The 47564-nt window shown below is 64.8% G+C and carries 37 protein-coding genes (1 of these 37 running past the window's edge); 27 read left to right on the top strand and 10 right to left on the bottom strand.

Annotated features, from left to right (window positions below; translation table 11 throughout):
- The 5 genes from ACOJB8_RS26615 to hutG form a co-directional block, all read left to right on the top strand.
- On the top strand, nucleotides 1-125 hold a 125-nt coding region (locus tag ACOJB8_RS26615), incomplete at its 5' end, for a hypothetical protein (RefSeq protein ID WP_343676248.1).
- Nucleotides 122-811: a HutD/Ves family protein gene (locus tag ACOJB8_RS26610; RefSeq protein WP_342946304.1), complete on the top strand. Its 690-nt coding sequence runs from the start codon at nucleotides 122-124 to the stop codon at nucleotides 809-811. The genes ACOJB8_RS26615 and ACOJB8_RS26610, both read left to right, overlap by 4 nt.
- On the top strand, nucleotides 811-2043 hold the full coding sequence (gene hutI, locus ACOJB8_RS26605) for an imidazolonepropionase (protein WP_475015138.1): 1233 nt from the start codon (nucleotides 811-813) through the stop codon (nucleotides 2041-2043). Before ACOJB8_RS26610 ends, hutI begins: the two co-directional genes overlap by 1 nt.
- A 14-nt stretch (nucleotides 2044-2057) precedes the next feature.
- Nucleotides 2058-3476 (top strand): formimidoylglutamate deiminase, encoded by a 1419-nt coding sequence (locus ACOJB8_RS26600; protein ID WP_475015135.1) that lies wholly within the window; start codon nucleotides 2058-2060, stop codon nucleotides 3474-3476.
- 31 nt (nucleotides 3477-3507) lie between these two features.
- Nucleotides 3508-4317: an N-formylglutamate deformylase gene (hutG, locus tag ACOJB8_RS26595; protein ID WP_475015133.1), complete on the top strand. Its 810-nt coding sequence runs from the start codon at nucleotides 3508-3510 to the stop codon at nucleotides 4315-4317.
- A gap of 74 nt (nucleotides 4318-4391) precedes the next feature.
- Here the strand turns inward: hutG and ACOJB8_RS26590 are convergent, their stop codons facing one another.
- The 5 genes from ACOJB8_RS26590 to ACOJB8_RS26570 form a co-directional block, all read right to left on the bottom strand.
- Entirely contained in the window at nucleotides 4392-5450 is a 1059-nt protein-coding gene (locus ACOJB8_RS26590) for a porin (protein WP_475015130.1), read from the bottom strand.
- Nucleotides 5451-5557: 107 nt separating this feature from the next.
- Nucleotides 5558-6985: a purine-cytosine permease family protein gene (locus tag ACOJB8_RS26585; RefSeq protein WP_475015128.1), complete on the bottom strand. Its 1428-nt coding sequence runs from the start codon at nucleotides 6983-6985 to the stop codon at nucleotides 5558-5560.
- A gap of 127 nt (nucleotides 6986-7112) precedes the next feature.
- Entirely contained in the window at nucleotides 7113-8729 is a 1617-nt protein-coding gene (locus tag ACOJB8_RS26580; RefSeq protein ID WP_475015125.1) for a phospholipase D family protein, read from the bottom strand.
- A 151-nt stretch (nucleotides 8730-8880) separates the two neighbouring features.
- Nucleotides 8881-9186, bottom strand: a complete 306-nt coding sequence (locus tag ACOJB8_RS26575) for a hypothetical protein (protein ID WP_069267167.1) — start codon at nucleotides 9184-9186, stop codon at nucleotides 8881-8883.
- Between the two features lie 253 nt (nucleotides 9187-9439).
- On the bottom strand, nucleotides 9440-10303 hold the full coding sequence (locus tag ACOJB8_RS26570; protein WP_069267166.1) for a LysR family transcriptional regulator: 864 nt from the start codon (nucleotides 10301-10303) through the stop codon (nucleotides 9440-9442).
- A 154-nt stretch (nucleotides 10304-10457) separates the two neighbouring features.
- Between ACOJB8_RS26570 and ACOJB8_RS26565 the strand changes: the two genes are divergently transcribed.
- The 3 genes from ACOJB8_RS26565 to ACOJB8_RS26555 all read left to right on the top strand — a co-directional run bounded on the left by ACOJB8_RS26565 (nucleotide 10458) and on the right by ACOJB8_RS26555 (nucleotide 13980).
- On the top strand, nucleotides 10458-12095 hold the full coding sequence (locus tag ACOJB8_RS26565; RefSeq protein WP_368685645.1) for a gamma-glutamyltransferase family protein: 1638 nt from the start codon (nucleotides 10458-10460) through the stop codon (nucleotides 12093-12095).
- A 98-nt stretch (nucleotides 12096-12193) separates the two neighbouring features.
- Entirely contained in the window at nucleotides 12194-13522 is a 1329-nt protein-coding gene (locus ACOJB8_RS26560) for an MFS transporter (protein WP_368603593.1), read from the top strand.
- 209 nt (nucleotides 13523-13731) lie between these two features.
- Nucleotides 13732-13980 carry a hypothetical protein gene (locus ACOJB8_RS26555; RefSeq protein WP_069267164.1) on the top strand — a complete coding sequence of 83 codons (249 nt, stop codon included), beginning with the start codon at nucleotides 13732-13734 and terminating at the stop codon, nucleotides 13978-13980.
- A 47-nt stretch (nucleotides 13981-14027) separates the two neighbouring features.
- Here ACOJB8_RS26555 and ACOJB8_RS26550 read toward each other — a convergent pair whose 3' ends face one another.
- A complete protein-coding gene (locus ACOJB8_RS26550; protein WP_475015117.1) occupies nucleotides 14028-14987 on the bottom strand; it encodes a D-2-hydroxyacid dehydrogenase in 960 nt (319 codons plus the stop codon).
- A 347-nt stretch (nucleotides 14988-15334) separates the two neighbouring features.
- On the opposite strand from ACOJB8_RS26550, the gene ACOJB8_RS26545 reads away from it, so the two are divergent.
- From ACOJB8_RS26545 to ACOJB8_RS26530, 4 genes are all read left to right on the top strand, one after another.
- Nucleotides 15335-16525, top strand: coding sequence for a CaiB/BaiF CoA transferase family protein (locus ACOJB8_RS26545; RefSeq protein WP_475015115.1), 1191 nt, complete (start codon nucleotides 15335-15337; stop codon nucleotides 16523-16525).
- Between the two features lie 15 nt (nucleotides 16526-16540).
- Nucleotides 16541-17518 (top strand): hydroxymethylglutaryl-CoA lyase, encoded by a 978-nt coding sequence (locus ACOJB8_RS26540; RefSeq protein WP_475015113.1) that lies wholly within the window; start codon nucleotides 16541-16543, stop codon nucleotides 17516-17518.
- A 13-nt stretch (nucleotides 17519-17531) separates the two neighbouring features.
- A complete protein-coding gene (locus tag ACOJB8_RS26535; protein WP_069267160.1) occupies nucleotides 17532-17924 on the top strand; it encodes a VOC family protein in 393 nt (130 codons plus the stop codon).
- Nucleotides 17925-18109: 185 nt separating this feature from the next.
- Nucleotides 18110-19015 carry a LysR family transcriptional regulator gene (locus tag ACOJB8_RS26530; protein ID WP_069267159.1) on the top strand — a complete coding sequence of 302 codons (906 nt, stop codon included), beginning with the start codon at nucleotides 18110-18112 and terminating at the stop codon, nucleotides 19013-19015.
- 69 nt (nucleotides 19016-19084) lie between these two features.
- Here ACOJB8_RS26530 and ACOJB8_RS26525 read toward each other — a convergent pair whose 3' ends face one another.
- Entirely contained in the window at nucleotides 19085-20530 is a 1446-nt protein-coding gene (locus tag ACOJB8_RS26525) for an MFS transporter (protein ID WP_475015110.1), read from the bottom strand.
- Nucleotides 20531-20773: 243 nt separating this feature from the next.
- Nucleotides 20774-21625 carry a hypothetical protein gene (locus ACOJB8_RS26520; protein WP_475015105.1) on the bottom strand — a complete coding sequence of 284 codons (852 nt, stop codon included), beginning with the start codon at nucleotides 21623-21625 and terminating at the stop codon, nucleotides 20774-20776.
- Between the two features lie 512 nt (nucleotides 21626-22137).
- Here ACOJB8_RS26520 and ACOJB8_RS26515 point away from each other — a divergent pair.
- From ACOJB8_RS26515 to ACOJB8_RS26480, 8 genes are all read left to right on the top strand, one after another.
- The gene (locus ACOJB8_RS26515; RefSeq protein ID WP_475015101.1) at nucleotides 22138-23706 is read left to right on the top strand and encodes a multicopper oxidase domain-containing protein; all 1569 of its coding nucleotides are present in this window, start codon (nucleotides 22138-22140) and stop codon (nucleotides 23704-23706) included.
- An 84-nt stretch (nucleotides 23707-23790) separates the two neighbouring features.
- Nucleotides 23791-25407, top strand: a complete 1617-nt coding sequence (locus ACOJB8_RS26510; protein ID WP_475015099.1) for a multicopper oxidase domain-containing protein — start codon at nucleotides 23791-23793, stop codon at nucleotides 25405-25407.
- 17 nt (nucleotides 25408-25424) lie between these two features.
- The gene (locus ACOJB8_RS26505; protein WP_475015097.1) at nucleotides 25425-33692 is read left to right on the top strand and encodes a cadherin-like domain-containing protein; all 8268 of its coding nucleotides are present in this window, start codon (nucleotides 25425-25427) and stop codon (nucleotides 33690-33692) included.
- Entirely contained in the window at nucleotides 33689-34183 is a 495-nt protein-coding gene (locus ACOJB8_RS26500) for a hypothetical protein (RefSeq protein WP_069267155.1), read from the top strand. Before ACOJB8_RS26505 ends, ACOJB8_RS26500 begins: the two co-directional genes overlap by 4 nt.
- A 43-nt stretch (nucleotides 34184-34226) precedes the next feature.
- Nucleotides 34227-35153, top strand: a complete 927-nt coding sequence (locus ACOJB8_RS26495; RefSeq protein ID WP_368619026.1) for an outer membrane lipoprotein-sorting protein — start codon at nucleotides 34227-34229, stop codon at nucleotides 35151-35153.
- 30 nt (nucleotides 35154-35183) lie between these two features.
- Complete coding sequence (locus tag ACOJB8_RS26490; RefSeq protein ID WP_342946288.1) at nucleotides 35184-36020, top strand: LolA-like protein; 837 nt, start codon at nucleotides 35184-35186, stop codon at nucleotides 36018-36020.
- Between the two features lie 2 nt (nucleotides 36021-36022).
- Entirely contained in the window at nucleotides 36023-37735 is a 1713-nt protein-coding gene (locus ACOJB8_RS26485) for a c-type cytochrome (protein ID WP_475015094.1), read from the top strand.
- Nucleotides 37736-37801: 66 nt separating this feature from the next.
- Complete coding sequence (locus tag ACOJB8_RS26480) at nucleotides 37802-38311, top strand: DUF1269 domain-containing protein (RefSeq protein WP_069267152.1); 510 nt, start codon at nucleotides 37802-37804, stop codon at nucleotides 38309-38311.
- A gap of 149 nt (nucleotides 38312-38460) precedes the next feature.
- Here the strand turns inward: ACOJB8_RS26480 and ACOJB8_RS26475 are convergent, their stop codons facing one another.
- Nucleotides 38461-39093 (bottom strand): transglycosylase SLT domain-containing protein, encoded by a 633-nt coding sequence (locus ACOJB8_RS26475; RefSeq protein ID WP_475015092.1) that lies wholly within the window; start codon nucleotides 39091-39093, stop codon nucleotides 38461-38463.
- A 553-nt stretch (nucleotides 39094-39646) separates the two neighbouring features.
- On the opposite strand from ACOJB8_RS26475, the gene ACOJB8_RS26470 reads away from it, so the two are divergent.
- Entirely contained in the window at nucleotides 39647-40426 is a 780-nt protein-coding gene (locus tag ACOJB8_RS26470) for a response regulator (protein ID WP_083245472.1), read from the top strand.
- A gap of 17 nt (nucleotides 40427-40443) precedes the next feature.
- Here the strand turns inward: ACOJB8_RS26470 and ACOJB8_RS26465 are convergent, their stop codons facing one another.
- The gene (locus tag ACOJB8_RS26465; RefSeq protein WP_475015089.1) at nucleotides 40444-41574 is read right to left on the bottom strand and encodes an ATP-binding protein; all 1131 of its coding nucleotides are present in this window, start codon (nucleotides 41572-41574) and stop codon (nucleotides 40444-40446) included.
- 286 nt (nucleotides 41575-41860) lie between these two features.
- Between ACOJB8_RS26465 and ACOJB8_RS26460 the strand changes: the two genes are divergently transcribed.
- The 6 genes from ACOJB8_RS26460 to ACOJB8_RS26435 all read left to right on the top strand — a co-directional run.
- Nucleotides 41861-42484: an SCO family protein gene (locus tag ACOJB8_RS26460; protein WP_406952388.1), complete on the top strand. Its 624-nt coding sequence runs from the start codon at nucleotides 41861-41863 to the stop codon at nucleotides 42482-42484.
- 30 nt (nucleotides 42485-42514) lie between these two features.
- Nucleotides 42515-43183, top strand: coding sequence for a response regulator (locus ACOJB8_RS26455; RefSeq protein WP_368685656.1), 669 nt, complete (start codon nucleotides 42515-42517; stop codon nucleotides 43181-43183).
- Between the two features lie 189 nt (nucleotides 43184-43372).
- A complete protein-coding gene (gene gspG, locus ACOJB8_RS26450; RefSeq protein ID WP_069267147.1) occupies nucleotides 43373-43834 on the top strand; it encodes a type II secretion system major pseudopilin GspG in 462 nt (153 codons plus the stop codon).
- Between the two features lie 55 nt (nucleotides 43835-43889).
- A complete protein-coding gene (locus ACOJB8_RS26445) occupies nucleotides 43890-45089 on the top strand; it encodes a type II secretion system F family protein (RefSeq protein ID WP_069267146.1) in 1200 nt (399 codons plus the stop codon).
- An 18-nt stretch (nucleotides 45090-45107) separates the two neighbouring features.
- A complete protein-coding gene (locus ACOJB8_RS26440; RefSeq protein ID WP_368729525.1) occupies nucleotides 45108-46832 on the top strand; it encodes a GspE/PulE family protein in 1725 nt (574 codons plus the stop codon).
- Nucleotides 46813-47564, top strand: partial view of a hypothetical protein gene (locus ACOJB8_RS26435; RefSeq protein WP_475015086.1) — the 5' portion only. It continues 139 nt past the right edge of the window; only the first 752 of its 891 coding nucleotides appear in the window; it begins with the start codon at nucleotides 46813-46815; its stop codon lies off the right edge, out of view. Before ACOJB8_RS26440 ends, ACOJB8_RS26435 begins: the two co-directional genes overlap by 20 nt.

Here is a 47564-nt window from a genome sequence, read left to right as displayed (position 1 = left end):
GTCTGGGCCGCGTGCTGCTCAACGATCCGGCCACGGGCGTGATGCGCCACGCGGACGCCGGCTACGAACTCGCGCAGCAGACCGCGCGCGAGGCAGGCCTCAAGCTGCCGATGCTCGGCCGATGAGCGGCGCGAAAGCGATAGGGGGCGCGGTGCAGGCTGCCAGGCTCACGCTGCTGCGTGGCGCGGCGCTCGTGGCGTCGCCGTGGAAGAACGGCGGCGGCGTCACGCGCGAAATCGCGGTGGCGCACGTGGCATCGCGTGCCGACGCGTCACTGGACGCGTTCGCGTGGCGCGTGAGCGTGGCCGATGTCGCGCAGGCGGGGCCGTTCTCGCGCTTCGAGGGCGTCGATCGGACGCTGGTGCTGCTCGACGGCGCGGGCATGCTGCTCGACGAAGCGGGGCGTACGCATGTGCTCACGCAGCCCCTCGACGTCGCGCATTTCGCGGGAGAAGCCGCGATCGACGCGCGCCTCGTGAACGGCGCCACGCGCGACTTCAACCTGATGGTGCGCCGCGATGCGGCGCGCGGCACGCTCGAAGTGTGGCGCGCAAACGAGCGGCGCAGCATGCATGCGCAAACGGTATTGCTCTACTGCGCGCAAGGCGGGCAGGATGTGCGCGTGGATAACGAACGTCACGTGCGCCTCGAAGCGGGTGACACGCTGCGCATCGATACGCTCGATGCGCAACGCTCCTTGAACATCGACACGCGCGGCGCGGGCGCCTTGCTCGCCGTTGCGCTAGATGTGCTGCAAGAGCCGCCGCAAGACACTACGGAAACGGCATCGCGCGATGCTGTGCATACCTGATGAAACGCACACTCTGGCAAAACCTCAACCTGTGCCCGCATGGCGATCCGGGCCACGTCGTCGAGAACGCGGCGATTGCTGTGGAAGACGGCAAGATCGCGTGGCTCGGCGCCGCTGCCGAATTGCCCGCGCCATTCACCGATTGGCCGTGCGAAGACCTGGGCGGCGCCTGGGTCACGCCAGGCCTCGTGGATTGCCACACACACCTCGTCTATGGCGGACAGCGCGCCGATGAATTCGCGCAGCGCCTTGCGGGCGTGAGCTACGAAGAAATCGCGCGGCAGGGCGGCGGCATCGTCTCGACGGTGCGCGCCACGCGCGCGGCCGACGAAGCCGCGCTGTTCGCGCAGTCGGCAACGCGTCTCGAAGCGTTGCTCGCCGAAGGCGTAACGGCAGTCGAAATCAAATCGGGCTATGGCCTCGATCTGGCGAGCGAGCGCAAGATGCTGCGCGTCGCGCGTCAGCTTGGCGAGCGTTATCCGGTCACGGTGCGGACGACGTTTCTCGGCGCACATGCGTTGCCGCCCGAGTTCGCCGGCCGCGCCGACGACTATATCGACGAAGTGTGCGAACGTATGCTTCCTGCGCTGGCCGACGAGGGGCTCGTGGACGCTGTCGATGTGTTCTGCGAACGAATCGGATTTTCGCTCGCGCAGAGCGAGCGCGTGTTCGAGGCGGCCGCGCTGCGCAAGCTTGCGGTCAAGATGCACGCCGAGCAGCTTTCCAATAGCGGCGGCGCAGCGCTCGCGGCGCGTTACAACGCGTTGTCCGCCGACCATCTCGAGTTTCTCGACGAAGCGGGCGTCGCCGCCATGAAGCAGGCGGGCACGGTGGCGGTGCTGCTGCCGGGCGCGTACTACTTCATCCGCGAAACGCAGCTGCCGCCGCTCGACTTGCTGCGGCGCTACGAGGTGCCGATCGCCATTTCGACCGACAGCAATCCGGGCACGTCGCCCGCCACTTCGCTGCTGCTCATGATGAACATGGCGACCACGCTGTTTCGCATGACCGTGCCCGAGGTGTTGCAGGGCGTGACGCGGCACGCCGCGCAGGCTTTTGGCGACGCAGAGCGTCATGGCACGCTCACGGCTGGCCGTCCCGCAGACTTTGCCGTTTGGTCGGTGCAGTCACTCGCGGAGCTGGCTTACTGGATTGGCCGTCCGCTCTGCGCGCGCGTGGTGCGCGGCGGCGAGACCGTCTTTGAGCGTCGCGCATTTGAGCGTCGCGTTTGAGCGCAATTTTCAGCATGAATCACACCATCGAAACGAATCCGACTTCGCGCGCGCTCTTCGCCGAGTACGCTTACTTGACTGACGGCTGGCGCCGCAACGTGCTGCTCGAATGGGACGCCGCGGGAACGCTGCGCAACGTGACGCCCGATCTGGCGCAAGCGCCTGAAGGCGTCGCGCGTGCGTCGGGCCCGATCACGCCTGGCATGCCTAACCTTCATTCGCATGCGTTTCAGCGCGCCATGGCGGGCCTCACCGAATATCGCGCGAACCTCACCGACAGCTTCTGGAGCTGGCGCGACCTCATGTACCGCTTCGCGGCGCGCATCACACCCGACGATCTCGGCGCGATTGCGCGCTGGCTGTATGTCGAGATGTTGAAGGCGGGCTACACCTCTGTTTGCGAATTCCACTACGTGCATCACGGCAAGGATGGCCAGCGGTATGCGAGCCCCGCCGAACTGGCGCAACGCGTGGTGGACGCAGCGAACGTGACCGGCATCGGCATGACGATGCTGCCCGTGCTCTATCAATACAGCGGCTTCGGCGCGCAAGCGCCGCGCGACGATCAGCGGCGCTTCATCAACACGCCGGAACAGTTGCTCGGCATCGTCGAAGCGCTGCGTGCGTGGCAGCCCGAGCACGGCGCGTTGCGCTACGGCGTCGCGCCCCATTCGCTGCGCGCCGTCTCGCACGACTCCTTGCGCGCGCTGCTGGAAGGCCTGGATCGAGCGCTTCCCGGTGCACCGGTGCATATTCACATCGCCGAACAAACGGCCGAAGTCGAGGCATGCATGGCGACCGAAGGCGCGCGGCCGGTGCAATGGTTGCTCGACCGCTTCAACGTCAACTCGCGCTGGTGCCTCGTCCATGCCACGCATATCGATGCGAGGGAGACCGCCGCGCTTGCGCAGAGCGGTGCGATTGCGGGTCTGTGCCTCACGACCGAGGCGAATCTTGGCGACGGCATTTTCCCCACGCGCGAGTATCTCGATGCGGCCGGCGCGTTCGGCGTGGGCTCGGACAGTCACATCGGCGTGGACTGGCGCGCGGAGCTTCGCTTGCTCGAATACGGTCAGCGGCTCGCACGGCGCGAGCGCAACGTGTTGGCCTCGACGCATCAGGCACAGGTTGCGGACCGCCTGTTCGACGCAGCGCTCGCCGGAGGCGCCAGTGCTACGGGGCGCAAGGTTGGCGCATTGAAGGAAGGCGCGCGCGCCGACTGGATCGTGCTCGACGCTCAACATCCGAACCTCGCCGAGCAAAAGCCGCTCACGTGGCTCTCGTCGGTCGTCTTTTGCGAACATGGCGAAACGCCCGTGCTCGACGTCTATACCGGTGGCGTCAAGGTCGTGGAAGCGCGCCGCCATCGCGACGAAGCCCGCCTTTACGCCGACTACCGCGCGGCGCTCGCCAGACTGCTGACTGATGATTGAACGCAGGGGCCAATTCACGAGGCAACTTTCGATGACCGATATCTTTTCGCTGGAACGCGGCACCGCGCCGCTCATCATTTCGATCCCGCACCTGGGTACGCACATTCCGGCCGCGATGCACGGCGAGTACACGGACGTGGCGCTGACCGTCGCCGATACGGACTGGCATCTCGATCGCCTTTACGCGTTTGCGAAGGAGCTGGGCGCGACCGTGCTCGGCGCGCGCGTTTCGCGCTATGTGATCGACCTGAACCGCCCGCCGAACGACGAGAGCCTCTATCCCGGCCAGACCACCACGTCGCTGTGTCCGACCGAAACGTTTCGCGGCGAGCCGGTCTACCGCGACGGCTGCGTGCCCGACGCGCCTGAGCGCCAGCGCCGCGTGAAGACATTCTGGCAGCCGTATCACGACACGCTCGCCGCCGAACTCGAGCGCCTGCGCGTGGCGCATGCGAATGTGCTGCTGTGGGAAGCGCATTCGATCGCGAGCGTTCTGCCGCGTCTGTTCGACGACAAGCTGCCCGACCTGAACATCGGCACCCAGGACGGCCGCACGGTGAACCCGGCGGTGCAGGCGCGCGCGGAACGCGCGGCGGCGGCAAGCGGCTATTCGTGGATCGCGAACGGACGTTTCAAGGGCGGCTACATCACGCGCCATTTCGGCGCGCCGCAGGACGGCGTGCATGCGATCCAGCTGGAGATGTGCCAGTCGGTTTACATGAACGAAACGGCGCCGTTCGACTACGTTCCCGCGCTTGCGGAGAAAGTCCAGCCGGTGCTGCGCGAAATGGTGGGCGGCGCGCTTGCGGAAATCGAGGCGATGAACGCCGCTGCGGCCTGAGCATTCCCGACGGCCGTCCAGGCTGGGCGTGGGCACAACGGCTCTCGATCGACGATCGAGAGCCGTTGTTGCGTTTAGAAGCGGTGAACGATGCCGATCTGCACGCCACGCGCGTCCGCGCCGGGGTAGGCGAGCGGCAGGCCCGGATTCGCCGCGCCGGCGAGCGTGTAACTTGCCTGGTTACGGTTGCGCAAGAACGAAAGTGCGCCGTAGAAGTTCGTGGTTTTCGACAGGTCGTATTCGTACATCAAACCGATCTGATCGGCATTGTCCCCTTGCGACGTCCGATCGTGCAGGGTGGCGTAGCCGAGCGACACGGCATTGTTCACGTTGAACTGATACTTCGCGGAAAGGCCCACGGTATAGGCGTTCAGCGCCAGGTCGGGCCATTTCATGTCCGAATAGCCGCCGAAGATCGTGACGCGCCCGATCGCGTACGAGGCGCCCGCCATGATCGTGCGGTCTGTTGCGCTACCCTCGCTGTTTTTGAGCCACTGTCCCGCCACGAACGTGGCGAATGGGCCGTGCGCATAGGTCACGTCGAACTGTTGACTCGAGCCCGCGGAGCGCAGGCCGCCTGCGTCGCCGAAGCCCACGTAGATGCCGGCCTGAAGGCCCGCGAACTCCGGCGTGACATAGGAGACGGTGTTGCTCGTTCGGAACGTGAACACCGTGAGGTTGTCCATGGCCGAAGCCTGTGTCACGCCGCCAAAAGCGTCCTGGCCGCCTTGATCGTTGAAGAGCGGCGAATTTTGCCGGCCCACGCGCAACTGGCCCCAGCCGCCCGAGAGGCCGACCCATGCCTGGCGATCGAACAGCGAGCCCTTGGTGGCCAGCGTGCCGTCCGTGGGGTTGAAGCCGTTTTCGAGGGCGAACGACAGCGTCTGCCCGCCGCCCAGGTCTTCCTTGCCTTTGAGGCCGAAGCGGCTGCCCCATTGACCGCTCGAACCGAGCGCGGCCGTGTAGCCATCGCCGGTGTTGACGTATTGGGCGAATTCGTCGATGAGCCCATAGAGCGTCACGCCGTCCTGGGCAAGCGCGTTGTGCGCGAAGAGGCCGAGTGCGGTGGCGCAAAGTGAGTTTCTCGTGGCGCGAGCGGAAGGGCGAACAGCTGTAGCGGGGTGCTTTTTCATTATCAGTACAACTATTTTTCGGAGGAATGAAACGAACGCGCGGGTGGTGAGGCCCGCGCGAATGGGAACTATGTGGATCAGCGAAGCGGCGCGCTGCGCCGCACGGGTCAATCCTGCTCGACCGGCAGGATCAGGCGTTCCGGAATGACCGGCGGCGTGAGGCGCATGGCGGCGTAGTAGAGCACGCCCGGCACGATCAGGCCGAGAATCCACGAGATGTCCGTGCCGCCGAGTGCGTCGACGAAGGGGCCCGTATAGAAGCTCGTCGAGATGAACGGCATTTGCACCAGCACGCCGAGCACGTAGATGCCAATGGCCTTGGCGTTCCAGCGGCCGTAGCGGCCATCGGGATTCGAGAGCGCCGGCACGTCGTAGCGCGAGCGCGTGAAGCAGTAGAAGTCCACCAGGTTGATCGCGCTCCACGGTGTGAAGAACGCCAGCAGAAACAGGATGAACGCCGTGAATTCCTTGAGGAACGAGTGGCGCCCCGCAAGCGCGACGAGCGTCGAGATGCCCACCATGCCGATGATGTAGAGGAAGCGGTGGCGCGTGGAAATTGCACGCTTCGCGCGAAACGCGCTCACGATCGTCGCCATCGACATGAAGCTGCCGTAGGCGTTGAGCGTGGTGACGGTGAGCTTGCCGAACGCAATGCTGAAGTAGAGCATCGCGGCGACCGCGCCGCTCGCGCCGAGGCTCACGATATACGCCACCTCATGGTGCGCGAACGCGTGGCCCGCGAGCGCGGCCGCAAACACGCCGAACACCATCGCTGCCTGCGCGCCGACCACCGAGCCGAGCCCGACGGCGAGGAACGTGCGCACGGGCGAAGTCGAGCGCGGCAGGTAGCGCGAATAGTCGGCAACGTAGGGGCCGAATGCGATCTGCCACGAAGCCGATAGCGACATGGAAAGCAGGAAGCTCGCGATCGAAAAATGGCGATTGGCCAACAGCGCGCCGATATCGTGGTGCGTAAAGAGTTGCGCGAACATGAACACGAACGCGAGCACGCCGATCACGCTGGCAATGCGGCCGACGAAGTGAATCGAGCGATAGCCGAGCAGCGTCAGCACAACGATGAGTGCCGCGAAGAGGCAGATGCCCGCGGTATCGGAAACGTCGAGCAGTTGCGCCGTGGCCTGGCCGGCAAGCACCGTGCCGCTCGCGGAAAAGCCGACGTACATGATGCAGACGAGCACGATTGGAATGGCCGCGCCGTAGACGCCGAACTGCACGCGGCTGGAGATCATCTGCGGCAGGCCGAGCTGCGGGCCTTGCGCGCCGTGCAGCGCCATGACCGTGCCGCCTATGAGTTGGCCAGCCAATAGCGCGATGAGCGACCAGAAGACGTCTCCGCCAAGCACGACGGCGAGCGCGCCGGTAATGATCGCGGTGACCTGCAGGTTCGCGGAAAGCCAGAGCGTGAACTGGCTGAACAGGCTGCCGTGGCGCTCAGAATCGGGGATGTAGTCGATCGAACGCGTTTCCAGGATCTTGCGGCCATCGGTTTCGAGGTTGGCGACGGATTCAGGCATGGCCACGGACGGCTCCGAACATTGGGGTGAGTGCAGGGCGTCCGCGAGCCGCGGACGATGGGAATGTCCGCATGATGTTGTATAGACAACTTAGGAGAAATTGGGGATTACCCTGTCGATGCGTGGCTTACAAAAGCCACTCGATAGGCAGGGTGGAGAAGAACCAGACGCTCAGGCGCTGGTTCCATGTGGTGTTCGGCTCGGTGTCGTAGCGGATGACCGTGTCATCGGAAAGGCGCGTCCAGTAGAGCTTGCCGTTCTCGTCGAGGTGCGCCTGATACGCGAGCTGCGGCACGCGCGTCCAGAACGCTTTTTCGATCTGGGTGGCGAGCACGGGGCTGTCGATCACGAGCCCGAGTTCGGTGTTGAGGTTGGCCGAACGCGGGTCGAAATTCACCGAGCCGACGAAGACACGCTCTGCATCCACAGCGAAGGTCTTGGCGTGCAGGCTCGAGCCCGTGCTGCCGAACGGGCCACTGCCTGCGCCTTTGCCCGCGGCTTTGTCTGAACCCTTGCTCGTGCCCGCCGCGCGCCGCAGTTCGAACAGCTCCACGCCGCCTTTGAGCAGCGCCACGCGGCGCCGCGCGTAGCCGGAATGGACGGCGGACACATCGGTGGCTTCGAGCGAGTTCGTCAGTACTCGCACGGTCACGCCCTGGGCGGCGAGCTGGGTGAAGTATTGCGTGCCCACCTCGCCCGGCACGAAGTACGGCGAAACCAGATCGAGTTCGCGGTGCGGATCGCCGACGATCTCGTGGAGCTGGCTGAGGATGAGCGTCTCCTTGGGCGCCGTGCCCAGCGCTTTGGCCGGATCGTCGCTGACCAGCTGCGTCTTCGCCCATTCGAGCGGCAGCGTGCCGTCCAGCAGACGGCGCACGTCGGTGGTCTTGCGCAATGATTCGATGTATTCCGCCGCGGCCGGATCGGTGCGCGCGGCAAGCGCTTCGCGATCGAGTGTAGCGAGTGCATCGGGCGCCACGTAGGGCAGGATTTGGGACGCGGGGAATGACGAAGCGCTGGCCCAGTAGCGGTCGAAGTCGTTCGCGACATCGGTGGCGGCGGGGCCGATGGCGAGCACGTCGAGGTCGGCGAATACGACGCCGTCGGTCGCGCCAAAATATTCGTCGCCGATATTGCGGCCGCCAAGGATGGTCGCCACGCCGTCAGCCGTGAGCGACTTGTTGTGCATGCGCCGGTTCAGCCGCGAGAAGTCGGTGATAAAGCCGATGGCTTTGGGTTTGCGCGTGACGAACGGGTTGAACAGCCGAACCTCGATGTTGGGATGCCCATTGAGCGCCGCGAGCGTGGGGTCGAGGGAGGACGGAATGCCGTTGTCGTCGAGCAGCAGGCGCACGCGCACGCCGCGGTCGGCGGCTTCGCGCAGTTCTTCGAGCAGCAGCGTACCCGTGAGATCGTTGCGCCAGATGTAGTACTGGACGTCCAGCGTACGCTGGGCATTGCGCACGAGCGCCACGCGCGAGGCGAAGGCGTCCAGCGGGTTCGCGAGCGGGTCGATGCCGGTGAAGTCGGGATGGGTGGCGAGTTCGGCCGCTACGGCTTTGCCAAGTTGAGTCGATCGCGCTTCGGCTGACGTGAGCGCAGTCGTTTGCGTGCGCTCGCCGATAGGAGGTAACTGCTGACACGCGGCAAGACCTGTGGCGAGCGCGATTGCGCACAGCGGCAACGCCATGGCGCGCAGTTTTCGCAACCCGTTTGCAGTCAGCGCGATGAGCGATCTTTGCATGGAGCGTCCGCTTTTCCGTGTCGATCCCGCTTCGAGGCGCGAAGCGCGGGGCTTCGCGAGTGAGCGTGCAACGACGTTAGCTTACGCGATTGGCGTGGCGGGCACCACGACGGGCGTACAGCCCAGGAGCGAACGCGTGGGTGTTGCGAGCTTAGTGCGCGTCGAGCGCCGCTTGCGCGCGGGCGCGGGAGTCTTGCGCCGACTGGTTGCGCTCGGCCCGGGCGTCACGTGCTTCCTGCTTGAAGGTCTGGCGAGCTTCCGCCGTGCGGGCGCGCTGTTGCCGGTTGGCCTCGCGAACTTCCATGCGCTTCTGAACGATCGGGTCGTTATGCGTCACCGTGGTGGCGGGCTGGCCTTCTTGGCTTGCCGGTGCGGGGGTCTGTGCAAACACCTGGCCCGCAAACAGGGCGCTGGCCACGATGGCGACGACGGCAACGGTGCGAGTTCTGATTTTCATGAGTTTCTCTCCGGAAAATAAGTTTGGGTTGCTAATTAATTCTCGTGCTCGGGTAAAGCCGAGAGCGGGGCCTGTCGAGCGATCAGAGGCGGGTGGCCTCGTCCGCTCTTGTCTTCTGAGCTTTCATTTTACTTTCCAGTTGAGGCAGGTCAACCCGAGAGAGGCTCTAGCGACCTGGCCGTGCGGCCGCAATGCGCCTATTCATAGGCCATTGAGGAATTCGCATGACAGATGGTCGCAGTTGCGCGTTCTGTCACCGACGCAGCATGTCTGCAATCGTTTGTGTGAGCAACGTCTGCTTGTGTGCTTTCCGGTGAATCATCCCCACCGTGCGGATGAGTGGCCGCCCAGGCAGCGGCACGAGTCGCAGATTCGGATCGCTCTGCCATTTGCCGCCTTGCAGGACGGGCAGCACACTCACGCCCACGTCGTTGCGCACCAGCGAGACGATCGTTTCGATCGAGTTCAGCTCCAGGTATTCGAGCGGTTCGATGCCTAGCTCGCGCAGGGCGCGGTCGATCACGACGCCCGTCGGCACGCGCCGGTCGAAGCGCAGAAAGCTGCGCTCGCGCAGGATGCGTCGCGCATCGTCGCCGGGCGTCGCGCAGCTCGTCACGAGCATGAGGGGCTCTTCGTAGAGCGGCGTCCAGGCGAGCGACTCGTGAAGCGAACCATCTGCACTGCCAACTACGACGGCGAGGTCCACGTCGCCGTCTTCCACCATGCGCGCCAGTTCGTTCGAGCGCGCCGAGGTGAGGCGCACTTCGAGTTCCGGGTGGCCCGTTTTCAGATGCGCGACGGCCAGCGAAAGCGCGCCGATCACCGACACCACCGCGCCGATGATGATCGAGCCGCGCATCGTGTCGCCCGCGCTGGCGGGCAACTCGTCGATCAGCGCGAGAATGTGATCGACCTTCGCGCAGATCTCGCGGCCTTCGCGCGTGAGCGCGACCTGGCGCGCGCGGCGGTCGAAGATCTGCCGGCCGAGAGCCTCTTCGAGCCCGCGCATTTGCAGGCTCACGGCCGCCTGGGTGAGCGCCGATTTTTCTGCCGCCGTGGCGAACGACCCGCTGCGTGCGACGGCCTGCAAGGTGCGGAGCATGCGTAGGGTTAGCATGTAAATAAAACTTAAGTGTCGACAATAAAATATTAATATTTTTTCGCTTGATCCTTCAAGATAATCGACAGATCGGCGTGAGCCGTGCGCCCCGCAATTGAGTGCGGCCGTGCGCGTGCCGCTGCTTTCGTTCATTACCGGAATCCGGACTTCCATGACGCGCTTCAACTGGCAAAACCCCTATCCGACGCCGCGCCTGCCGGTGTTCGCCCGCAATATCGTTTCGACATCGCATCCGCTTGCCGCGCAGGCCGGGCTGCGCATGCTCTGGAAAGGCGGAAATGCCGTCGACGCCGCCATCGCCGCCGCGGCCGCCATCACGGTGGTCGAGCCGGTATCGAACGGCCTGGGCAGCGATTGCTTTGCGCTCGTGTGGGATGGCGCGAAGCTGCACGGCCTGAACGCGTCGGGCAACGCGCCGGCGGCGTGGAGCGTCGACTATTTCCGCCGCAAATACGGCGAGGAAAACGGTCTCGCGAAGCAGCCCAAACGCGGCTGGGACACGGTGACCGTGCCTGGCGTGATCGCGGGCTGGGAAGCGCTGCATGCGAAGTTCGGCAAGCTGCCATTCGCGGACCTGATGGAACCGGCCATCGAGATCGCGGAGCGCGGCCATGCGGTAGCGACTATCGTCACGCGCAAGTGGCAGGCGGCGATTCCCGAGCTGCACAATCAGCCGGGCTTTGCCGAAACGTTCATGCCGCGCGGCCGCGCGCCCGAAGTGAGCGAGCGCGTGTGCTTCCCCGGCCACGCCGCCACGCTGCGGCGTCTTGCGGAACGCGGTCCGCGCGACTACTACGAGGGCGAGCTCGCCGAGCGCATCGCCGCGTTTGCGCGCGAAGGCGGCGCGGCGCTCACGCTGGACGACCTGCGCAACTATCGCCCGGAATGGGTCGAGCCGATCGGCAAGAACTATCGCGGCTACACGGTCCACGAGATTCCGCCGAACGGACAGGGCATCGCCGCGCTGATCGCGCTCGGCATTCTCGAGCAGTTCGACATGGGCTCGCTCGCGCTCGACAGCCTCGAATCGCAGCATCTGCAGATCGAGGCCATGAAGCTCGCGTTCGCCGACGTCTATCGCTACGTTGCCGATCCGCGTTCGATGGAAGTCACGCCCGAGCAGATGCTCGACGACGCCTATCTGAAAGCGCGCGCGAAGCTGATCGACCCGAAGCGCGCCACGCATTTCGATTTCGGCATGCCGCGTTCGGGCGGCACGATCTATCTCTCCGCCGTGGACGAGCGCGGCATGATGGTCAGCTTCATCCAGTCGAACTACATGGGCTTCGGTTCGGGCGTGGTCGTACCGGGCACGGGCATCGCGCTGCAGAACCGCGGCTGCGGCTTTTCGATGGACCCGGCATCGCCCAACGTCGTGGCAGGCGGCAAGCGCCCGTTTCACACCATCATTCCGGCGTTCCTCACGCAGCAGGTGGACGGCCGCCAGGAAGCGGTGATGAGCTTCGGCGTAATGGGCGGCGACATGCAGCCGCAAGGGCATTTGCAGTCGGTCGTGCGCATGCTCGACTACGGCCAGCAGCCGCAGGCCGCGTGCGATGCGCCGCGCTGGAAGGTCAACCGCGACTTCACGCTCGACATCGAATCGACCTTCAACCCGCAGACGGCGCGCGCGCTGCAAGGGCTCGGCCACGAGATCAAGGGCATCGACGATCCGTACATGGACTTCGGCTCGGGCCAGTTCATCTGGAAGCTCGATCGCAACGATCCCGAGCGCGGCTATGTGGCCGCGAGCGACACGCGCCGCGACGGGCTCGCAGCGGGTTTCTAGGCGGCAAACCGGCAAGCAGTATTTGACGCGAGCGGGAATACCTCGCTCGCGGTTCACGACGATCAATGAGTAGACCAAATAAAAACGGAGGAACTGACATGGAGACCGGTTCATCGGTAACGGGTGCGCCGCTCAGCCGCGGCATGGTGCGCCGCATCGTGTTCTCCTCGTCGATCGGCAATGCGCTGGAGTGGTTCGACTTTCTCGTGTACGGCTACTTCGCGCCGATCATCGCGAAGCAGTTCTTTCCCGTGCACGACGAATGGCTGTCCACGCTGCTGGCGGTCGGCACCTTCGGCATCTCTTTCCTCATGCGGCCGCTCGGCGCGATCGTGCTGGGCGTCTACGGCGACCGCAAGGGACGCAAGGCAGCGCTCACGCTCGCCATTGCGCTCATGATGGCGGGCACGCTCGCCATGGCCGTCATGCCTCCGTATGCGTCGATCGGCATCGCCGCGCCGCTCCTGATCCTGCTCGCGCGCCTCGTGCAGGGCTTTGCCGTAGGCGGTGAATTCGGCAGCGCGACGGCGTTCATGGTCGAGCACAGCCCCTCGAAGCGCGGCTACTATGCGAGCTGGCAGTTCGCGAGCCAGGGCGCGGCCGCGATTCTCGCAGCGTCGTTCGGCGGCGTGCTCGCATGGTGGCTGCCGCCCGAGCAGTTGCAGGCGTGGGGCTGGCGCGTGCCGTTCTTCTTCGGGCTCGTGCTCGGGCCCGTGGGCTGGTACATTCGCTCGCATCTGGACGAGACGCCCGAATTCGTCGCGAACCAGCAAGCGCACAGCGAACAGGATGCGCGCGCAACGAGTGAGCCGGGGCTCGGGCGCCAGTGGGTGAACCTGGTGCTCGCGGTGGGTATCGTTGCCCAGTCCACCGTCGGCGTGTACATCCTCCAGCTCTACATGCCGATGTACGCGGTGAAGCAGCTCCACATGGCGGCGGCAACCTCGTTCGGCGTGGTCGTGCTCAACGGCGGCCTGCAGTTCGCGCTTTCGCCGGTGATGGGCGCGCTCTCGGACCGCATCGGCCGCATCCGCATCATGCTGACCACGTCGATCCTGCTCGCGGCGCTCACGTATCCCATGTTCGCGCTGCTGCAGCGACACCCCACGCTCGGCTGGCTGCTCGTGCTCCAGGGCGCGGCGGGCATCTTCAAGGCCGCCTATTCGGGCCCGATGCCAGCGCTGATGTCGGAGATCTTTCCCGTGCGCGTGCGCTCTGCGGGGCTTTCCATCGCGTATAGCCTTGGCGTGACGCTCTTCGGCGGCTTCGCGCCGACGATTGCCGAAGTGCTGATTCACGTGACGGGCGATACGCTCGCTCCCGCGTATTACGTCTCGCTTGCCGCCGTGATCTCGGGCGTTTCGCTCGCGATCGTCGGCTGGCGGACGATGCGGAAGGCTTCGATGCGCACCACGCTCGCGAGCTGAAATTCGGAAGTCCGAACTGGCCCGATTGTTCTTGCGCCCGCAGAATCGCTCCTTAAACAGGGCGTGAATGCGGGCGCGGTGTTTTTGCACGACTTCTTCGCGACTTCGTGCGGGCCTCGCTGAAGCGTCACGAAAGTGGTGATATAGTCGCCCCCTCACCGCCGTCCGGCGGGGCGAGCATTACGTTTTGTCAGGTTTCGGGAGAGTATATGGCAGTCGAATATCGTGGCTTTCGAGTCACTGTCGATGCGAAAGCAGACGCGACGGACACGCAATGGCTGTGCCGCGCGGTCATGGAAGGTGTCGACGCACAGGTGGAAACGGCGAAGCTGCCTTCCGTGGAGCTTGCCATTCCCAAGCTGAAGATCGATGTGCTGATGGCGCTGAGCGTGGTCGAGCAAACGGCGAAGCAGGCCGTCGACGAATGGTGGCACGCCAGGCAGCCGGAAATGGCCTGATGTTTCAGGCGCAGGCAACCCCGCGCTGCGGTTGCCGCGCCTCGCGCTCAACGCGCACTGACCCGATTGCGCGGCGTGCCTTCGCAAAACGCCGCGATGTTTTCCACGAGTTGATCCGCAAGCGCCTGCATGGCTTCATCGCTCGCCCACGCAACGTGGGGTGTGAGGATGAACGCCGGATGCGAGACGATGGCCTGAAACGGGTGATCGGCAGGCAACGGTTCCTGCGTCACGACATCGAATCCCGAGCCTGAAATCGCTCCGCTTTGCAGGGCGTCCACCAACGCCGCTTCGTTCACGAGTCCCCCACGCGCCGTATTGATCAGCAAGGGCCGCCGCTTCATGCGCGCGAATGCCGTGGCGTCGATCAGATCCCGCGTTTCCACGGTGAGCGGACAATGCAGCGTAATGATGTCGCTTTCTTCTAGCAGCGCTTCGAGCGGCACGTAGCCCGCTTGCGCGTCGTTGCGCGTCTTGCGCGCGGCGAACAGCACGCGCAGGCCGAGCGCGCGTCCCATTTGCGCGACGGCCTGTCCCAGTGCGCCGTCCCCGATGACGCCGAGCGTCGAACCCGCGAGATTGCGGATCGGATGATCAAAGAAGCAGAACTGCCCCGATTCGAGCCAGCGCCCTGCGCGCACGGCGTCGCGATACGCGGCCAGGCTGCGGCGCAGCGCAAATATCAATGCGAACGTATGTTCCGGCACGCTGTTGCCGGCGTAGTCGCGCACGTTGCTCACGACGATGCCGCGCGTCGCGCAGGCGGCCAGATCGACGTTGTCTGTACCCGTGGCGGCGACGGCGACCATGCGCAGGCGGGTCGCGCCAGCCAGCGCTTCGGCGCTGATGCGCGCCTTGTTCGTGATGACGATATCGGCGTGGCGAATGCGGGCGGCGACCTCTTCGGGCGCGGTGCGCTCGAAGGTTTCCAGGGTGTGGTCGAACGGCAGCGGACGCAGCCGCGTCTGGGGCGCGAGCGTCGCGCGATCGAGAAAAACGACGTGCATGATGTCTGGCCTGAGCGAAAGAGGGGGCAGTACGTCCATTGTCGCGCACCCGGTGCCCCGCTGGCTCGCTCGATCCGCCAACTGGGTTTCCGGTGAGGAAATGCGCAGCGACGCCGCGCCACAGGCCTTCGCTGCCTTTCCATTTGCTCAAGCCAGATTGAGCAAGCATCGATTATCAAAGGGTGCGGGCCGGTTCATCATGTCTCCCATAGTCAGTCGCAGACAGTCCGAAATAACCCCTTTCATGGGACCAGAGTCAGGAGCTTTGCATGGGATCAGAGTAAGCGCTAAAGCGCTAACGCTCATCGACAGCTTTGCCCTGACTCTGGTCGACAGGAGACACAGCCATGCCACGACCACTCGAAGGCATCCGCGTTCTGGAGCTCGGACAGCTCATCGCGGGTCCGTTTGCTGGCCGCATGCTCGCCGAGTTCGGCGCGAGCGTCATCAAGGTGGAGCCGCCCGGCGTGGGCGATCCGTTGCGCAAGTGGCGCCTGCTGCACGACGGGACGTCGGTCTGGTGGGCCGCCCAGTCGCGCAACAAGGAATCCATCACGCTCGATCTGCGCACGCCCGAAGGGCAGGACGTGATTCGCCGTCTCGTAGCGGAAACCGACGTCCTGATCGAAAACTTCCGCCCCGGCACGCTCGAAGGCTGGGGCCTCGGCTGGGACGAACTCAGCGCGATCAATCCCGGCCTCATCATGCTGCGCGTGTCGGGCTACGGGCAGACCGGCCCGTATCGCGACCGGCCCGGTTTCGGCGTGGTCGCCGAAGCGATGGGCGGCCTGCGTCACCTGAGCGGCGAGCCTGAGCGCACACCGGTGCGCGTCGGCATCTCGATCGGCGATTCGCTCTCTGCGCTGCATGGCGTCATCGGCGTCCTGCTGGCGCTGCGGCATCGCGAGCAGCAGGGCGGACGGGGCCAGGTCGTCGACGTCGCGCTCTACGAGTCGGTCTTCAACATGATGGAAAGCCTGCTGCCCGAGTATTCGGTGTTCGGGGCCGTGCGCCAGCCGGCAGGCAGCAGCCTGCCCGGCATCGCGCCGAGCAACGCCTACCGCTGCAGCGACGGCAAGTACGCGCTGATCGCAGGTAATGGCGACAGCATCTATCGCCGCCTGATGGAACGCATCGGCCGCCCGGACCTGGGCAACGATCCGGCGCTCGCGCAGAACGACGGACGCGTCGCGCAGGTCGAGCGCATCGACGCCGCCATCGGCGAATGGACCGCGCGGCACACGCTCGACCAGGTGCTCGCGGCGCTCAACGAGGCGCGTATTCCAGCGGGCCGCATCTACGACATCGCGGACATCGCGGCCGATCCGCATTACCACGCCCGCGAGATGATCGTGGACGATACCTTGCCCGACGGCACGGCGGTGCAAGTGCCGGGCGTGGTGCCCAAACTGTGCGGCACACCCGGCACGATCGAGCGTAGCGCGCCGACGCTCGGCGAGCATACCGAAACGGTGCTGGAATCGATAGGCGTAGACGCCGCTACGCGCGAAACATGGCGCGCGCGCGGTGTGATCTGAACGGAGAGCGGCAAGATGACAACCGGAAATAAGGACAACTTCAAGGGCAAGGTGCTGTATCTGAACGAAGTCGCGACGCGCGACGGTTTCCAGAACGAAGCCGCCTTCATCGACACTGACGACAAGATCGCGCTGATCGACCGCCTGAGCGCCTGCGGCTACGCGAAGATCGAAGTGACCTCGTTCACGTCGCCCAAGGCGATTCCCGCACTGCGCGACGCCGAGGCGGTGATGCACGGCATCGAGCGCGTGCCGGGCGTCGTCTATACGGTGCTCGTGCCGAACGTGCGCGGCGCGGAGCGCGCGCTGTCGTGCAACGTCAATGAAGTGAATCTCGTGATGTCGGTGAGCGAGACTCACAATCGCACCAACCTGCGCATGACGCGCGAGCAGTCGTTCGCGCAGTTGCGCGACGTGATCGACACCGTGCGCGGCACGGGCGTCGCGATCAATGTTTCGCTCTCCACAGCAATGGGCTGCCCGATGCAAGGCGACGTGGCCGTGCAGGACGTGCTCGGCTGGATGCAGCGTTTTGCCGAACTGGGCGTGCAGGGCGTGACGCTTTGCGATACCACCGGCATGGCGCATCCCGCGCAGATACGGACGTTGTGCGAAAGCGCTGCGCAGGCGTTCGGCACACTCGAACTGACGCTGCACTTTCACAACACGCGCGGCATGGCGCTCGCCAACACGCTTGCGGCGCTCGATGCGGGCATCGTGCGCTTCGACGCTTCGCTTGGCGGTCTTGGCGGCTGTCCGTACGCGCCGGGTGCGAGCGGCAATGTGTGCACCGAAGAACTCGTGCACATGCTCGAACTCGACGGCTACGACACCGGCGTCGATCTCGCCGCCGTGCTCGACGCCGCCGCGCTGTTGCCCGGCCTGATCGGTCATGACGTGCCCAGCCAGATTCTGAAGGCCGGCCGCCGCCTCGACCTGCATCCGGTGCCTGAGCAGGCGCAAGGCATGCCCCCACAACGCGCGTACTCATGACAAGGAGCGAAGCATGGCGTTGATCGACCACCTCGACCACCTGGTGCTGACCTGCGTGGACCCTGAGGCAACGAAGCACTTCTATACGGAAGTCTTGCAGATGCAACTGGAGACCTTCGGTGCGGGGCGGCTCGCGTTTCGCTTCGGCAACCAGAAGATCAATCTGCATGTGCGTGGCGCGGAATTCGAGCCCAAGGCGCATGTGCCGGTGCCGGGCGCGCTCGATCTGTGCTTCATCGCCGCGGTGCCGCTCGATGTGGTGATCGCGCATCTCGCCGGGAAGAACTGGCCGATCGTCGAAGGTCCGGTCGAGCGCACGGGTGCGACGCAGAAGATTCGCTCCGTTTATGTGCGTGACCCCGATCTGAACCTCATCGAGATTTCCGAGCCGATCCAGGCCGGTTGATCCCTCTCGCCAGTTTTTGCCGTCGAGCCGGGGGGCGCCGGTTGGGCGGCGAGCACGCCGGCCCGCATGGCCGGCACGCGGACGTGCATCGCAGCACGTCCGCCTCTCCATTCGCACATCTGCACTTCCTCCCGAGCCCGCGATGCAGGACAATCGTCTCTCGCGCCGGCTTTGCCCCATTCATCATGGTCAATCCACTTCACTTCGATCTGCAGTCGCTGCGGGTCTTTCTGCTCGTCGCGGAACATGGCAGCCTCACCAAGGCCGCCGAGCACGGGCAGCTCACGCTTTCGGCCGTCAGCAAGCGCATTGCCGAACTCGAAAGCGTGACCGACTGCGCCTTGTTCATCCGTCGCGCGCGCGGCGTGGATCTGACGCCCGCGGGCCATGCGCTGCTGGAGCACGCCACGCGCGTGGTCGATCAGGTCAATCGCATGGCCACCGAAATGAGCGACTACGCCGCCGGCGTGCGCGGGCACGTGCGCATGTGGGCGAATACGTCGGCGATCGTGCAGTTTCTGCCCGTCGATCTCGCCTGCTTCCTGAATGAGCATCCAGGCATCAAGGTCAGTCTCGAAGAGCGGCTGAGCCACGAAATCGTTGAAGCGCTCGGCGCAGGCAAGGCCGACCTCGGCGTGTTCGCCGACAACGTGCCCGCACCCGGCATCGAGCGGCGCCTCTATCGCCGCGACGAACTCGTGTTGCTCGTGCCGCGCAGTCATCACTTTGCGCAACTCGAGGTGATCCGCTTCGCCGATACGCTCGACGAAGACTACGTGGGCCTGAGCGATGGCAGCTCGCTGCTCGCGCGCATGACGGACGCGGCATTCGCCGTCGAGCGATCGCTGAAGCTGCGCATCCAGGCCTCGAACTTCGACGGCGTGTTTCGCATGATCGAAGCAGGACTGGGCATCGGCGTGCTGCCGCGCGACGCGGTGAGCGACGAGCGCGGCAAAGCCGGCGTCGTCAAGGTGAAGCTGGCGGACACGTGGGCGACGCGCACGCTCTGGATCGGCATGAAGGCGGATAGCGCGCCAAGCTCGGACATCGTGAGCCTGTTCGACTACATGTCGGCGCGCGCAGAGCAATGAAAAGCGGGGCGGCCCCGCAAGACGCGGCAGCCGCCCCGATGACGCTGGGACGCTTGAGGTATCGGACGCTCAGACGGGATTGATCTCATCCTGGCTGCGCCGCGTGGTGAGGGGCCCGAACGCACGCAAGGTCACGGCAACGATGGCGAGCGCGGCGGAGATCACCCCGAACATCGCAATCGGGCCGTGCTGCGTGAGCACCGGCAACAGGATGAAGGGCAGGGCGCTGCTCATGATGCGCGAGAGCGAATAGGTGCTGCCGATCGCTGTCGAGCGCACGCTGGCGGGGAAAATCTCGGCCTGGTACACGTGGTAAGCGTTGCTGAACACATTCGATGCGCATGTCGTCAGTACGCCGAAGCAAACGATCAGCGCGGCCTGCCCCGAGTACGCGAAACCAAGGCCAAAAATACCGATGGAGATCAGCGAGGCGATCACGAGCGTGCGGCGCTCGATCCAGTTGAGCAGCGGCACGGAGAGCAGCGAGCCGATCGGGTAGCCGAGGAACGAGAGGGCAACGAACAGCGTGCTGCCCGTCACGTCGATGCCGCGGCTCTTCACGACGACGCCCGCAAGCGTACCGAAGCCGTAGTAGCCGAAGGCCTGGAACAGGTGAAACACGACGAGCATGACATAGCGCTTGTCATAGGGCGCGCGCCGCAGCAGGGCAATGCGTTCGGCGAGGCTCAGCGGACGCTGGCGCGTTTTCGGCTCGGCAAAGCGCTTCGGCATCGGCGCGCCGGCGCTTTGCGCGAAGCGGCCCAGCATCGCATAGGCCTCGTCGGCGCGGCCTTGCGCCAGCAGCCAGCGCGGGCTTTCCGGCAGGCGATGCTGCACGGCCAGCACGAACAGGGCGCCAAGGCTGCCGATGGCGAGGATGATGCGCCATCCCGCAATGCCGGCAGGATGGATCGGATTGAGCCAAACCGCGAGGAAACCGACCAGCGGCACCGCGACGTACGAGGTGGTATAGGCCCACGCGGCCATCCGGCCGCGTTTCTCCTTCGGCAGGATCTCCGAAAGGAAGCTATCGGCCACGGGATAGATCGCGCCGACGCCCACGCCGGTCAGAAAGCGGCAGACCACGAGCATGGTGGCGTCCACGGAGAACGCTGCGAGCAGCGAGAACGCGCTGTACCACACGAGCGTGAACAGGAAGGCGCGCCGGCGGCCGACGCGGTCGGCGAGACTGCCGAGGAAGAGCGAGCCGAAGAACATGCCGACGAAGGCCGAGGCCAGCAAGAGCTTGAACGCGAGGCTGTGCGCATCGAGTCCGTATTCGTTCTGCAGCGCGGCGCCGATCGAACTGACGAGGAAGATCTCGTACATGTCGAAGAAGAGGCCAATGCCGATCACCCACACCACGAAGCGGTGCAGCGCGCCCACGGGCATGTCGTCCATGAAGCTGCTGAGCGTGACGCCCTGGGGGCTTGGCAATGGGGCTTCCGCGGCGAGCGGGCGGTGTGGCGCTTCGCCCGGCGCGCTGCCGCCCAGGTCGAGGGGATGGCTGTTCATGCTGTCTCCGGTATTTTCGATGCCGCGTCACGAGCCGCGGTCGGGGCGCAAATCCGTACGAACGGTACGGAGAAGGCGTGATGGCCAGTGTGGGAGATTTTCGCGAGCGCGAAAATTGAGGAAGGGTGAAGCGTGCTTTCCCGCGGGGAAAGGCTGGGGCGGGGCGGCGCGTTATAGCCGCGCCGTTGCGCCCGAAATGCGTCTGGCTTTGCTTGCTTATGCGATCGCGAGGCAGATGCCGGTTCAGATCTGCAGCCGCTCGAGAACTTCAAGGAAGAGCAGCACGGCAATGAGGATGCCGATCCACCTTACCGTCAGTCTGAGGTTGAGGAGCGTCGGTCCCAGCGAGCTCACGGCTTCCGCGACGACCTTCGCCGCCCCCGCCGGGTCGCTGCTCGCCGCCGAGCCGCGCAATGAAGCCGTCGCAAAGTCGATGCGCAGATGGGTGACATAGCCAGTGGCTATGTTCGGCCATTCGACCGTGTCGTCGCCTTCATCGGGCCGCAGAAAGAGCCGGGGCTGGCGTGACGGCTCGGCCGCGGGATCTTCGGACGTATAGAGGTGCCGCATGGCCAGACCCAGCTCTACCGCGCCAAGCTGGCCGTCCGAGATCGCCTTCGCCAGCACCTGCAGGCAGGCAGGGGGAATGTGGCACGCGAGCCACCACTGATCGGGCTCTCCGGTCTCGTCATCGGCGGCATTGAAGCCCAGCCGGGCGGTGCCGAGCGCCACATCGGACATCGAGTTGCCCAGTTCGTCTTCCAGTGCGCGCAGGCCAAGCCGGTCGGCCGTGCTGACGTCGCGGGCTTCGAAGCTTACCTGAAGCACGCGCGTCGCCAGCTGCGGAAAGCCAATGATCGCAAGCTCCTGGCCGTCGAGATGCGCCGCGCCGTGGAGCGACGTGGACAGAACCGGCTGCCGGTCCTGATCCAGCGGCTCGACGAGTTGCTGCGCCACCTGAAGCTGTTCCAGCTTCAACCACATCGACGTGGTGGGGTAGTACGTCCGCTTCGCGCTTGCCAGCTCGACGAGTTCAAGAGCGTGATCGTTGCGTTCGACGAGATTCACCGCCGCTCTCTTTTCCAGAAAATCCATGTTCCCCCCCACGCCGCCAGGTCCCTCGCCGGCATGAGACCAGGAGGTGAGTGCCGTCCGTCTGACCGCGTGATCGACAAGCGTCCGCGGTATTCGGGTTTGCGCGTGATGTGAATAGGGGGGATTGTACCCATCGGAAAGTTCGCCGCTATATGCCACAGGGCACATAAGAACGACATTTCAATCCTCAGATTGATTCGAAGAATCACGTCGATTCGAAATGAAAATGAAAGCCATGACGCTGCGCGAGCGTTCCCCTTGCAGACCGGAATCGAGGCATGACGCGCCGCTTGTGTTGGCCAGGACACACTCCATCGCCCGTCAGGACCACGGCCGCGCAACGCGATGGGTTTGCCCTACTGCAAGTGTAGGGAGGTGACCCATCGCAGGCTCCGCTGCCGATATCCAGAATCCACATACGGGTCAGTGTGACGAATGCATCAGCCCGCAACTGCAGTCGAGCGTGACGTTCAGCGCCTGACGCGCTGCTTGACCCCAAGGACGGAGGTCATATGTTCAGCATCCGCATGTGTCGCAATAGCGTGGCAGCCCTGCTATGCATGATGTTTGCGATCCCCTCATTTTCCCAATCGTTCACGGTTCAATGCCCGCCGACCACGCCGTCTCATCCGTCGGCGCTGCCCGCGGGCGCCGGCGAACCGCCGTACACGGGACCGTCCTTCACGGGCCAGACCTCGGCATCGACCGGTGTCGTCAACGGCGCCATCAAGTGCCAGCAGATCTCGGGTGGCGACGGCTATGCGACGATGGCCAACGGCGTGCAGACCTATCTGTTCGCGTTCGGGCCGTTGTCCGGTCTTGCCGACATCAAGGCCGGATTGCCCGGCACGCAGTTCGCCTCGGTGTTCAACACCGTCGGCGATCCGAGAACGGATCCGACCTACAACGGCGCGGTCGGTCTCACGCCCGATCCGGAATCGACGCCGCCTGGCCAGCTCACGGGCCATGTCGACCCGCGGCCGATCATGGACATCGGCGTGATGAACGGCAACGAGCCCGCGCCGATGATGGCGATCGACGAGGATGACGAGTTCTTCCTCACGCTCACGAACGTCGGCATGATCATGCGCCCCGACCTGTTCGAGAAGCACACGGTGCACTTTCACGGCTATCCGAATGCCTCCTCGTTCTACGACGGCGTGCCGGACGCGTCGGTCGCGATCAACATCGGCGCGAGCTTCACGTACTACTATCTCGCGCCGGATGCGGGCACCTACTTCTGGCACTGCCACATCACGCCCCCGGAGCACCTGCAGATGGGCATGGTCGGCCAGATCTTCGTGCGTCCGCGTCAGAACCGCGTGCCCGCGGGCAAGTCGCTGTATCAGTCGCTGGTTTTGCAGCAGCAGGATCTGCGCACGCGGTGCGGCACCGACATTCTCTGCACGACGCCGCTGCCGCCACAGAACGGCGTGCTGCACGTGAACAATTTGAGCGGGACGCCCACGCTCTACGCATACAACGACGGCGATGGCTCGACCGCCTATGACGTCGAGTATCCGGTGCAGATCCATGGCTTCGATCCGAACTTCCACTTCGTCGGCATGACGTTCAATCCGGAGCCCTTCACCGACATGAAAGACAAGTTCTTCATGCTGAATGGCCGCAGCTATCCGGACACCGTCAATCCGAATGCGCTTTCGACGCCCGCGTCGGACGGCGTGCCGCGCTTCTCGCAACCGCTGCCGTCGCTGATCAATATCCCCGTCGGCGGCAAGGTGCTGCTGCGCATCTCGGACCTCGACGTCACCGAATATCAGACGCTCGCCTCGCTCGGCATTCCGATGCACGTGGTCGCGCTCAATGCGCGGCTGCTGCGCGACATGGCCGGCAACGACATGACCTACTACACGAACTCGATCACGCTCGGCGGCGGGGAGTCGCTCGACCTGATCCTCGACGCCACCGACACGACGAAGTATCAGTCAGGGCAGGTCTTCTACCTGTACACGCCGAATCTGGACCATCTGGCGAACGACCAGGAAAACTTCGGTGGACTGATGACCGAGGTGCACATCTGCAGGTCGGTGGATCCGAAGACGAAGGTCTGCACGCTATGAGACGCATCATGCACGCGATAAAGACGGTCCATGGCTGCCCTGCCATGGACCCGGCCAGGAAGTCCTGCACTTAGGAGAAGAGCCGTGGGACACATCACTTACCGCATAGCGATCGCGACCCTCGCGCGCCTCGGACGGCTTGCACGGTTCGGCGTGGCGGCGCTCGCGGCGCTCTTGTGCATGCAGGTGCATGCGGCCGCGCCTGGCATCACGGGCACGCATTTCGATCTGCGCGCCGAGGCGAGTCGCATCACCCAGCCGGACGGCAATAGCGTCTATTCATGGGGCTACGGCTGCAATACGGCGCCGGCCGGATTTTCGCCGCCCAACATTGCCGGTGCGAATTGCCCGACCATGCAGATTCCCGGCCCGACGCTGATCGTCAACCAGGGCGACATCGTCACGGTGACGCTCACCAACAATCTGCCGGCGGCGGCGGGCAACACGTCGATTCTCTTTCCCGGGTTTGACGTATGCATGGGGACGATCGACCCGACGACGAGGCTCTGCTCCGGCACGCCGACGGGCGTGCAGGGCCTGCTCACGCGAGAGGCGTCCCACACCGTCACGGTCACCTACAGCTTCATCGCCGCTACGCCGGGCACGCACGCGTACTACAGCGGCACGCAGGGCGATCTGCAGATCGAAATGGGCATGTATGGCGCGGTCATCGTGTTGCCGACGTCGTCGCCCGGTACGCTCGCCGTGCCGACCGGCTGCAACCCGATCCAGGGGACGCGCAAGCTGCTGGACGGCCAGCCCGACTTCCGCAATGCCGCGGCGGCCTACAACCACAGCGCAGCGTGCTACGACCGCGAGTATCTGTTTCAGTTTTCCGAAATGGATCCGCGCATTCATGCACAGGCGGAGCAACAGGCCAGCAACGCTTGCACGAGTCCGACCGGCTGTATGACGGTCGAGACGGAGCCGTACCATCCAGCGTACTTCATGGTCAACGGACGCTCGATGCCGGACGACATGGACCCGAACTACGCGGCGCAATATCCGAATCAGCCATACAACGGCAACCCGCACATGCACCCCGGCGAAATGGTGCTGCTGCGGATCATCGGCACGGGGCGCTGGCAGCACCCGTTCCATGAGCACGGCAATCACGTGCGCGTGCTCGCGCGCGACGGCAACATGCTGCTCGCCAGGTCGGACGCGACCAAGGTCGCCGGCCCGCTGCTGTTCACGACCACGACGACACCGGGCCTTGCGATGGACGGGATCTTCTACTGGACGGGCAAGGGGCTCAACTGGGACGTCTATGGGCACTATCCCGGCGACGGCAGCGTCTGTATCCCGGATGCAAACGGCTACTACACGCAGGATCCGACGGCACCGAACTATTACGAGTGGTGCGCGGACCACAACAAGGCGCTCGAAACCCATCCGTTCGGCAAGGTGGGAAGCGGCGGCCCGGTGACGCTGCCCGACTCGCACGTGCTGACCAACGGCTTCTGGTACGGCGGCAGCCCCTATCTCGGCCCCGATGCGACCATGCGCGCGACCTCGCCCACGGGCACGACGCCGCCAAGCGGCACGTCGGTGAATCCACCGCAAACGGAAGCCGGCTTTGCATTCATGTGGCACTCGCACAATGAACGTGAGATCACCACGAACAACATCTTCCCTGGCGGAATGATGATGATGATGCTCGTTGATCCGCAAGCATTCCTGATCGACGAATCGAACTAGAGGCGGGGAGAACGGCGATGAGATCCACCACACTCAAGGCAAATCTGTTAGGTATGCTTAAGGCGTCGATTGCCGCTTCCGTTTTGCTGGGCGCGAGCGGGATGGCATTCGCCCAGGCATCCGTCAATCTCACTGCGAAGGCCACCACGGCCGTGATGCCCGACGGGCAGGCCGTGCCGATGTGGGGTTACAGCTGCACGGCGGCCGCTGCGCCTGCCACGTGTACGGCGGCGAACCCCGGGGCAGGAGCGAACTGGTCGCCCGTCGTCATCACGGTGCCGCCTGGGCCGCTCACGATCAATCTCAACAACAGCCTGCCCGGCTCCGTGCCGACCTCGCTCGTGATCGTCGGGCAACTGGGAGGCGGTCTGGGCACGACGGCGACGAGCATGCCGAGCCCGACGCACCCCACCCAGACCGCGACCACGTGGCCGACCGCCGCCGCCGCGCCCGGCGGGGCGACGTTCACGCCGCCGACGCAAGCGGCCCGCGTGCAGTCGTTCGCGACCGAAGTAGCGCACGGCAGCACCACTGCGCTCACGTGGAGCAACCTGAACCCCGGCACCTATCTGATCGAGTCGGGCACGCACCCATCGATCCAGGGGCCGATGGGGCTCTATGGCGTGCTGGTGGTGAGAACGGCGGCCAACGGTACGACGCCTGCACAGGCGTATCCGGGCATCAGCTACGACACCGACGTGCCGCTCGTGCTGAGCGAAATCGATCCGGTGCAGAACACCGCGGTCGCCTCCGCGGTCGCGACCCCGGGCTTCAGCGAAACCCTGTCCTGGTCCGGGCAGCCGGGCGGCTGCGGCGATTCGAAGTCGACCTCGTTCGGCACCTGCTATCCGCCCACGGTGAACTACGATCCGCGCTACTACCTGATCAACGGCGTCTCGTTCGACCGCACCAATCCGGGCGCTTCGACGTTCGCCGCGACGAGCGCCGCGACCACCGGGCCGGTGATGCTTCGCTTCGTCAACGCGGGTCTGCGCATGCACGTGCCGGCCGTGGTCGGCGCGCAAACGGGCACCACGCCGGGCTCCGGCTTCGCATTGATCGCCGAGGACGGCAACGTGCTGCCCGGCAATCCGCGGATCCAGTCGGAAGTGTTCATGGCGGCCGGGAAGACCTATGACGCGCTGGTCAACATGCCGGCCGCAGCCGCTTCCGCGCTGCCGGTGTTCGATCGCGAACTGAGCCTGTCGACGAACAACGCGCGTGACGGCGGCATGCAGGGTTACATCAGCGTGAACAACTCCACCGCGGCGTCCGCGGCCGCCGTGGCGAATGCTTCGGTCACCGGTTCCACGTATTTCTTCGTACCCGGCAAGACGCTGACCGTGTCCGACCCGGCTAGAGGCGTGGCGGCGAAGGACGCCAACGTCTACGGCGTGCAGGTGAAGACGCCACCGACTGGCGGCTCGCTCACGCTGAACCCGGACGGCACGTTCGTCTACACCCCGAGTCAAGGCACGACGGCCGACAGCTTCGTGTACCAGGCGAACGGCAACCCGAACGCCGCGGCGACGGTGACGCTCACTGCGTGCACGACGGGCAACGGGTGTCAGTCCGGACCGCCCACGGCCGGTAATGCCGCTTATACGAGCAACGTCGCCTCGCGGCTGCAGATCTCCGAGCCCGGTGTGCTCACGTACGCCAGCGATCCGAATGGCCTGCAGCTCACCGCGACGCTGGTCGGCACCCCTTCGGGCGGCTCTGTCACGCTGAATCCGGACGGCTCCTTCACGGCGAGCCCGGCAACGGCGCCAATGGGCAGCGCGGCGTCCGCGAGTGTGACGTTCCAGTACAAGGCGGTGAATGCGCAAAATACGGCGAGCAACACGGCGAGCGTGACGGTGACGTTCAAGGGCGGCAGCGGACTCGTCGTCAACGTACTCGATGCGCCCAGCACGCAGCCGGGCAAGACGCCGGTGAAGATCAGCGACTACCGCTGGATCATCGAGGAAGACCGCACGTTCCAGATCGATCCGGCGTGCCAGGTGAACTCGCCCACGCGTCCGGCGACGTGTCCGCCGCTGCCTGTGCCGAGTCTCGGTGCGAACTTCCATACGAGTTACATGCCGGTGGTGGCGGCAGGCTGTGTCGGCGTCGCCGCGTGCGAAGCGGGGCAGACGGTCTACGACCCGGTCAGCCAGACCCACCTGCCGGCGGTGTGCGACGTCGGCAACGGCGTGTGCCGGACCACGGCGGCGCAGCAGGTGCCGGTGGATCCGTCGCAGGTGGCGCTCGATCCGAAGAAGCGCTATTACATTTCGATCCTGCCGGGCAACGCGTACAACTCGTTCACGAACGGCGGCGGCGTTCCGCAGCCGGTCGACCCGACCAACCCCTCGGGCGCGCAGCGGCAGTTCGACATTTCCAAAGACTGTCCGGGCGTCGCGAACTTCGCGCCGGGCACGGGCAAATGCGGCAACGGCATGGGCGGCGCGCCGATCGCGGCCGGGCAGACTTCGGTCAATGTGTTGCTGGAGGAATCGCCATTCCCGACTGCGAAGGTTTCCGTGTTCGTGTTCGAGGACGACGCACCGCTGAACGGCGAAGTGGACGTGAGCGGCGGCACCGACACCTTCGGCTCGGCGCGCGAACCGGGCCTCGGCGGCTTTGAGATCAAGCTGTGGGACGACGCGGGCGGCAGCGGCCAGCCGACCGGACAGATGACCTACGACATGTTCAACATGCCGCTGTCCAACTCGCTGCAAGGCACGATCGATCCGGTCAGCGGGCTCAACGCGTGCCCGATTTCGACATCGACCGATGGCCTCGTCGGCATGATCCCGACCTGCCCGAAATACGAGTCGGATGGCAAGACGCTGTCGCCGCTCGTTGGTCAGGCCATCATCGCGAACCTGATGCCGGGCCGGTACGGCATCATCGCGACGCCCGCTGCTGACCGCATCGCGCGAGGCGAGGAATGGCTGCAGACGAACACGCTGGACGGCGAGAAGGCCCACGACTCGTTCATCAAGATCGGCGGCCCGGCGTACTTCCAGGAATTCGGTCCGGCGGGCTTCCACGTGTCGATCGGCTTTGCGAATCCGAAGATCATCAACGCGCGGCTGCCTTTGCTGTGCGCCACCTCGAGCTGCAACAACGGGCTCAAGGGCCGGGTGACGAACCTGCACTACAGCCGTCCGCCCGACGAGCACCTCTATGGCAGCCAGTCGCGCAAGCCGTTGAGCTTCACGCAATGCTACGTGAGCGTGGGCGATCCGGACGGTGAAGACTACGCGTTCACCAAGTGCAACGCGGACGGCACGTTCAGCTTCACGGGCCTGCCTGCCGGCATAACCCGAATCACGGTGTTCGACCAGTGGAACGACCAGATCGTCGACGGGCTCGCATCGGCCGTGACGCTCGGCGGCGGTACGGTGACGGACGCGGGAGATATCGCGGTGCTTCAGTGGCAAACGAATCTCTATACGCGGACCTTCCTCGACACGAACGGCAACGGCGTGGGGGACCCGAGCAAGCCAGGTCTCGCGCTATTGTCGACCAACATTCGCTTCCGCGACGGCAGCTATTCGGATTTCAACGTCACGGACGGGAGCGGCTATGCGTCGTTCAACGAAGAGTTCCCGTTGTTCAACTGGTACGTCGTCGATACCGACCTGACGCGCTTCAAGCAGAGCGGCGTGCACGTCGTCTATGACGCGGGCGGTCCGCCGGACGGCACGCCGGGCGGCGGCAAGTCGACCATTGCCGCGAACTTCGCGAACACGCTGGAATCGGTCCATCTGCCCACGAACCTGCGGGTGCCGGGCGCGGTGTACTGCAACGACGCGGACTGCAACGACCGCTCGGGCTCGAATCCCTCGACCGGTCGGGTCGATCCGCCGTGGGTGACCACGATGGGCTGGCAGGGCTTCTCGGGCCAGAGCTCGTTCGTCGAGTTCGGCAAGACGCCCTACGCGGCGAATGAGAACGGCGGGATCCACGGCGAAGTCGTCTATGCCTCCACGCGCCCGTTCGACGATCCCACGTTGCTGATTCACACGAAGTGGACGCCCAACGTGCCGAACGTCACGGTGAACCTGTATCAGGAAGGCGTTGCGGCGGACGGCTCCACGAGCCTGAAGCTCGTCGACACGACGAAGACCGCGAGTTGGGACGACTGGGCCCAGGGGTTCCGTTCGGACGGCGTGCCGAACATGAACTGTCCGGGCCAGAGCACCAGCGATCCGTACTTCTACACGCTGCGGAACACGCCGAACTGGCTCGACCCGCAGCAGCGTGCGCTGCCGAACAACTCGCAGTTCAAGTGCTATGACGGCATGCACGTGTTCAACCAGGTGCAGCCGGCGCCGTTCGACGGCATGTACCAGTTCCCGAGCGTGACGGGCCGCGATCCGCATAGCGGCCTGCCCACCGGCACCAACTGCACGATCTGCAGCGCCAATCCCACGAAGGACGGCACGCAGATGCTGCCGCCCGGCAAGTATGTGGTCGAGATCATCGTGCCGCCGGGCTACGAACTGGTGAAGGAGGAGGACAAGAACATCCTGATCGGCGACAACTACATCGCACCGGTTACGCAGCAGTTCGGCGGCATCGGCGACATCTTCATCCTGCCCGACCAGGCGGCGATGAACTCCACTTACAACCGGAACAACCCGCAGAATCCGACCTCGAATCTCGGCTCCACCCCGCATGCCGAAGGCGACACCGGCTCCGTCGAACGCTTCTGGCCGTGTGTCGGCGAACTGCGGATCGTGCCGGACTACATCAGTCTGTTCCCGGGTTCGCAGGAAGTCTCGCCGTTCGCGGGGGCTTCGCGGAATCTGTGCGACCGCAAGGAGGTGGAGCTCACCGACCAAAGCGCGGTGCTGGCGAAGTTCTGGATCTTCAGCTCGACGCACGTCGCCGCACACTACACCGGCTTCATGCTGGACGATTTCTCGTCGGAGTTCGATCCGTATTCGCCGCAGTTCGGCGAGAAGTTCGCAGTGCCAAACGTGCCGGTGTCGTTCAAGGACTTCGCGGGCAACGAAATCTCGCGCACCTATTCCGACCAGTGGGGCATCTTCAACGGGCTGACCTACTCGACCTGGCAAGTCAACCCGCCGAACCCGACGGGCTACGCGCCGACGATGATGGTCGCCTGCATGAACGATCCGTACAAGCCCGACCCGGCGCATTCCGGCCAGACCATCAAGGACCCGCTCTATAACCCGGCATATAGCCAGTTCTGCTACGAGATTCCGTTCATGCCCGGACAGACCCAGTACATGGATACGCCGGTGGTGCCCGTCCAGGCCTTCGCGGACGGGTATAACCAGGTGGACTGCGCCTATCCGGACGGCACGCCGGGCATTGCCTCCGTGACGGGCGACGCGATTGCCGGCAATACGTCCGCGGGCAGCAACGGCGGCGCGGGCCCGTGGGTCAGTGGACCCTTGAAGACACTGACGATCACGTCGGTCGGCAGGCAGCAGGTGCCGAACCATGCGTACACAGGTCCAGCTGCCACTGCCGCGCCGTTCAACCAGAAGTTCATCACGCGCAACTACGGTTTCGGCCAGCAACGGGGCGTCGTGACGATCGCGGGAATCCCGGCGCCAGTGACGTCGTGGAGCGACGCGAAGATCACCGTGGTCGTGCCGCCTCTGCTCGGTCCCGATGCGGCCTGCACGATGCAGCAGCGCGGCGTGACGACGCCGACCCAGTGCGGCCAGCTCGTCGTCACCGCAGCCAGCGGCAAGCGCTCGATCGATGCGGTCACCGTGACGATCGGCGGCAAGGCGCCCACCTACGTGGGGGGCGAGAACACGGCGGGCAATGCAATCCAGACCGCAATCGACCATGCCGCCGCCGGCGACATGATCGTCGTCGGTCCCGGGACTTACAAGGAGATGCTGCTCATGTGGAAGCCGGTGCGGCTGCAGGGCGTGGGGGCGACGTCCGTGACGGTCGACGCCAATCCGCATCCGTCGGGCAAGCTCGACCCGTGGCGCAGGCAGATAGGGTGCCTGTTCGGCGATGCGCTGAACGGCGGCCTGATCTCGGCAAGCAATCCGTACGATCCGACCGGCGCGTACAGTTGCCTCGCCTCGATGCAGCGCAAGATCGACGGGATTCCGTTCGAGCCGACTTCCGGCTGGGATTTCAACCTCAACGGCAACCTCGCGGAGACGCTGATCGAGCCGACGCTGATGGGCGCGTACGAAGGCGCGGCCATTACCGTGCTCGGCAAGGGCGTGAAGGACGTGCTGGTGGGCGGGGTGCTGACCCAGGACCAGAACTGCGTCGCGAACGGCATCTGCACGCCGCTCACCAACAGCGCCGCGGACTGCAATACCTATCAGAGCAACTTCCTGTGCAACCCGTCGCGCATCGACGGCATGTCGTTCACGAACAGCTCGCAAGGCGGCGGCGGTATCTACCTGCATGGCTGGAATCACTACACGGAGGTATCGAACAACCGCGTCTTCTCCAACGCGGGAACGCTCACGGGCGGCATCATCGTCGGCCAGGTCGAGGTGCCCGACGGCAGCATCGCGGCGAATAACGTGACCCAGTTGCCGTTCCAGTACAACGTCCACGTGAACGTGCACAACAACCAGGTCACGTCGAACGCTTCGTACGGCGACGAAATCAACTCGACCACGCCGTCTTCGGCAGGAGGAGTGACGTTCTGCTCGGGCGCCGACTACTACAAGTTCAACTACAACTGGGTATGCGGCAACATCAGCAGCGGTGACGGCGGCGGCGTCGCGCACTTCGGCTTCAGCTACAACGGCGACCTGTCGCACAACTGGATCCTGTTCAATCAGAGCAACAACCCGACGCTGCCGACGTACGGCGGCGGGCTGATCGTTCAGGGTGTGCCGCCCGACGGCACCTTCTGCGAGAACTCGGCCACCGACGTCGACTGCGCGCCGCAGCTCTCGGACGGCGCGGGCCCGGACATCACGATCGACGGCAACCTGATCGTCGGCAACACGGCGGAAAGCGGCAAGGGCGGCGGCCTGCGGCTGCAGAACGTCAACGGCACCGACGTGCAACGTAGTCCGAACGACAGCTCCAGGTGGTATCGCGTGAAGGTGACGAACAACATCATCGCGAACAACGTGGCGGGCTGGGCGGGCGGCGGCGTGTCGCTGCAGGATGCCGTGGCGGTGAGCTTCATCAACAACACGGTCGTCTCCAACGACTCGACGGCGACGGCCGGCGTGCTGTTCAACACGTCCGCTGCGTCACAGGCCAACGTCGGGCCGCCGAACTGCACGACCTCGGGTTCGGAAACGACGTGCCAGCCGACCACGACGTCGCAGTACGAGCCGGCCGGCCTCGAGACCGCGCGCCACACGCAGAACCTGGTGGCGGCATTCACGAGGCCGAACGTGAAATGCCCGGCGGGCCACCCGGACTGCACGACGTTCTCGAACCCGGTGCTCACGAACGACCTGTTCTGGCAGAACCGCACGTTCTACATCACGGTGGGAGGACTGGATCCGGGCATTGCGGGGCTGCAGAACGTGGTCACGCTCAATCCGTCGCTGAATCAGGCCGGGCACGCCACGGGCTATTGCGATCCGAAGGCGGTCTACTGGGACATCGGCGCGTTCGGCGACACCGGCGCCGCCAACCATGGGTCCGGTCTGACGATGAACCCGCAGTACTCGATCCTGACCGACGCCGGCGACTATCCGAACGCAAACAACAGCGGATCGAATCCGGACGTCGTGCATCAGTACTGCAATGGTGCGCGCGTGCCGCCGGAGGCGGGTGGCATCGGCATCACGGTGCCCCCGGGCATTGCGGACACGGTGCTGCCGAATCCGTTGTTCAGCCTGCTGCCTTCGGCGACGCCGGACGAGGGCAACAACTGGATCAACATGTCGTACGGTCCGCTGTCGCTGTTCAACGAGGCGCGCACGGGCGCGCAACGCAACACGCTGCTTGGCAACTACACGATCCCCGGGACCTCGCCGGCGGTCAACCATGCCACGGCAGCGGGTGCGCCGAATCGTGACATCTTCGGCACGCCGCGGCCGCAGCTGGGTGGCTACGACATCGGCGCAGTCGAGTTCGTGAGGCCCGGCGTATTCGCCTCGCAGCCGTATCCGCTCGCGCTTGGCGTCAACGATCCGGTGACGCTGCTCGGATTGTTGCAGGGGATCCTGCCAAACGCCGCGAACAGCGGAGGGCTGCCCGGCATCGGAGGCGCACAAGGCAATCAGGGCCAGCCTGCGCTGCCGGTAGGCACGCCGCCCGCAGTCACGACGCCGGCGGGTCTGAAGACACTGGGAGCGTTGCCATGAGCCAGCGTCTGCGCCGGACGCCGCGGGTCGTGCTGCTGGCCGGCAGTATCTGTCTCGTCGCCGCCTCGCTTCAGCCGGCGGTCGGCGAGGCCGGTGCGAGCGCGGCGGCGAAGCAGTCGCCGTACTCGCCGGCGAGCCTGCCGCAGCGCGCGCGGGGCTATTACGAACTGATGCAGGGCATCGACCACCTGAGCGTGCGCCGCACGGCGTCGGGCAACCTGATCCGCTTCAGCTATCGTGTGACGGACCCCGTGGCCGCGCGGCCGCTCGGCGAAAAGACCGCGACAGCCGTGATGTTCGGGCGCACGAGCCATGCATTGCTCGAAATCCCGGTGATGGACAAGGTCGGGGCGCTGCGCCAGAGCGGTCCGCTGGAAACCGGTCAGGAGTACTGGATGGTGTTCTCGAACAAGGGCGGTCTGATCAAGGCCGGGGAGCGCGTCGACGTATTCGTGGGGTCGTTCCACATCGACGGGCTGATAGTCGAATGAATGCACAAGCGCCTTTCACGCGCAGACGAAGAGGAGATGACTCATGAACCGCTTTCTTTCGCTGGCGATCCGGACCGCGTCGGTGGTGACGCTCGCGGCAAGTGCTCCCCTCGCGCTCGCGGGGTCTTCTGCGGCGAGCGCCCAGACTGCGGGCGCGGCGCACATGAGTGCCGCGCAGATCGTCGAGCGCAACGTCGCCGCGCGCGGCGGCCTGCAGGCGTGGCACGCGGTCAACACGATGACGATGTCGGGGCAGCTCGAGGCGGGCGGCACGAAGAACACCAAACTTCCTTTCACGATGACGCTCAAGCGCCCGCGCAAGAGCCGTATCGAGGTCCGCTTCAACGACCAGACGGCATTCCAGGTCTACGACGGCGCGCAAGGGTGGAAGGTCAGGCCGTTCCTCGGCCGCAATGAAGTGGAGCCCTACACGCCCGCGGAAGCCAAGGCGGCCGCGTCGTGGGCCGAACTGGATGGGCCGCTCATGGACTATGCGGCGAAAGGCACGCGCATCGACGTGCTCGGCATGGAAATGGTCGAGGGCCACCGCGCGTATGTGCTCAAGTTGACGATGAAAGACGGCACGTCGCGCCGCGTATGGATCGATGCGGCCAGCTTTCTCGAACTGAAGGTCGACGGCGATGCGCGCAAGCTCGACGGCAAGATGCACAACGTTGCGATCTTCTATCGCGACTATCGCAAGGAGGGCGGCCTCGTCATGCCGCATACGCTCGAAACGGTTGTCGTCGGCGCAAGAGGCACGCACAAGCTGATCATCGATAAGGTTGCGCTGAACCCGCAGGTGGACGACACCGCGTTTGCCAAGCCGCAGGTCACGGTGGCGAAAGTCACGCACCCCGCACCGGTCGTCAGCGCGAACCCGGCGCCGAGCCCGCGTCCGGCGGCGAGTGCGAACCCAGGCGCAAATGCGGGGGCGCACCCGGGCCCGCGCCAGAGCGCAAGCCATTAGCCGCTGGGTGCCCCCATGAGGTTGACGGCCATGAAACCAGTCGCAGTATGGGTGCTCGCCGGCAGTGTCGCCGCGGTCGTGTTCGCGGGAGAGCAGATCCCCGCGCACGATCTGAGTGCCGATGAGATCGTCCAGAAGAACGTCGACGCGAGAGGCGGCCTCGACGCATGGCGCAAAGTCCAGACCATGATCTGGTCCGGCCACGTGGATAGCGCCAATGCGCCCGCGCCGGACCTGCCGTTTGTCCTCGCCATGAAACGCCCGAACAAGACACGCTTCGAGGTCACTGTGTACAACCAGAAGTCCGTGCGCGTATTCGACGGTAGACAAGGCTGGAAACTGGGCCCGAACGGCATGGGCAGCGCGACGCCGCGGCCGTACTCGATGGACGAGGCGACGTCCGCGCGCGACGAGCAGGTGATCGACGGGCTCCTGATCGACCATGAAGCGAAGGGCGTCACCGTTACGCTCGAGGGCAAGGATCAGGTGGGCGGGCGCGATGCGTATCGCCTTGCCGCAAAGCTGCCTTCCGGTGTGATCCGCCATGTGTGGATCGACGCTCAAACGTTTCTCGACGTGCAGGTCGACCGCCAGGTGCGCACGCCGCGTGGGCAGACGGTCGTCGTGGACGTGAACTACAGCGACTTCAGGAGCGTCGAGGGGCTGCAGATACCGCTCGAGATCGAGAGTGGGGCACCGGCGTCCGACAAAAAGGACAAGCTCACCATCGACAAGGTGTCGCTCAATCCGGCGCTGGACGATGGCATCTTCACGAGACCCGCACCGCCGCAGATGCACCGCAAATCGGTTTCGATCGACGTCGATGCCTCGCCGGCGCTGCCCGGCGCGGGACATCCGTCGCCCTGATCATGAAGCGCACGGCAAGCGGGCCGAGAGGCCGCACACGGGCACCGTCGCGGGCGACGCGATGGTTGGCTCCATGCGCGTTGGTCGCCGCGCTGATCGTGCCTGTGCACGAGGCGCGTTGCGCGCCTGCCGCCCCACCGGTCGCGACGGCGAGCGCCGGGCAGGCGCTCTATCAGCAGGGCGTACTGGGTTCGGGCGAAGCGCTCGAAGCGATGCACGACGGGGGCGTGCACCTGCAAGGCGCAGCCGCGGCCTGTGTGAACTGTCATCGACGCAGTGGCCTCGGCTCGCGGGAGGGCAACAGCAGCATTCCGCCAATCAGCTGGCGCTACCTCGTCGAGCCGCGCACGCAAACTCCGGAGGATCGCGACTTGCCGTACGTTCCCGGGATGCGCGCCGAACGTGAACCGTACACCGAGGCGACGGTCGCGCGCGCGATTCGCGAAGGCATCGACTCCGAAGGCAAGCCGCTCAGCAGCCTGATGCCGCAGTACGCGCTGAACGACGCCGATATGCAGGCGCTGATCGGTTATCTGAAGCAGCTCGATCGGCGCAGGCCGACGGGTGTCACCGATACCGTGCTGCACTTCGCGACCATCATCACCCCCGATGCCGACCCGGTGAAACGCGCGGGCATGCTCGATGTGCTCACGCATTACTTCGCCGACAAGAACGTCTTTCCGCTCGGTGCGGTGCCGCCGTTGCGTTCGTCGCGCAAGATGATGTTCATGGTCAATCGCCGCTGGGAACTGCACGTGTGGGAGCTAAAAGGTCCGCCGGATACCTGGCGCGGGCAACTCACGCAGTTTCTGGCCCGGCAGCCGGTGTTCGCGGTGTTGTCGGGTCTCGGCGGCAAAAACTGGGCGCCGATTCACGACTTCTGCGAGCAGGAGGCCGTGCCGTGTCTCTTTCCCAACGTCGAGGTGCCGATCGAAAACGATCGCGACTTCTATTCCGTGTACTTCTCGAAGGGCGTGCTGCTCGAGTCGGAGCTGATTGCGGCGCGCATCGTCGATGAAACCGGCGCGCCGCAGGCGCAGGGCACGAAAGAGGCGAAGGCGCCGACACACGTCTGGCAGGTCTATCGTACCGGCGACAACGGCGAACGCGGAGCGCAGTCGCTCGCCACGGCGCTGGCGGCTCACGGCATTGCGGTATCGAATCACGCACTCGCCCCGGGCGAGGGCATTGCAGGTGCGCTGCACGGCATACCGCGCTCGGATGTGCTCGTGTTGTGGCTGCGTCCGCCCGATATTGCGGCGCTCGCGCGGATCCCTCCAGCGACGCATACGGTGTTCATGTCGGGCCTCATGGGTGGGCTGGATAGTATCCCCTTGCCGACGAGCTGGCGCGGCGTCACGCGCCTTGCGTACCCGTTCGATTTGCCGGAAGGGCGGCGCGTGCGCGTCGACTACGCGTTCGGCTGGTTCTCGATCAGACAGATACCGATGGTGGCTCCCCAGGTGCAGGCGGACACCTACCTTGCCTGCGGTCTGCTCGCCGAGACCCTGAGCCATATGGTCGATGCGTTCGTGAGGGACTATCTGGTGGAGCGGGTTCAGGACATGCTCGAACGCCGCATCCTGACGGGCTACTATCCGCGCCTGACGCTGGCGCCGGGGCAGACATTCGCGTCCAAGGGCGGCTATATCGTTCGCTTTGCCGGGCCGGACCACATCAAGCTCGTCGCCGATGGGGACTGGATCGTGCCGTGAGATCGATGGCGCTTTGCGGGGCGTGTCGTGCATCTGCACACTTTCGAAGGAAAGCGGGAAGCTCAAATGCGACGCGTCTATCTTTTGCTGCCTACCGCACAGCGCGCGCGCGCGGTCGCCGGCGAACTGCTTTTGCACCGGGTCGAGTGGCGGCATATGCATGTCATCGCCAACGAGAATGTGTCGCTCGACGGCTTGCCGCAGGCATCGCTCGCGCAACGCAGCGATCTGCTTGCTTCGCTGGCTCGAGGCGCAGCAGTGGGCTGTGCGATCGGGCTGCTGGTGGCGCTGATTGCGCTTGTGTGCCCGCCCGAAGACGTACGGATTGCCGGCGGCACAGTGGTGATCCTCGCACTTTCGGGCGCAGGATTCGGCGCCGGGGTAGCGGCCGTGGTCGGCGTCGAGGTGCGCAATACGCGCTTGAAGCGCTTCGAAGAAGCGATCCTCCGCGGCGAGCTTTTGATGATGATCGACGTCCCGAAGGAGCGCGTGGAGGAGATCGAGGACATGATCGAGCTTCACCATGTACAGGCGCACGGCGAGGGATCGGACAAGACCATTGCCTTGTTTCGGTGACGTGTGCCCGCACGCGGTAGACAACGGAGGGAGAGCGTAGGACGCAGCACCGCTGCAAGTGTTCGCGTTCTACGTCGCAGAGGGCGTCCGGCCGACTGAACTGGTCCCCAGTCGGCCGGTTCGCTATGCTCCGGGGCGTGCAATCAGGCTCAACTGGACGCGAGGAGCTGCTTGTAGCGCGCCAGCACGCGCGGAACGTACAGACGCGTTTCCGGCAGCGACGGCACGCGATAGCCGGCGCGAATCACCGCGTTTTCACCGGCGTTATAGGCGGCCAGCGCGAGTTCCACATCGTCCTTGAACAGGTCGAGAAGAAAGCGAAGATAGCGGGCGCCGGCCAGCACGTTGTCTCGTGGATTGAACATGTCGCCGTGCGAGAATCGCGCAGCGGTGTCGGGCATCAACTGCATCAGTCCCAGCGCGCCTTTGTCCGAAACCGCCTTCGGGTTGTATCCCGACTCGATGTCGATCACCGCGCGAAGCAGTTCGGGTTGAACGCGAAAGGAACGGCTCGCTTCGTCGATCACGTCGGCGTACAGGGGGGAGTCGGCGCCGCCCGATGACTTGCGCGACCGGCGCCTGGCGCCGGGTTCGCCTGGCGGTTCGCCCGCAACGATCACCTTCAATCCCGGCTTGCCGCGCACGTTCGTCAGAACGATGGCGCCGTTGCTGTCGACGGTGCCGAAAATTTGTGCGCACGCCGGTCCCGGCAACACCGCACCGAGCATCGCGAATGCGGCAATGATCGCGTTTCCGAAGCTGGATGACGGGTGGGAATGCATCGTTGTTTTCTCCTGCACCTGAATTGTGGTGGAAGAAAAAACGGCTCGGCAATGGGGCACCTCCCTACACTTTGTGACGCGAAAGCGCGCTCAAAAAGCGCATTGCAGAAACTTAACATTCGAAATAAATGGTAATGGACGGTAATCAACGGCAGCCGCTCCGCCGTCATGCCTGGCGCCTTGATTCTTCTCGCCGGATGCAAATATCATCGATCAATTTTCACGCAATGATAAAAATGAACCGGCTTCCTGCCATCCATTGCGGCAGCTAATCTTCTGGGGATTTAAAAAGGATTCGAAAATGAAACATTTTTCGGCACTCGACGCGCGGCCGGAATGTCCCAACAAGTGGAGATGCGCGCCGTTGCTTGCTCTGCGCGAAGTGGCGTGAACCTTGCGAAGGGCAGGTACACACACAGTAACCCGAAAATAACACAAAGCTAACAGTTAGGAATTCGAATGTAAAGAGTGAAAGCTGTGTGGAAGGGAAGATTTTCGTCGAAGCGTTAATGCGGTGAAGACGGCCGAGGGCACGGGTACCGGGAGACAAGACGTGAACATGAAATGTCGCGTTGTAATCGCAGAGGATCACGATCTGCTGCGAAATGGTCTACGTTCGATGCTGTGTGCGCAAGCCGACTACGACGTCGTCGGCGAAGCGCGTGACGGCAAAGAGGCCTGCCAGCAGGCGATGACACTCGCCCCCCAACTGATCCTGATGGATCTGTCGATGCGGGGGATGAACGGCATCGACGCCAGCGCGACAATCAAACGGCGATCGCCGGGCATCCGGATCATCGCGCTCACGGTGCATCAAAACGAGGAGTACGTGCGGGAAGCGTTGCGTGCCGGCGTCGACGGTTACGTGCTGAAGGACGTCTCGTTCGAGGAACTGCTGGTCGCGATGCGCTCTGTCATGCAGGGCAAGAAGCATCTGAGTGCGGACGTCTACGGGTTTATGGTCGACTCGTTCGTCAGCGGCCGCGAAGCGCCCGCACCGAAGCATGCGTGGGACGTGCTGACGGCGCGCGAGCGCAGCGTGCTGAAACTGATCGCGGAAGGACGCACCAACCGTCAGGTCGGACAATATCTGAACCTGAGTCCCAAGACCATCGAGAAGTATCGCGCGAGCATGATGCACAAGCTCCATATCGCCAACCTGACCGAGCTGGTTCTCGTTGCGATGAGCATGGGTTTGCTGACGTCGCTCGCCGCCAAATGCGCTGAGCCGGATGTGGACGACGAGCATTTGCCGGAACGCGCCGATCCGGCGCCGGGCCCGGGGCCAGGCGGCGAAGAGCCCGAATGCAGGCTGGGCGAGACGGGAACCTGAATGCGGCGAGGGCTGCGCTAGCGCGTCCAGGTCGCGCAGACGAGGGTCCCGGTTGCGGCGGACGACTCGATCGAAAACGCGCCGCCGTGCATCTCTACACGGTGCTGCATGCCGACGAGTCCCAACCCTGTTGCATACGCTTCGTCCGTGGCGAATGGATGGTTCTCGTAGCCAATGCCGTTGTCCCGAATCGTCAACATCAGGCGGGCCGCATCGCTGCGCAGGCTGAGCGAGATTTCGGTCGCCGCGGCATGCTTGACGGCGTTATTCAGCGCCTCCTGAGCCACCCTGAACATGTCGGCTTTCAGATGCTCGGGCACGTCCTTATCCGCGACATCGCAGTCGAACACGACCGACATCGCCCCCGTGCCGCGTTCGATGCGCCGGCACAGCGAACCCAATGCCGCGGGCAGCCCCAGTTTGTCGAGCATGAGCGGCCTTAGTTCACCGCATATCTGCCGCACGTCGCCAATCGTTTCGCGGATCCTGAATACGGTCGAATCCAGTAGCTGCACCGCATCGTCGACCTGACCGCGGCGTATGCGCATCAGCGCGTCCTCTGTCATCAGCTTGACGAGGGTGAGCGCCTGGCCGAGGCCGTCGTGCAACTCCGAAGCGAGCCGCTGGCGTTCTTTCTGCTGACCTATCATCAGATACGTCTGGCACAACCGCTCGCTTGCGTCGAGCAACTCCGAGTCGGCAGACGCGGGCTCGATGATCAGCGGTTCTTCGAAAAGCGTCAGCAAGACGCCCGAATTCATCGTCTTCGCGGGCACCCATTGCTGATGCAGTGCAAGCCGCGTTGGGTGACCGGTTCGGCCGGTGAGCAGGGCCTTGAACGAATGAAACTCGCGAGCCGCGCTGGCGGACAATTCGTCTGTCAACGCCGCATGAGCGTCGTCGGGCGCAAGATCGACGAGACGCTTGCCGACGAGTTCGGCGCTCGAGTAGCCGAGCAGTGCGGCCGCGCTGCGGTTTGCCGACACGAAGATTCCAGCGGGCGTGAGAATCGCAAGCGCTGCGCCGCGCGCATCGGTGACGACGCCGGCTTCGGGCTGACTGGCGCAGGCTGCACGACGAAGCTTGCGCATTGCTTCGATCAGATCGAGCAATCTTACCTGCGGTCCTCCAGGCTGAATCGCATCCATTGGAGCTCCCCCCGATGCGTCGATATAAGCAGATCGTAAGAATATCGGGATTTTAGGCCGTGATCGGTGTGGGCCGCAACGGGTAATGTGCGGGCTCGTAGTATGGGGACCCCCCCATTGCACGGTGCGGGTTTTCCATCAAGCGGGCATACCCTACCGTCGTTTGGGGTCCCTCCACCCATGACGCTCGTTGGCAAAATCATGACACTGGGCTCGCAAGGGAGTGAAAGCGCCGCGACCTGCGCATCGCGAGAAGCGACCTTTCTCCTCACTTCTGGAGACCGGTATGAACAGGACTGCAAAATTAAGGCTTGGGGTGCTGGCTGGCATGGCACTCGCGGCGACCGCGGCATGGAGCGCACCGGCCGATGACGCCGCCGCCGATCCTCACATGCATCATCACATGATGGCGGGTATGACGACGCGCACGACCGGGCAATACACGCTGCCTTCGGTGGACCTCGTGCGCGACGACGGCAAGACCGTTTCGCTCGTCGACGAGTTGAACGACGGCCGTCCGGTGATCGTCACGTTCATCTATACCACCTGCACGACGATCTGCCCGATGACCAGCCAGACGCTCGAGCAATTTCAGAACGATCTGGGCGACGATCGCAACAAGGTCCATATCGTCTCGATCTCGATCGACCCGGAACAGGACACGCCCGCACGCCTGAAGGCCTATGCGGCCAGGTTCGAAGCCGGCCCCGAGTGGCAGCACTATACCGGCACGGTCGAGGCGAGCATTGCGGCGCAGCGCGCGTTCAACGTCTATCGGGGCGACAAGATGAATCACACGCCGGTTGCCTTCCTGCGCGCCGCACCGGGCAAGCCCTGGCTGCGCATCGACGGCTTTGCCACGCCTTCTGAACTGCTCGCCGCCTATCACGATGTCGTCGCTTCCAACTAGGCCTGCAGTGTCCCGCAAGGAGCGACGAAATTGGAAAAAAGACATCGTGTGCTGATTGCCGAGGACCAGCATTTATTGCGCAGCGGACTTTGCCGCATGGTTTCCGAACTGGACGACTATTGCATCGTCGGCGAGGCGAGCGGCGGGCTCGAAGCCCATCGCCTCGCGAGAGAGACGCTGCCCGATCTGGTCCTGATGGATCTGACGATGCCCGGCGGAAGTGGCTTCGATGCGATCACCGCGATCAAGCGCGAGTTCCCGCGCGTCCGGATCATCGTCCTCACCGTTCACTGGAGCGAAGACCACGTGCGCGAGGCGTTCGCCGCGGGCGCCGACGGCTACGTGGTCAAGGACGCGTCGTTCGATCAACTGGTGCGGGAAATGCGCTTCGTGTTGCAGGGCAAGCGGGTGGCCGGCGCCAACCGGATCAGCGGAGGGGCGCACGGATCGCAGGAGGACTTCGCCCACAAGGCGCAGCTCTGGAACGCGTTGACGGGCCGCGAACGCACGGTGCTGCGGCTCGTGGTAGAAGGGCACACCAACCGCCAGGTGGGCGAGTGCCTGAGCCTCAGCCCCAAGACCATCGAAAAGCATCGTGCGAACCTGATGCGCAAGCTCGGCATCCGGAACCTGAACGGTCTTGTGCGCATTGCGATCGACATGGGCGTGCTGTCGTTGCCCGACGACGAGCATGTGTGAAATCCCTCCAGACGCGATCGTGCAACTGGAGGGTCTTTACCCATGTCTTTGGACGGCACTCCCTACTACTTGCCCGTATCGACCTGAACAAGAATGCATTGAACGGCTTCAGCGGCGCTGAAGCGGTGAGTCGATACAGGGGGGGGAGCCGTGCACAGCGAATCGACCTCTATCCAACACGGTGTGCCGATGCCCGAGTCAAAGGCGCCGCGGCGTTGCGCCGGTCGTGCGGCACCGGCGCGCACGTATGCGCGCCGCGGCTTCACGCTGCTCGAACTGCTCGTCGTGATGGTCATCATCGGCTTGCTCGCCGGTCTCGTTGCGCCCCGATATTTCGAACAGGTCGGCAAGTCGAACGTCAAGATCGCACGTGCGCAGATCGTGTCGCTCGGCCAGGCGCTGGATCAATACCGGCTCGACGTCGGCGCCTATCCGACGACCGAAGAAGGCCTGGAGGCGCTCGTGGAGAAGCCGCAGAATGCCACGCGCTGGAGCGGGCCGTATCTGCAGAAGGCGGTGCCCGTGGATCCGTGGGATCGCCCGTATCAGTATCGTTCGCCTGGCGACCATGGCGACTACGACCTGTTTTCGCTCGGCAAGAACGGACGCGGTGACGGCACGGGCGAGAACGTCACGATCTCGTCGTGGTAGGGGCGCGCGGCGCGGTCGTCGCGCCGCCGGTGGGTTGTCTGCAAGGAGGTTCGACGTGAAGTACGTGCTGCGTGTCTTCGATACGAATGGCTCGGTCCAGACGCTTCGCATCGACAGCGAAACGCCCGCGGCAGCCACGGCACTCGCGCGTTCCCGCGGTCTGCGCGTCGTCTCGGTGCGCGCCGAGGGCGGCCGGCGGCAACGTGCGAACCGGCTGGGGCTTCCCGGAGGCCGGTTCAACGTCGAACTCTTTGCGCGCGAGCTAGCGGCGCTGCTCGATGCGGGCGTGGGCGTCGTCGACGCGTTGCGCACGCTCGGCGGCAACGAGCGCCGCGAGACGTCGGCGCAAGTGTATCGCGACCTCTTGCGTCAGCTCGAAGAGGGGCACTCGCTGTCCGCGGCGCTCGAGCACGCAAGCCATATCTTCCCGCTGGTTCTGGTTGCGTGCGTGAAGGCGAGCGAGCAGACCGGCGGCCTTGCCGACAGCCTTACGCGTTACTCGCGCAACAGCGCGACACTCCACGAGCTGCGTGCACGTGTGGTGTCCGCGGCGATCTATCCGACGGTCCTGCTGTTCGTCGGCGCGGCGGTCGTCCTCTTCCTGCTCGGTTTCGTGGTGCCGCGCTTCGCGAGCCTGCTCGAACACAGCGGGCGCGAGCTGCCGCTGCTGTCGCGCATGCTGATGGCCTGGGGCGGGTTGGTGCACGCGCACGGGTCCGGACTGTCCGTGAGCGTCGCGGTGCTGGCCGTGGCGACCGGCTTCGCCTTGCGCCGCCCGTTCGTGCGCAACTGGATCGCCGATCGCATGCTGGCGCTGCCCGGTATCGGGCAACACTTTCGCGTGTTTCGTCAGTCGCAGTTCTATCGCACGACGGCCATGCTCGTGGATGGCGGCATTCCCGCCGTGAAGGCCTTCGACCTCGCACAGGGCCTGGTTGGACGAGCGGACCAGACGGCGCTCGCGGGCGCGCTGCACCAGGTGCGCAACGGCGCGAAAGTTTCGGACGCGTTTCAGGAGGCGGGGCTCGCCAACGCGATCGCGTACCGCCTGTTGACGGTCGCCGAGAAGACCGGCGGTCTCGGGCCCGTGCTCGACCGCATCGCGGCGTTCCAGGAGGCGCAGGTATCGCGCACGATCGATCTGATTTCGCGCTTGATCGAGCCCGCGATGATGATCTTCATCGGCGTGGTGATAGGCGGGATCGTGGTGCTGATGTACATGCCGATCTTCGAAATTGCGTCGAGCATTCAGTAAACCGAATTGGGGAAGCACGTGGATACCGTCATCGCCCAGCCGGATGGCCCACAAGCCGAAGCGCGCGCCGATCTGCGCGACGCACTGAGAGCGCTCGGCGAGCGGCATGGTTCCGGCATTCGCGCGCTCGAGGAGCTGATGGCGCAAACCGCGCTCAGCGCGGACGAACTGCGCGTGCAACTGGCCGCGCTGTTCCGCATGAAGTCGATCGGCATGCGTGAGCTGAATCAGCTCGAGCCGGATTTCGAAGTGATTTCGTTCGTCGAAGCGACGACTCGCCTCTGCGTGTGCTTCCGCGATCGCGACACCACTCGCGGGCTGCTGTTCGCGATTGCCGATCCGCTCGATGCGCGCACGCGCGGCTGGGTCGAGCATCGGATGCGCTCGCAGCCGGGCGTCCCGTATAGCTGGGCGCTCGCGAGCGCGGGAGACATCAATGCGTATCTGACCGTGCGCGAAAAGGACGTGCGCGCGATGGATTCTCTCGCGTTCGACGATCCGATCCAGAAGACGGTCGATCCGGCCTCACTGGCGTTGACGCTGCAGGGCATCAGCAGCGACGACAGTCCTGTGGTCAGGCTGCTCAACTCGACGATCTACGACGCGCTCAAGATGATGGCGAGCGACATTCACCTCGAATGCCGCGCCAATGGGCTGATGATCAAGTGCCGCGTGGATGGCGTGCTCGCCGTGGTCGGCCGTGCCGAGGGACGCGACGTCGCGGACCAGGTGCTCTCGCGCGTGAAGGTGATCTCCGAGCTCGATATCGCCGAGCGCCGTGTGCCGCAGGACGGCCGTTTCAAGGCGCAGTACGCGGGGCGTGAAATCGACTTCCGCGTGTCGATCATGCCGAATCAGTTCGGCGAGGATGCGGTGCTGCGGATTCTCGACCGCTATCAGCTTTCGCAATCGGCGGGCGGTCTGACGCTCGAGGCACTCGGTTTTCAGGAGGCCGATACGCGCTTCATGCGCAAGCTCGCGTCGATGCCGTACGGCATGCTGCTCGTCACGGGTCCGACCGGCAGCGGCAAGACGACGACGCTCTACGCGATCCTCACGGAAATCAACAACGGCCTCGAGAAGATCGTGACGATCGAGGATCCGGTCGAATACCAGCTGGGCGAAATCCTGCAAATTCCGGTCAACGAGGCGAAAGGGCTCACGTTCGCCCGCGGGCTGCGCTCGATTCTTCGCCATGACCCGGACAAGATCATGGTCGGGGAAATCCGCGATCCGGAAACAGCGCAGATCGCCGTGCAGGCGGCATTGACCGGGCACCAGGTATTCACGACCGTCCACGCGAACAACGTGTTCGACGTGATCGGCCGTTTCACCAACATGGAGGTCGATCCCTACAGCTTCGTCTCCGCGCTCAATGGCGTGGTGGCGCAGCGCCTGTTGCGGCAATGCTGCCCGGACTGCGTGACCGAAGACAGGGTGGACACGGAAACGCTCATCCGCTCGGGCATCGACCCGGACGCTGCGGGCAGCTACCTCTTTCGCCGCGGCGCCGGCTGTGGCACATGCCGAGGCAGCGGCTATCGGGGACGGCGAGCGATCGCGGAGGCACTGCGCATGAACGACGAGTTGCGGCAACTGCTGTCGGAGCGGGCACCGCTCGGTCAAATCAAGGCTGCGGCGATGCGCTACGGCATGCAGACACTGCGCGTCGCCGCGATCGATCTGGTGAAGCGCGGCGAAACGACTCTCGAGGAGATCAATCGTGTCACGATGGTCGAATAGTCCGGTTGCGATCGGAGTCGGCACACGCGAGATCGTCGTCGGGGTACGCGCGCCCGGACTTCTGCGGCCGCGCAAGCACCTGCCGCCTGCGGAGCCGGCCAGCTTCACGATTCCCGATGACCAGTACGGCACAGAGGCGGGTCTGCTCGACGCGCTGCGCGCGGCGCTCGCCGCCACGCCCGGCGCGGATGCCGCCGATGCGGATGGTCAGGCGCCCCGCGCAACGAAGGCACCGACGCGCAATGCACACGTGGTACTGGACGACTTCTGGGGCATCCACGCGATATTGCGCGGCGACTTTCGCACGCTGCGGGCGCGCGAGCTCGAAGAGGTCTCGCTGGCCCATTTCACCGACACCTATGGGGTCGACGGCGCCACGCTGCTGGTGCGCTTCTGCGTGCAGCAGGGCGGACGTGCGCTATTTGCGAGCGCCATGTCGCGCGCGCTTCATGACGGCATTCATGAGGCCGGCGCGTCCGGACATCTGCGAATTGCGCGCCTGAAACTGGGCCTGCCTGAAATGCTCAATTGCATCGACGTTGCAGCGGGCGGCGACGCACTGCTGATGTTCGTTGCGGACGAACTGATGCAGGCCGTGATGATCGAGCGGCGCGGCTGGGCCGCCTACGATGCGCAGCGCCTGTTTCCCGGCGATGCGGACAATGCGTCACGGCTTGCCGAACTGGCCGAGCAACTGTTCGAACGCTCGGCGACGCGAGCGGGCCTCAAGCG

It is taken from the genome of Paraburkholderia sp. BR10141 (assembly GCF_056155635.1).
This window is presented reverse-complemented; position numbering and strand designations above follow the sequence as displayed.

Bases quoted from the DNA above. Each gene is read 5' to 3' on its own strand.
- ACOJB8_RS26565 (WP_368685645.1), top strand. From the start codon at position 10,458: ATGACGCGCTTCAACTGGCAAAACCCCTATCCGACGCCGCGCCTGCCG.
- ACOJB8_RS26525 (WP_475015110.1), bottom strand. From the start codon at position 20,530: ATGAACAGCCATCCCCTCGACCTGGGCGGCAGCGCGCCGGGCGAAGCG.
- ACOJB8_RS26520 (WP_475015105.1), bottom strand. From the start codon at position 21,625: ATGGATTTTCTGGAAAAGAGAGCGGCGGTGAATCTCGTCGAACGCAAC.
- ACOJB8_RS26500 (WP_069267155.1), top strand. From the start codon at position 33,689: ATGAGCCAGCGTCTGCGCCGGACGCCGCGGGTCGTGCTGCTGGCCGGC.
- ACOJB8_RS26465 (WP_475015089.1), bottom strand. From the start codon at position 41,574: ATGGATGCGATTCAGCCTGGAGGACCGCAGGTAAGATTGCTCGATCTG.
- ACOJB8_RS26495 (WP_368619026.1), top strand. From the start codon at position 34,227: ATGAACCGCTTTCTTTCGCTGGCGATCCGGACCGCGTCGGTGGTGACG.
- ACOJB8_RS26485 (WP_475015094.1), top strand. From the start codon at position 36,023: ATGAAGCGCACGGCAAGCGGGCCGAGAGGCCGCACACGGGCACCGTCG.
- ACOJB8_RS26560 (WP_368603593.1), top strand. From the start codon at position 12,194: ATGGAGACCGGTTCATCGGTAACGGGTGCGCCGCTCAGCCGCGGCATG.
- gspG (WP_069267147.1), top strand. From the start codon at position 43,373: ATGCCCGAGTCAAAGGCGCCGCGGCGTTGCGCCGGTCGTGCGGCACCG.
- ACOJB8_RS26540 (WP_475015113.1), top strand. From the start codon at position 16,541: ATGACAACCGGAAATAAGGACAACTTCAAGGGCAAGGTGCTGTATCTG.
- ACOJB8_RS26575 (WP_069267167.1), bottom strand. From the start codon at position 9,186: ATGAAAATCAGAACTCGCACCGTTGCCGTCGTCGCCATCGTGGCCAGC.
- ACOJB8_RS26545 (WP_475015115.1), top strand. From the start codon at position 15,335: ATGCCACGACCACTCGAAGGCATCCGCGTTCTGGAGCTCGGACAGCTC.
- hutG (WP_475015133.1), top strand. From the start codon at position 3,508: ATGACCGATATCTTTTCGCTGGAACGCGGCACCGCGCCGCTCATCATT.
- ACOJB8_RS26555 (WP_069267164.1), top strand. From the start codon at position 13,732: ATGGCAGTCGAATATCGTGGCTTTCGAGTCACTGTCGATGCGAAAGCA.
- hutI (WP_475015138.1), top strand. From the start codon at position 811: ATGAAACGCACACTCTGGCAAAACCTCAACCTGTGCCCGCATGGCGAT.
- ACOJB8_RS26585 (WP_475015128.1), bottom strand. From the start codon at position 6,985: ATGCCTGAATCCGTCGCCAACCTCGAAACCGATGGCCGCAAGATCCTG.
- ACOJB8_RS26480 (WP_069267152.1), top strand. From the start codon at position 37,802: ATGCGACGCGTCTATCTTTTGCTGCCTACCGCACAGCGCGCGCGCGCG.
- ACOJB8_RS26535 (WP_069267160.1), top strand. From the start codon at position 17,532: ATGGCGTTGATCGACCACCTCGACCACCTGGTGCTGACCTGCGTGGAC.
- ACOJB8_RS26460 (WP_406952388.1), top strand. From the start codon at position 41,861: ATGAACAGGACTGCAAAATTAAGGCTTGGGGTGCTGGCTGGCATGGCA.
- ACOJB8_RS26475 (WP_475015092.1), bottom strand. From the start codon at position 39,093: ATGCATTCCCACCCGTCATCCAGCTTCGGAAACGCGATCATTGCCGCA.
- ACOJB8_RS26570 (WP_069267166.1), bottom strand. From the start codon at position 10,303: ATGCTAACCCTACGCATGCTCCGCACCTTGCAGGCCGTCGCACGCAGC.
- ACOJB8_RS26610 (WP_342946304.1), top strand. From the start codon at position 122: ATGAGCGGCGCGAAAGCGATAGGGGGCGCGGTGCAGGCTGCCAGGCTC.
- ACOJB8_RS26590 (WP_475015130.1), bottom strand. From the start codon at position 5,450: ATGAAAAAGCACCCCGCTACAGCTGTTCGCCCTTCCGCTCGCGCCACG.
- ACOJB8_RS26490 (WP_342946288.1), top strand. From the start codon at position 35,184: ATGAAACCAGTCGCAGTATGGGTGCTCGCCGGCAGTGTCGCCGCGGTC.
- ACOJB8_RS26580 (WP_475015125.1), bottom strand. From the start codon at position 8,729: ATGCAAAGATCGCTCATCGCGCTGACTGCAAACGGGTTGCGAAAACTG.
- ACOJB8_RS26550 (WP_475015117.1), bottom strand. From the start codon at position 14,987: ATGCACGTCGTTTTTCTCGATCGCGCGACGCTCGCGCCCCAGACGCGG.
- ACOJB8_RS26600 (WP_475015135.1), top strand. From the start codon at position 2,058: ATGAATCACACCATCGAAACGAATCCGACTTCGCGCGCGCTCTTCGCC.
- ACOJB8_RS26515 (WP_475015101.1), top strand. From the start codon at position 22,138: ATGTTCAGCATCCGCATGTGTCGCAATAGCGTGGCAGCCCTGCTATGC.
- ACOJB8_RS26530 (WP_069267159.1), top strand. From the start codon at position 18,110: ATGGTCAATCCACTTCACTTCGATCTGCAGTCGCTGCGGGTCTTTCTG.
- ACOJB8_RS26505 (WP_475015097.1), top strand. From the start codon at position 25,425: ATGAGATCCACCACACTCAAGGCAAATCTGTTAGGTATGCTTAAGGCG.